Raw genomic sequence first — 54,427 nt, 5'->3', positions numbered from 1 at the left:
GTGCGCGCCTGATTTTTCCCTGAAAGGATGAACATGAAATTGACCGTCCCGCTGCTACTCGCTTCCCTGGTGGTCTTGCCGGCCGCCGCCCAGCTCAAGGTCCAGCACCTGCAAAGCGCCGACAGCGGCATCGCCAGCGCCGTGTGGGCCGGCGACACGCTGTACGTCTCGGGCAAGCTGGCCAGGTCGTTCGACGGCGACACCAGGGCGCAGACGGCCGACGTGCTTAAGCAGTTCGAGGCCACCTTGCGTGAGCAGGGCCTGGGCCTAGGCGACGTGGTGCAGATGCGGGTCTACCTGGTGGCGGACGCCGCCGGCAAGCTGGACTTCGCCGGCATGAACGAGGCCTACAAGGAGTATTTCGGCACGGCGGCCCAGCCCAACAAGCCGGCGCGCGCCACGGTGCAGGTGGCGGCGCTGGTGGTGCCCAAGGCGCTGGTGGAGATCGAAGTGGTGGCGGTACGCGGCCTGCCGGCCAAAAAATAGCTCAAGCCGGGCCGCCCCAGCGCAGGCGCAGCACGATCCAGTGCGCCAGCAGGCGGTTGAACAGGGCGAAGCCGAGGCCGTGGCTGCGCGCCACCCGCTGCTGCATGGCCAGCGCCGGCGTCGGCTTGCCGCCCTTGACCGCGAACAGGATGCGGTTGTTGCCGGCGATGCCGCGGAACCAGCAGATACGGCCCTGGAAGGTTTCGCGCAGGCGCCGCAGCATGGGGCCGTACTGCGGATCGTAGCTGAAGATATTGGCCACCATCACGCCGCCGGGGCGCAGCGCGCGGCGGCAGTCGGCGTAGAAGGCGGCGCTGCCCAGCGCCGGCGGCAGGCCTTCGGCGTCGAAGCCGTCCACCAGCAGCACGTCGGCGGCGCCGGCCAGGCCGGCCATGTATTCGGTGGCGTCGGCCTGGACGATGCGGAAGCGCGCGTTGTCGCGCGGGATGGCGAACTGCTCGCGCAGCGCGATCACGTCGGCGCGCAACTCCAGCACGGTGATGCGGCTGTGCGGCAGGTAGCGGTAGCAGAACTTGGCCAGCGAGCCGCCGCCCAGCCCGACCATGACGATGTGCTCCGGCCTGGGATGGAACAGCACGAAACACATCATCGCGCGCGCATAGCTGAGCACCAGCTCGTCCGGCCGCGACAGCCGCATCTCGCTCTGGACCATGCCGGGCTGGAATTCCAGCGAGCGCTTGTCGCCGCGCGTATGCACTTGCGGCAGGTTGGAGGACGGGGGTACAGTCATATTGTGGATTTGCAAGGTCAATTTATAGTAGCATGCCGGCCAGTAAGCCACATTGCATTTACAGAAGCAACATTTGTAGGTACATTGGCGATAGCATAGGCCAGCCCCTCCGGCGGCCCCCTTGGAGACAGAGACGATGTTTTTAGACCACCCAACGCTTACCGCCACCAACAGCTTCACCGAACCTGACCGCATGGAGCGTCTGCTGCGCGTCTACGGCTACGTGGTGGCGCTGGCGGACATGGCCGGCAAGCCGGCCTTTATCGAAAAAGTCAGCCAGCTGCACGACCACAAGGGCACGCTGATCGTGTTCTGGCACGACGCGCCGACCGACGACGAAAAAACCTATTTCTCCCAGGCCTGGGCCAGCAAGATGGGCGACGGCAGCACCAACGTCGAGCACGAGGTCTGACCCGCCCCAGGTCATGGATATAAAAACTTTGGTACTGGCGCTGGCGCTGGGCAATCTAAGCCTGTGCGCGGCGCTGTTCTTTTTTGAGCAGCAGCGGTGCCGCGACGGCCAGCCTGCGGCCGCCTCCACCTGGGGCATGGCCAAGCAGTTCCAGGCCGTGGCCTGGGGGCTGCTGTTCCTGCGCGGCACCCTGCCGGACTTCCTCACCATCCCCGTCGCCAACGCCTTGCTGTTCGCCGGCTTCGCGCTGGACGCCTCGGCCTTGTGGGAGCAGGCCGGCCGCCGCGTATGGCGGCGCTACCTGCTGCCGGCGCTGGGCGCGGCGATCGGCGTGTTCACCGGCGCCTGGCTGCTGGAGCTGCCGGCCGCCGAACGCATCGCCATCGCCTCGCTGATCGTCGGTTTCTTCTTCATCGCCGGCGCCGCCGCGCTGGGCCGGGGCTGGAGCGCCGGCACCTTGCTGCGGCGCTACCTGGTGCTGTCCTCGCTGCTGCTGGCGCTGGCCGTGATGGCGCGCGGCCTGTTGACGGCGCTGCTGCCGGACGGCTGGGGCTGGGTCAGCCCGGCGCTGATCCAGGGCGTCGGCATCGCCGCGCTGTACCTGATGATGCTGAGCAACGCCTTCGGCTACCTGCTGCTGACCCGCGAGCAGCAACAGGCCGAGCTGGCGCGGCTGGAAGTGGTCGACGCCCTGACCGACGTGCCCAACCGGCGCGGCTTCTACCAGACGCTGACGCCGTGGATCGCGCTGGCGCGCCGGCCCGGCATGCCGACCTCGCTGATCATCCTGAACCTGGACCATTTCAAGCGCGTCAACGACAACTATGGCCATCCGGTGGGCGACCTGGTGCTCAAGGCCATGGTCGACGTCTGCAAAAAACAACTACGCGACAGCGACCTGATGGGCCGTCTGGGCGGCGCCGAGTTCGCCATCCAGCTGCCGCGCACCTCGCTGGAGGATGCGCTGACGGTGGCCGAGCGTATCCGCAACGCCGTCGCCGCGCAGCCGGTGAAGGCGGAAAAAGCCGTCATCAACATGACCGCCAGCCTGGGTGTGACCATCATCCGCGCCGACGACACCACCGTCAGCCTGTTCAAGCGCGCCGACGAGGCGCTGCAGCTGGCCAAGCAGGCCGGCCGCAACCGCGTGGTCGAGGCGCAGGCCGGCGCCGGAGCGCTGGAAGCCTGAATTGCTACACCGCTGTCATCAGCAGGTAACAAACTGCGCTTATCGTGATTATAATCATGTAAATCGTTTAGTTTGATTCACCCGCGAGCCTTCGTTGCCGTTTGCCGAGAGAGGCTTCCAAATATGTACGCAGCAGTAGATCTGGGTTCCAACAGTTTTCGTCTTCACATCGGCAAGCATGACGGGGAGGCGATCCGCGTCCTGAAATCCGTGCGCGAACCGATCCGCCTGGCCGCAGGGCTGGACGACAAGGGCAACCTGACGCCCGCCGCCATGCAGACCGCGCTGGCCTGCCTGAAAAACTTCCGCGCCGTGCTGGCCGCCTACAAGCTCGATGGCGTGCGCGTGGTGGCCACGTCGGCCATGCGGGTGGCGCGCAATTCCGCCGCCTTCCTGCCCGAAGCCGAACTGGCGATCGGCTATCCGATCGAGATCATCTCCGGCGAGGAGGAGGGGCGCCTGATCTACATGGGCGTGGCCAATGCGCTGGCGCTGGCGGGCGAACGGCGGCTGGTGATCGACATCGGCGGCGGCTCCACCGAGCTGATACTGGGGCGCGGCCAGGAAATCGAGCGGGTCGAATCGTTCAGCGTCGGCACGGTCAAGCAAAGCCTGTCGTTCTTCATCAGCGGCCGGGTCGACGGCCCCTCGTTCGAGGCGGCCATCCTGTCGGCGCGCAGCCATTTCGAGGACGCGGCGCCGCCTTACCATCCGCAGTTCTGGAAGCAGTGCTACGGCTCCTCCGGCACCGCCCGCACCATCGCCGACATCATCGTCAAGAACGGCATCGGCCGCGAAGTCAATATCGACACGCTCAACGCGCTCAAGCAGCGCTTCATCGAATTCGGCCACGTCAGCCGGATCGAGATGGCGGGCCTGCGCCCGGACCGCGCCAGCACCATCATCGGCGGCCTGGCCATCCTCATCGGCCTGGTGCGCGAGCTGGATATCCCGGTGGTGCACCCGATCGAGGCCGGCCTGCGCATGGGCGTGATGTGGGACCTGCACCTGCGCTCGACCAAGCGTGACCGCCGCGAACAATCGGTACAGGCCTGCCTGCTAAAATTCCATTGCGACGAGCGGCGCGCCAACCGCGTGGCCGACGACGCGCTGGCCCTGTATGTGCAGACCAAGCCGGCCGGCGACCAGTACTCGCGCCACCTGTACTGGAGCGCGCTGCTGCACGAAATGGGCATGGTGGTGTCGCACACCGGCTATCACAAGCACGCCGCCTACATGATCGAGAACGCCGACTTGCCGGGCTTCACGGCGCGCGAGCAGAAGACCATGGCGCGCCTGATCTCCGCCCACAAGGGCAACCTGCGCAAGGTGGCCGATGCGCTGGCGGAGCCGGATTTCGTCAAGGCCGTGGTGGCGTTGCGGCTGGCGGTGCTGTTCATGCACTCGCGCATGGACATCGACTTCACGCTGATCAAGCTGCGCATGAAGAACCGCATCGAGCTGGAAATCCGCCGCGAATGGATAGGCGACCATCCAACGCTGTCCTACTGGCTGGAGAAGGAACAGGAGCAGTGGGATGAAGTTGGGGTAGACTTCAGCATACGCACCATCGGCTAAACTCTGGGGAGGGCTATGACGAAGGACGTCATTTATCGCAGCTGCTCCGGCGCGTTGCTGGCGCTGTCGCTGGTGTCGCAGCTTGCCGGCGCCGCCGGCAAGAAGGAAACCGTGGCCCTGTGCTTCGAGCAGCAGGACGTGCGCCCGTGGCGCACCGAGCAGGGTGGCGGCCTGAATTTCGCGCTGCTCAAGATGGTCGAGCAGCGGCTCGACCTGCGCTTCGATTACCAGAGCATTCCGTGGAAACGCTGCCTGGCCGAACTCAAGGCCAACGCCGTCGATGGCGCCTTCGCCGTCAGCTACAAGCCGGACCGGCGCGAGCTGGGCGAATACCCTGGCGGCCAGCAGGTCGACGCCAGCAAACGCATGCACATTGATAGCTACGTGGTGGTCCGCAAAAAAGGCAGCAAGGTCGAATGGGACGGCAAGAACTTCCACAACCTCGACGGCGCCATCGGCTTCCAGCTTGGCTACTCGGTGGGCGACGTGCTGCGCGCGCAGAACGTCGAAGTGGACGAGGGCAGCCAGCGCGCCGACGAGCTGGCACGCAAGGTGATCGCCGGCCGGGTGGCGGCGGCGGCGATCGGCGGCAGCGACGCGCACGGCCTGATGAACGGGCCGCTGGCGCCGCAGCTGGAGGAACTGCCCATCCCCATCATCGAAAAACCCTACTTCCTGATCCTCTCGCACGGCATGGTGGCGGCGCGGCCGCAGCTGGCGGAACGCATCTGGCACGCCATCGAGGAGGCCCGCAACAGCGCGGCCTACCGCAAGCTGGAAGTGGCCGAAGGAGTGCGTCATTGATGCGCTGGATCCGGTGCTGAATCCGGCGCCGAGCGGCGGCGGCCCGCTGGCGCGCCTGCGCAGCGCATGGCGCCGCAACATCCTGCTGCGACTGGGCTTTGGCATCTTCGTGTCGGTGGCCCTGTCCACCGCCATCTACACCACCTACGTGATGCAGACGCTCAAGAGCGAGGCCGAACAAAACGTCCGCGAGCGCGCCGAACGGCTGGCGGCGGTGCTGTCGCAGGCATTGGCGCGGCCGCTGTTCGACATCAACAGCGCGGCCGTCTCCAGCGTGGTCGACGCCTCCGGCGCCACGCCGGAAGTGCTGGTGCTGCGGGTGCTGGCGCCCAACGGCGCGGAGCTGGCCAGCTACGTCTCGCCGCTGCGCGAGCCGGTGGCGGCGATCAAGGTGCATCGCGACATCAGCTTTACCGACGCTCGCCGCAGCTACCCGGTCGGCTCGATCGACCTGGCCTTTTCGCGCCAGCAGATCGACCAGGACCTGCGGCGCCAGATCTACAACACGGTGGCGGCCAACCTGCTGCTGGCGCTGGGCATCGTGCTGTCGATCTTCGTGGTCGGGCGGCGCGCGGCGCGGCCGTTCGCCGACATCCAGTCCGGCCTGGAAAAACTGACGCGCGGCGAGACCGACATCAAGCTGTCCGGCATCGGCCGCGAGGACCAGGTGGGCCGCCTGTCCGGCGCCGTGCTGCGCTTCCGCGATACGCTGACCCGGCTGCGCGACGCCGAGCAGGAACTGCGCGAGTTGAACAGCGACCTGGAACTGCGCATCGCCACCCGCACCGGCGAGTTGACCAGCTCCATGCAGCAGCTGGGCGACAGCCAGGCCAAGCTGCAAACCATCCTCGACACCGCGCTCGACGCGGTGGTGCGCATGGACCTGGCCGGCCGCATCGTCGGCTGGAACGCGCAGGCCGAGCAGATCTTCGGCTGGAGCCGGGAAGAGGCGCTGGGGATGGCGCTGGACAAGGCCATCATCCCGGCGCGCTACCGCTACGACCACCGGCGCGGCATGCAGCGCTACCTGGCCGGCGGCGGCGCCGCCCCGGTGCTCGACGCACGCATCGAAGTGGTGGCATTGCGCCGCAACGGCGAGGAGTTCCCGATCGAGCTGGCGATCACCCAGGTCAAGTCGGAAGGGCAGGACAGCTTCGAATTCTGCGCCTTCATCCGCGACATCAGCGACCGCCGCGAGCGCGAGCAAAAGCTGGTCAACGCCAACGTGGCGGCGGAGGCGGCCAATATCGCCAAGTCCGAATTCCTGGCCAATATGAGTCACGAGATCCGCACGCCGATGAGCGCCGTGATCGGCATGGCCTACCTGGCGCTGCGCACCGAGATGTCGCCCAAGCAGCACGACTACATCAGCAAGATCCACCGCGCCGCCTTGTCGCTGCTGGGTATCATCAACGACATCCTGGACTTCTCGAAGATCGAAGCGGGACGGCTGGAGGTGGAGGCGATCCCGTTCGCGCTGGAGGAAGTGCTGGCCCATGTGTCCAGCGTGACCGCGCAGCGCGCCGCCGACAAGCACTTGCGCTACCTGGTCTCGACCGCGCCGGAGGTGCCGCGCTACCTGGTGGGCGATCCGCTGCGCCTGGGGCAGGTGCTGGTCAACTTGGCCAACAACGCGGTCAAGTTCACTGCCGACGGCGAGCTGGAATTGCGCTGCGAAGTCATTCATGCCGACGTCCGGGAAGGCAAGGCCACGCTGCGCTTCACGGTGCGCGACACCGGCATCGGCATGACGCAGCAGCAGAAGGCGAAGTTGTTCCAGGCCTTCAGCCAGGCCAATGGCTCGACCACGCGGCACTACGGTGGCACCGGACTGGGACTGTCGATTTCGCAGCAGCTGGTGCGGCTGATGGGCGGGCGCATAGAGGTCGAGAGCGAGCCGGATCAAGGTTCGAGCTTCCATTTCGAGCTGCAGTTCACGCTGTCCGACGTGGCGGCGGTGGCGGTGCAGGCGGCCGTGCACCACGGGCCGGTGGGCGACTTGATGCTGCAAGCTTCGCCAGGCCGCGCGGCGCGCGTGCTGCTGGCCGAGGATAGCCCGGACAACCAGGATGTGACGGTGGAGCTGCTGGAGTTGCAGGGCATCGTGGTCGAGGTGGTGGCCAACGGCCGCGAGGCGCTGGACCGCCTGCAGGCGGCCGATCCCGGCACCTATGACCTGGTGCTGATGGACCTGGGCATGCCGGTGATGAACGGCCACGAAGCCACCCGCCTGCTGCGCCAGGACAGCCGTTTCAGCGAGCTGCCGGTGATCGCCTTGACGTCGCACGCGCTGGCCGGCGTGGAGGCGCGCTGCATGGAGGAGGGCATGCAGGACTACATCACCAAGCCGGTCGATCCGCAGCGGCTGTACAGCGTGTTGTCGCGCTGGTTGGGAGTGTCGATGAAGGCGATTCCGCCGCTGCCGCCGCGCGCCGATGCGGGCCTGGTCGATCCGCATCTGGCGCTGGGCGAACTGCGCGCGCTGCTGGCGGACTTCAGCGGCGACAGCGTGGATTATTTCGGCAGCGTGCAGGCGTCGCTGGCGACGCTGCTGCCGCCGGTGACGATGACCCGCCTGGCCAGTCATATGATGCATTACGAATTCGAGGCCGCCGGAAAACTGCTGGCGGCGGTGGCGCACGAACAGGAGAAACCATGAACGGAAAAAACAGCCGGCCGACTATTCTGATCGTCGACGATACTCCGGACAATATTACGCTGCTGTCCAATCTGCTGAAGGACAAGTACAACACCAAGGTCGCGACCAGCGGCGCGACGGCGCTGCAAATCGTCGCCGCCTCGCCGGTGGACTTGATCCTGCTCGACATCATGATGCCGGACATGGACGGCTTCGAGACTTGCCGCCGGCTCAAGGCCGATGCGCACAGCAGCGCCATTCCGGTGCTGTTCCTGACGGCTAAAAGCCAGTCCGAGGACGAGGCCCGGGGACTCGCTTTAGGTGCAGTGGATTTCTTACGTAAGCCCGTCAATCCCGACGTTTTATTTGCCCGTGTCGCTCTGCATTTGCGCTAGGACAAGCAAAAAATCCGTAAATGATATATATTGTTTATATTGTTGATTAATAAATGGAGTTGGTATGAACAAATCTGTCACTGGCGCGCTGAATGGAAAAGAACCTGCGCTGCCGAAAAAACCTGTTGTAAAGCCAGCTGCCAAAGCTGCCGCCAAGCCTGTGGCCAAGGCCGCAGTCAAGCCAGCCGCACCAAAGGCCGCCGCCAAGCCAGCCGCGCCGAAGGCTGCGCCTAAAGCCGCCGCCAAGCCGGCCGTCGCCAAGGCCGCGCCGAAAGCAGCGCCTAAGGCTGCTGCGAAGCCTGCTCCTAAAGCAGCCGCCAAGCCAGCACCAAAGGCAGCCGCCAAGCCGGCGCCTAAGGCAGCACCAAAAGCCGCCGCCAAGCCAGCAGCTAAGGCCGCAGCCGCCAAGCCGGCGCCAGTGGATGCCGCCAAGGACAAAACCCGCAAGGAAAAGCTGGTGCGCGACAGCTTCACCATGCCGGAGCAGGAATATGCGGTGCTCGGCCAGGTCAAGAAGGCTTGCCTGAAAGCCGGCTTCGAAATCAAGAAAAGCGAATTGCTGCGTATCGGCGTAGCCCTGATCAGCCAGATCGATCTTGCCACGCTGCAAAATGTGTTGGCAGGCCTGCCGCAGCTGAAGACCGGCCGTCCAAAGAAAGCCTAATTAAAAAACAACACTTCGGCTTATGTCACGGAACTGACACCACGATGTCATTTTCCTGAAGTATTCGACCGTTACGCTTGCTTCGTCTCCCACAGAAAGGATGAAGCATGCAAACTTCGATCATACAAGCCGACGTGCGAGCAGCGTCCGGTAAGCTGGTACTCAGTATGGCAAGCACACCGGAAGAGCTGCGCGAGGTGCAGCGCTTGCGCTACAAGGTGTTCATCGAAACAATGGGATTGAGCTCGCTGGTCCGCGAGGATGGCCTGGACAGCGACGAATTCGACGAACACTGCGATCACCTGATCGTGCGTGATTCGAGCACGCTCAAGGTGGTGGGTACCTACCGCCTGCTGAGCGCATCGCGCGCCCGCAAGCTGGGCCGCGTCTACTCCGAAGGCGAGTTCGACCTGGGCCGCCTGAACAACCTGCGTGGCCGCATGGTGGAAGCGGGCCGCGCCTGCATCCATCCCGACTACCGTGGCGGCAGCGTCATCATGCTGCTGTGGTCCGGCCTGGCCGAATACATGCGCCGCGAGAACTGCGACTACCTGGCCGGTTGCGCCAGCATCAGCCTGGCCGATGGCGGCCACAATGCTGTCGCGGTCTACCAGTCGCTGGCTGGCGCCCATCTGGCGCCGTCCGAATACCGCGTCACTCCGCACCTGCCATTCCCGTTCTCGAAACTGGAAGCCGCGCAGAAGCCGCAAGTACCGCCGCTGCTGAAGGGCTACATGCGTTCGGGCGCCTGGATTTGCGGCGAACCGGCCTGGGATCCTGATTTCGAAAGCGCCGACCTGTTCCTGCTGCTGCCGCTGGCCAACCTGGACGGCCGCTACGCCCGCCACTACGGCGTGGCCGGCGAACAGCTGGCTGCTTGATGTGCATCCGCCCCGTGTAGAATAAGCCGTTGTGCTTATTCAGCGGGGTGGTGATGAAGTTTGAAACTGAGACGGAACGAACCGGATCGCAAGAGCGGTCAGTGTTGCGCCGTCGCGGCCTGGCGCCGCAGGACGCCAGCCGCACCACCGACCGCGTTGCCGAGGAACTCCCGGTGGCGCTGGTCGTCAATGGCATTTCGCATGCCGTCATGATGGTCACGCCGCGCGAGCTGGAAGCGTTCGCGCTCGGCTTCGCATTGACCGAGGGCCTGGTTGGCAAGGCCGCCGACGTCTTCGATATCGAACTGCGGGAACATGCGCGCAGCTTCGAAGTCGCGCTCACCATCGCCCAGGAAGATTTCATGCAGCTCAAGCAGCAGCGCCGCTCGATGGCGGGCCGCAGTGGTTGCGGCGTGTGCGGCATCGAGAGCCTGGAGCTGCTGGATTTGCAGCCCGGGCGCATCGATGCGGCGGCGCTGCACGATGCGGACACGCTGTCGCCGGCCATCGCGCGCGCGGCGGCGGAGCTGGGCGCCCACCAGCAGCTGATGCGCGCCACCGGCGGCGTGCATGCCGCAGCATGGTGCGCGGTGGACGGCGCCGTGCTGCGCGTGTGCGAGGACGTGGGCCGCCACAACGCGCTCGATAAATTGATTGGCCACCTGGCGCATGATGGCGTGGACTTGCAGCGCGGTTTCGTCTTCATGTCCAGCCGCGCCAGTTATGAGCTGGTGCGCAAGGCGGCGCGCATGCACATCCCGATGCTGGCGACCATCTCCGCCCCCAGCACGCTGGCGATCGACATCGCCGCCGAAGCGGGCATCAAGCTGGTGAGCTTTTGCCGCCAGGACGGCTGCGTCGAATATACCTAGCAATCAAGCGGATTCAGCTGGAGATCAAATTGGCAGAAAGGTCGCGACGCTCGTGCAATATGCGCAGCACTTCTAGCCAGGAACCGTCTACGCGATAGAACAGCAAGAAGGGGAAATGGTCGCGACGGGTGAGAGTTTGAACTCCACGGTTTTATCGCGTGTTCTGGATACGAGCGCGCAGTTCGGCGGTTAGCTCAGCGATGCTGGTTTTTGGCGATGGGCCGCTGTTGATGCCTTCCATGACGAGCTCATACAGACGGCGTTCCGCTTCGTTTTGCGGGCCGACTGCATTGGCGGCACGCGGCAACAGGAATTTGCGCGCAGCAGATTTGCTCCGGGTATTCATGGATGCATTATATGCCTATTCCGCCGATGACTGCTCGGCCGACAGGTGCAGCAGCACCGGGATCGATTTCGAGGTCGGCGTGCCGGCGCCGTCTGCGGTGCTGTGCAGCGGGATCAGGCCATTCGTCTCCGGGAAGTAGGAGCCCAGGCAGCCGTGCGGGATGTCGTATTCCACCAACAAGAAGCGCTCGGCGCGGCGTTCCACGCCATCGTCCCACACGCTGACCATGTCGACCCACTGGCCGTTGCGCATGCCCAGCAGCGCCAGGTCCGCCGCGTTGATGAACACCACGCGGCGCAGGCCGAACACGCCGCGATAACGGTCGTCCATGCCGTAGATGGTGGTGTTGTACTGGTCGTGCGAACGGGCCGTCATCAACGTCATCAGCCGCTCGCCGTGCAGGGCGCGGGCGCGGTGGATGGGGGTGTCGGTGTCGACCGCGTGCGGCACGAATTGCGCCTTGCCGCTGGCGGTGCGCCATTCGCGCTCGCGCGAGGCCACCTTCAGATGGAAGCCGCCCGGCTTGGCCACGCGCGCGTTGAAGTCGTGGAAATCGTCGAAGACGGTTTCGATGGCGTCGCGGATGCGGGCGTAGTCGCTGCCGTAGCCCAGCCAGTCCACCTTGCCGCTGCCCAGCGTGGCGTGCGCCATGCGGGCGGCGATCATGGTCTCAGACAGCAGATTGCCGGAAGCCGGCGTGTTCATGCCGTAGGACAGGTGGACCATGCTCATCGAATCCTCCACCGTCACGCCCTGCGGCACGCCTGCCTGCATGTCGATCTCGGTGCGGCCCAGCGTCGGCAGGATCAGCGCGTCCTTGCCGTGCACCAGATGGCTGCGATTGAGTTTGGTGGCCACGTGCACGGTCAGCTCGCAGGCGCGCAGGGCGTCGAACGTCAGCGGCGTGTCCGGCGTCGCCATCGCGAAGTTGCCGCCCATGCCGAAGAAGACTTTCACTTTCCCGTCCAGCATGGCCTGGATGCTTTCCACGGTGTCGTAGCCGTGCGCGCGCGGCGGTTCGAAGGCGAACACCTTCTGCATGCGGTCGAGGAAGGCCTTGGTGGGCTTTTCTTCGATGCCCATGGTGCGGTCGCCCTGCACGTTGGAGTGGCCGCGCACCGGGCACAGGCCGGCGCCCAGGCGGCCGATATTCCCGCGCATCATCATCAGGTTGGACAGCATCTGGATCGTCGCCACAGCGCCCTTGTGCTGGGTCAGGCCCATGCCCCAGGTGCAGATGACCTTTTGGCCCTTGATGTAGATCTCGGTCAGCTCCTCGATCTGCGCGCGCGGCACGCCGGATTCGGCCAGCAGCTGGTCCCAGTCCTGGGCGCGCAAGTCCTGCTCGAAAGCCTCGTAGCCGCTGGTGTGGGTGGCGATGAAGTCGCGGTCCAGCAATGAAGCCTGGCCGGCGGCCAGCGCGGCGTCGTCGCGTTCGACCAGGCGCTTGGCGACGGCCTTGATCAGCGCGAAGTCGCCGCTCAGCTTCGGCTGCACGAACATGCTGCTGATGCTGGTGCTGGAATTGGTCAGCATCTCCATCGCATGCGCGGGGCTGGTGAAGCGTTCCAGGCCGCGCTCGCGCAGCGGGTTGATGGAGACGATAGTGGCGCCGCGCTTGGCGCAGTCGCGCAACTCGCCCAGCATGCGCGGGTGGTTGGTGGCCGGGTTCTGGCCAAAGATCAGCAGCGTGTCGGCGTGCTCGAAGTCTTCCAGCGTGACCGTGCCCTTGCCGACGCCGACGGTGCCCGGCAGGCCGCGGCTGGTGGGCTCGTGGCACATATTGGAGCAGTCCGGGAAGTTGTTGGTGCCGTACATGCGCACGAACAGCTGGAACAGGAAGGCCGCTTCGTTGCCGGTGCGGCCGGAGACGTAGAACGTGGCCTGGTTCGGATCGGGCAGGGCCTTCAGGTGGCGGGCGATCAGCGCGAAGGCGTCGTCCCAGGCGATCGGCAGGTATTTGTCGCTGGCGCTGTCGTAGACCATCGGGTCGGTCAGGCGGCCGTGCTGTTCGAGCTGGTAGTCGGATTGCGTGAGCAGTTCGGCCACGGTGTGGGCGGCGAAGAAGTCGGGACGCACGCGCTTGCTGGTGGCTTCGGCCGCCACCGCCTTGACGCCGTTTTCGCAGAACTCGAAGGTGGACGCATGTTCACGGTCCGGCCAGGCGCAACCGGGACAGTCGAAACCGTCCGGCTGGTTTTGCTTGAGCAGCGTCTTGTAGTTGCCGCCGCTAACCTTTTCGCGCACCAGATTAATTGCCACCTGTTTCAATGCGCCCCAGCCTGCGGCGGCGTGTTGATACGGTTCGATGTGTCCTGCGGGTTTCGTCTTTTCCATGCCTTATTCCAGTCGATCTTGTTGAGCGGAGTATAGTGCAGAATTGCGTTTTTGAGCTTACGGGTGCACAGGATGGATGAAGAGGTCATGGCCGCGCTGGTCGGCGTGCTGGAGGCGCTGTGGCGCATCAACGCGGAGTGGCCGGACAAGCCCTGCACGCTGGCAAAATTGAGCAAGCAGTCGGAGCGGCCGATGTCCGTGTTGCGGCGCCAGCTGACGATGCTGGTCGACGCCGGCTGGATCGAGCTGCGGCTGGAAGAGGGCGGCGTCGCTGGCACCGTGCTGCTGACCGAGAGTGGCCGGCAGCTGGGCCGGGAACTGTTCGCCTGAAGGTGTTGGCCTAGGCGACGCGCCGGCGGCGCATGGCCAGCAGGCCGGCGCCCGCCAGCAGCATTGCATACGTGGCCGGTTCCGGCACCGGCGCCAGTTGGTAGTGGTACAGCGCCAGATGCAGGTTGGGATTGGTCAGCGACTGGCCGCTGCGGTCCGGGTCGACCACCTGCTCGATGTACATGTCGAGCGCACCGTTGGCGCCTTCGCGCAGCGCCAGGCCTTCCATTTCGAAATCGCCCAGGGGCTTGGGCAAGTGCAGTACTTCCTCCACCGCGCCGGTCAGCAGGTTGCTGCGGTAAATCGATTGCGTGTCGTTGTCCGAGGCCATGTACAGCCAGTCGCCGACCACCTTGGCGCCCTGGATGCGGCCCAGCGGCGCGGACAGCGTGAGCGTGTGGCTGAAGCTCCAGTCGCTCAGGTTGTAGACGTTGATGGTGTTCCCGTCCTGCCATTCCTTACCGTAGCCGAAGCCGCGTTTGGCGTCCACCGCGACCCAGCTGGCCAGGTCCTTGTTCGGGTTGGCGGGCGTGCCACCCAGCTCGTAGGTCTTGCCGGTGTAGCTCAGGTCCGAGGCGTTGAACAGCGCCACGTGCGGCTTGGTGTAGCCGGCGGTGGAATCGAGCGAAGCGTAGATGATGCCGTTGTGGTAATCGATGTCGCCGATGTGGTTCAGGCCCTGCGCCAGCAGCGCGCCAGGAATGCCGGGCGACAGGCCGCCGGTCAGCGTGAACGAGGAATTGCGCTGCACGGAATCGAAATTGTCGTTGGCGCGCTCCAGGCCGTACTGCCACGAGAAGAACCATTGCTTGCCGTCGGTGGCCATGCCTTGGCTGCGATACAGGCCAATGAAGGAATTGGGCGTCGGCGTATGCATGTAGAAGTTGTCGATGCCGGCGAGCTTCCAGGCATCGGCGGCATGGGCCGGGATCAGTGCGGCGGCGCCGAGCGCCAAGGCCAGCAGGGCAGGGATGCGCATGACTTACTCCGTTATCAAATTGGCTTGCAGTTATGATAACGACGTTTTGTGACCGGCCCACGACAAAAAAGGTTCCTATTGATGCGGGCGTAGTTGCGCCGCGACCGCCTTGACGGCAGCGGCGTAGCTGCGACTGGCACGCAGCGGGCCACCGCGCGTCAGGTGCAGCAGGGTATCGTTGTTGGTCAGCGGCTCGACTGCGCGGATGCGGTCGACGGCAACGATCATGCTGCGATGGATGCGCAGAAACTGGCGGCTATCGAGCCGTTCGGCAAAGCGTGACACGGTGTCGCGCACCAGATGCTGTTCTTCGCCGACGTGCAGGGCCACGTAATTGCCCTGCGATTCGATCCAGTCCACTTCGGACAGCGGCAGCGAGATCAGCTGGCCGCGCCGTTTGACTTCCACGTGGGTCAGTGCGGGCAGGGCGTCGCGGGAGGGCGCCGGCATGGTGGGCCGGGCTGGGGCGGCGGCCGACGCTCCACGCTGTAGGCTGGCCTGGACCAGTGCCGTCAGCGCGGCCAGCGCAAACACCAACAGCGTGAAGTTGCTCACCAGTTGGTCCCGTATTTCGTCCCAGGACGGCAGCCATCGGCCCTCGAACACCCATGCCGCCAGCAGGCACGACGCCAGTATCAGCGTCAGCGCCAGGCCGGCAGCGCCGGCGGTGTGGATCAGCACATGGCGGACGCGATCCGGACTGTGCAGCGGGTAACGCTCAACCAGCGTCTGCACCGCCGAGGTGACCGTTGTGCCCAGCAAAGCGGCCACGAGGATGCGGACCGCTTCATGTGGCAGGCTGAGGATCTGGCCGGCCTGGCCTGCGCGCTGGATGTTGCCGGGTTCAAGCACCAGCAGGAAGGCCAGCCAGTACAGCAGGACCCAGGCGTGCGGACGCAGCCAGGCGGACCAGCGTGAAGTCGCAGTCGCGGTCGCAGGGGCGGGATGGGCGGAGATCGTCATGCGATTGATTCTAGCAGCGTTCACGCCGCCGGCGGAAATGGGATAAGCCGTGCGAAAAAGTGACCAGCCGGTCTGGCCTGGGCGGCGCCGGCGGGCCACACTGGCCGCTGACAAATCGCTTGGGAGCGGACATGGGAAAGACGGTATGCAGATGGTGGCTGGCGTTGCTGTTGTCGGGTTGGAGCTTGGTGCAGGCAGCGCAGGCGGCGCCGGTGATGACCGGGGACGGCGCAGTGGCGGGACGGCGGCAAGACGGTGTGGACGTGTATCGCGGCATTCCGTTCGCGTTGCCGCCAGTGGGACAGTGGCGCTGGCGCCCGCCGCAGCCGGCGCTTGCGTGGCAGGGCGTGCGCGATGCCGGTCAGTTTGCCCCGGCGTGCATGCAGCAAGGCGTGTCGATGCCTGGCGAGCAGCCACCGGCCGTCAGCGAGGACTGCCTGTACCTCAATCTGTGGGCGCCGCCGCGCCGCGCCGGACAGCGTTTGCCGGTGATCGTCTGGATCCACGGCGGCGGCTATGCCAATGGCTCGGCGGCCATGCCGCTGTATCACGGCGACCGCCTGGCCCGCAAGGGCGTGCTGGTGGTGACGATCGCCTACCGCCTTGGCGCGCTGGGATTCCTCGCCCACCCGGCGCTGAGCGCCGAATCGCCCCAGCGCTCGTCGGGCAACTATGGCTTGATGGACCAGATTGCGGCGCTGGAATGGGTGCGGCGTAACATCGCAGCCTTTGGCGGCGACCCGGGCCGCGTGACCATCGCCGGGCAGTCGGCCGGCGCCATGGCCGTCAGCGCGCTGCTGGCGTCGCCGCGCGCGCGAGGCCTGTTCCAGCGCGCCATCGCGCAGAGCGGCGGCATCTTCGAACCGTTGCAGCTGGCTCCCGGCTACCTGCTGGCAAACGCTGAACGCGACGGCGCCAGCTATATGAGTTCGCTCGGCGCCACCACCCTTGAGGCGATGCGCCTGCTGCCGGCCGGCCGCCTGATTGGCGGCGGCGCGGGCGCCGTCTCACACCCCGTGATCGAACCGGATGTGCTGCCCATGTCGCCGTACGAGGCCTATGTGCAGGGCCGCTATCAGGACCTGCCTTTGCTGCTGGGCTCGAACGCCGAGGAGGCGCGCGCGCTGGTCGATGTGACGGCGGTGCGCGCCGACCGGTTCGAGGCCGACATCACCGCCAGTGTCGGCGCCTTGCCGCCGGCGCTGCTGGCGGCCTATCCGCACGCCACCGACGCTGAGGCGCGCGAGGGCCGCCTCGGGCTTGAGCGCGACCTGCGTTTTGGCTGGGACATGTGGGCGTGGGCGCGGCTGGCGCAGGCGGGGCGCAGTCCGGTGTACTACTACAGCTTCGCGCAGCGGCCGCCGTTCCCGGCCGAGTCGGTCCATGCCGGCTGGGGCGCCAGCCACTACGCCGAGCTTTGGTATATGTTCGATCATCTGGGGCAGACGCCCTGGGCATGGACGCGCGCCGACCGCGAACTGGCGGCGGCGATGTCGCGCTACTGGGTCAATTTTGTCGCCACGGGGGATCCGAACGGCAGCGGCGTGCCGCACTGGCCGGCGTTTCAAGGTGCGGCGGGGAAAGTCCAGCGGCTGGGCGATCCGATCGGCGCCGGCCCGGTGCCGGCGATCGATCATCTGCAGGTGTTCGACACCGTGTATTCCGGATTGCGCGGCAAGGAGTTTGGCTTGCCCTAGCGGAGGAGGACGCCAAAAAACCGCTTGCAATCGCTTGAGGCGAGGACTACACTTTGTTTGTACCGATCGGTACAAACAACTTGAAAAAGTAATCCCATGACACGTCCACCTCTCCCTCCGTTCACCCGTGAAACCGCGATCCAGAAGGTCCGCCTGGCCGAAGACGGCTGGAACACACGCAACCCGGAAAAGGTCTCGCTGGCCTACACTGAGGACTGCCGCTGGCGCAACCGCGCCGAATTCGTCACCGGCCGCGCCGCCATCGTCGGCCTGCTGTCGCGCAAATGGACGCGCGAACTGGAATACCGGCTGATCAAGGAATTGTGGGCATTTGAAGGCAACCGCATTGCAGTTCGCTTCGCCTACGAATACCATGACGATTCCGGCCAGTGGTATCGCGCCTACGGCAACGAGAACTGGGAATTCGCCGAGGACGGTTTGATGCGCCACCGTCTGGCCAGCATCAACGAAGCGCCGATCGCGGCGGCCGACCGCAAGTTCCATTGGGACCTGAACGGCCCGCGTCCGGCCGATCATGCGGGCTTGAGCGAGTTCGGATTTTGAATGTTTTAAGAAGGTAGCTATGGCAAGAACGATGGTCGAACGCGGCGACGTGATCCCGCTGCTGGCGGAAGTGTTTCGGACTTACGGATTCGAGGGCGCGAGCCTGTCCCGGATTTCCGAAGGCACCAAGCTGGGTAAGGGGAGCATGTATAACTTTTTCCCCGGCGGTAAAGACGAGATGGCCGATGCCGTGCTGGCCGAGATCGACGGCTGGTTCCGCGATCAGGTGTTCCAGCCGCTGCGCAGCGCCGACGATGCGGCGCAGGGGATGGAGCGGATGTTCGTCGCGGTCGGCCGTTATTTCGAGTCGGGCCGCAAGGTGTGCCTGGTGGGCGTGTTCGCGCTGGGCCATGAGCGCGACCGTTTCACCCTCAAGGTGCAGGGCTACTTTGCCGAGTGGGTGGCGGCGCTGGCCGATGCGCTGGAGCGCGCCGGCCGCGATGCCGATACGGCGCTGGCGCTGGCCGAGGACACTGTCGGCGGCATCCAGGGCGCGCTGGTGCTGGCGCGCGCGGCCGGCGAGCCGGAGCTGTTCATGCGCACGCTGGAGCGCTTGCAGCGGCGCCTGGCCCTGGCCTGACGGCGTCCCACGTCATCATCAAACCAGGCCGATATCGCGCCCTTTGGCGCCGAAGATAGTTTCGACCTGCGCGGTATTGAGGCCGTACATGCGCGACAGCAGGCCGCCGAACATGGCGCGGTATTCGTTGAGCACCGGGTAGTCGCGGTTCTGGAACAGCGTGGCCTGTTCCAGCCTTATCTGCTCGCCGCGCACCTTGCCGCCCTGGACGCCGCCGCCCAGCACCCAGTACACCGAGCCGTGTCCGTGGTCGGTGCCGCGGTTGCCGTTTTCGCGGAAGGTGCGGCCGAATTCACTGACGACGATCACCACCGTGTCCTTCCAGTCCGGTCCCATCTCCTGCGCGAAGCCGGCCAGGCCGCGTCCCAGTTCGTCCAGCCGTCCGGCCAGGTAGCCGGTGGCGCCGCCCTGGCCGACGTGGGTGTCCCAGCCGCCGACGTCGACGAAGCCGATGTTGTATTTGTCCTTCATCAGCTTGGCGATGCGGCGCGCTTCCAGCTCGAAGCCCTTGGCGGTGATGGCGTTGCGGTTGGCCGCATCCATCTCGCCGATCATTTCCTTCATCACGTCCTCGCGCACCGCGAAGCCGTCGCGCACCTGCTGCGACAGGGCGGTGCCGTCGTACATGGCGGAAATCAGCTTGGCCTGGCGGGCGTCGACCGAGGGCTTGGCGATGGAGCGCAGCGCCATGTTCGGCAACTGCACGCCGCCCTGCATGACCAGCGGCAGCTGGTCGGTGAATGAGATGGCGCTGGCCCGGTCGGCGGTCAGCGTCTGCGCCAGCCGGTTCAGGAAGCCGGAGCGGTAATCGCGCGTGCGGTCCAGCGCCTGTCCGAGTTCGATGCTGTCCTGGGTTTCGAAGTGGCTGCGCGAGATGTCCTCGGTGCCGGCGAACGGCACGAACGCAGCCTGGCCGGCCGTGAACAGCGGGTAGATGCTGTCGCGCAGGGCGGGGTGCAAGCCCCAGTCGCTGTCGACAGGCAGCGCGGAATTGAGGTCGGCACTGGGCTTGGGTATCGCGATGTTGGGTCGCACCTGGTAGTAGTACTGGCTGGAGATCGGCACCAGCAGGCTGGTGGCGTCATAGCCGCCGCGCATGAAGACGAACAGCAGCCGGGTCTTGGAGGCCGGAGCGGCCCACAGGTTGCCGACCATCGCCGGCAGCGCCAGCGCGGACAGGGATTTGAGCAGGGTACGGCGTTTCATGGTGCGATTCCTTAGCGGTGCATCAGTTCGGGCGACGACAGCAGGAAGGTATTCCACTCCTGCGGCGAGGTGGCCTGCTCCAGCACCTGGCGGGTGGCGGGGGCGATGGTTTTTTGCAGCGACTGGTAGTACAGCGCGTTGGCCAGTTGCGGGAAGGCGGCGCGTTCCTGTGCTTGCGGGCCGTCGGTCTTGAACAGGCCCGCGCTGCCGGAGCCGATGGCCTTGGCGATCTCGAAGCGCGTGGTCATCTGGCCCGGACTGGCCCAGCCGGATTGGGTGAGCTGGTAGCCGTCCGGCGTCTGGCGGCCGTACAGCGGTTCGGCCATGCGGGTGAGCCAGTACAGCATCGGCCCTGTGTTGAGGACCACCTTGTCGTCGTAGGCCAGGCGCACGGCAGACACCACGTAATGCGCCGGGTCCTTGAATTTGCGGCCCAGCGACTGCGCGAATTCGGTCGACGTGAACATGGTGCGCAGCACGGCGGCGATGTCGCCGTCGGTGGACAGGAAGGTGGCCGACATGCGTTCCACCAGCGCCGGCGGCGCTTCGTCGGCGACGAAGTAGAGCGCCAGCTTGCGGCAGATGAAGTGCGCGGTGGCCGGATGGCGGCTCAGGCGGTCCAGCGCTTCGTCCACTTCGGCCAGGCCGCGTCCCTTCACCGCTTGGCCGAGGAAGTCCTTGTTGCCGTAGTCGTGGCGGTTCGGGTTGAATTCAAACAGCCCTTGCCGCACATACTGCGCTTGCAGTTCCTTCTTCACATTGGGCGCGGTGGGGCCGAGGTTGACGCCGACGCCGGTCAGGATGCGCGCCAGTTCCTGCACGTCGCGCTGGCTGTAGCCGCCGTCCACGCCCAGCGTGTGCAGCTCCATCAACTCGCGCGCGTAGTTTTCGTTGATATGGCCGGCGGCGTTCTGCTCGTTGTCCAGATAGCGGATCATGGCCGGATGGCGCAGCGTGGCGCCCAGCAGCTCGCGGAACTTGCCCAGCGCGTGCGCGCGCACCGCCGTGTCCTCGTAGTCGCCGACCAGCACGCGCAGGTTGCTCTTGCCCTGGTGGACGTTGAAGTGGTTCATCCAGAACCACGTCATCTGCTCCTGCAACTGGTTGGGCGAGTACAGGTCGCGCAGCAGCGAGCGTGTGGCCGCTTCCTTGGCGATGCGGTTCAGCTCCTGCTGGTAGGCCTGCTGCGCGGCTTTCTTCTGGTCGTCGTTGGCGATCTTGTCGGCATCCTTGCGCTGCTGGTCCAGGTCCTGGTTCAGCTGCACCAGCGTTTTCCGGGTGATCGTCATGGCATCGATCTGCGCCTGTGCGGCGGCCGGTAGCCGTGCCGCGGCGGGATGCAGTTGCTGCTCAAGCCAGGCGTCGTAGCCGAGTTTTTCGGCCTGCTGGTACGTGCTCAGGTTGACGCCCCAACTGACGCGATTCAGCGCGCCGCTCAGCTGCTCCGGCTTGACGGCGGACGGGCCTCCACCGTTGCCCGTGGCGGCGCAGCCGGCCAGCAGCAGGGCGCCGCAAGCGGCCAGGGACAGCGATAAATTCGTAAAAAATGTTGTCATAAATGATAAGTCAATTTAGCATGAGTTTTTTTACCAACATCGGATGAGTACTTATGAATCGAATTCAGTTGCTGGCCCTGTTGGCGCTGGCCTGCGGCGCCAGCTGCCAGGCGGCCGTTACGCTGCAAGTCACGTCGTCCGTGCATCACGAGCCATTGAAGACCGTGACCAAGTCGCCGGCCGACAGCAAGTCCACACTGTACGTCACTTTAGCCGACGACTACATCGAAGCCAGGTCGGACAGTGCGACGACGATATACGATTTCAAGAACCGGCGGCGCGTGGTACTGGATGGCGCCAGTAAAACCTACGTCGACTACTCGCTGTTCGACACCGCCGGTTTCCGGGTCTTCGAAATGCGCAACCGCATCGGCATGAACGCCATGCTGGCCAAGCTCAATACCGAGTTGAAGCCGGCACGCAAAGTGGACCTGGAACAGGAGCTGACCTTGGCCGAGGATAGCACCACCGTCATCGACGCCTCCACCGGCGGCGATACGCTGAAATTCTCCAGCGAGGGCGGCCCGCTGGCCCAGTGGAGCAAGCATGGCGCCAAGGCCGGCGCGCGCGATGTGGCGCACTTCGCGCAGCTGCTGCGCTACACGCAGTCGGTCCATCCGCAAGTGCTGGCCAGGTTGGCCGAGGGCGGCGTGATTCCCGACAGCCTGACCTTCACCGTCAACACCACCATGGGCGTCAGTACGGTCAATGTCAGCGTGGAGCAGGTGAAGAGCGCTACGCCGCCGGCCTATACGCTGCAAGGCTACGCGCGCCGCCAGGCGGCGCCGGCGCAAGGCGCGATCGACGCGCTGATGGACCGCATGGCAGCGCAGACGCCGGAACAACTGGCCGCCCTGCGCGCCGCGCATCCCTGCGACACCGAGTCCGATTACCGCGCCGACCAGTTGCTCGATACGATGCTCGGCCGGGTCGAATGCACGCTGTCCACCGGCGCGGCGATGCAGCCCTTTACGCCGGCGCAGTTGGAGCAGATGCGCGCCAGCACCCCGGTCAGCCTGACCTTCAGCGCCACCAGCGTCACCAAGAAGGAGGAGTTCGCGGCGGCCGTGTCGACCCTGTCCGGATTGCGCAACCAGGCGCCGCGCAAGGCCTATATCCTGAAGCTCTTCGAAGCCAACAACCGCGCCAGGCTGGGGCAGTACCAGGAATCGGATCAGCTGTTCGCCGAGGTGCTGGAGGCCAATCCGGTGCTGGGCGGCGCCTGGAAAGACCTGGGCGACCTGATGATCATGCGCTTCGATACGCCCAGCGCGTGGCGTAGTTGGGACATCGGTCGCCGCATCGCGCCGACGCTGCCGAATTTCACCTTCGTCAACCAGCTGGAAAGCGAAATCGCCAAGCGCCACCCTGAGTATTTGGTATATTGAGGCAAACAACAACCAGCCGAGCATCATCATGCCCACCATCGATCCACGCGTCGACGCCTACATCGCCAAGTCCGCCGAATTTGCACAACCCATCCTCAAGCACCTGCGCGCCGTCGTGCACGAGGCTTGTCCCGACGTCGAAGAGACGATGAAATGGAGCTTCCCGCACTTTATGTACAAGGGCATGATGTGCGGGATGTCGGCCTTCAAGGCCCACTGCGCGCTGGGCTTCTGGAAGGGCGAGCTGCTGATGGCCGATGAGGCCAACCGCGAAGCGATGGGGCAGTTCGGCCGCATCGAAACGGTCAAGGACCTGCCGTCCAAGAAAGTCCTGACCGGCTATATCAAGAAGGCGATGAAGCTGAACGACGACGGCATCTCCGCGCCGGCCCGTGCCAAGCCCGCCGAACCGCGGCCGCTGGTCATCCCCGACGACTTCACCGAAGCGCTGCGCGCGGTGCCGGCCGCGCAGCAGCACTTCGAAGCCTTCAGCCCAAGCAAGAAGCGCGATTACGCGGAATGGATCGCCGAGGCCAAGACCGAGGCCACCCGCACGCGCCGGCGCGAGCAGGCGGTCGAGTGGATTGCCGAGGGCAAGGCGCGCAACTGGAAGTACGAGAAGTGCTGATCTAATTCGCCTAGCCGGCCAGCAGCGCCGGCTTGCGGCCGCCGCGCGCCAGCACCGGCCGCGCCGCCGGATCCGCGTGCAGCTTGAACACCTGCACCGCCGCGGTCAGGTGTTCGGCCTGTTGTTGCAGGCTGCCTGCCGCCGCTGCGGCCTGTTCCACCAGCGCTGCGTTCTGCTGCGTGACCGCGTCCATCTGCGATACCGCCTGGTTGATCTGCTCCAGGCCCTGCGTCTGTTCGCGGCTGGCGGAACTGATCTCGCCCATGATGTCGCTGACGCGCCGCACGCTGTCGACGATTTCCGTCATCGTGGTGCCGGCCTCGCTCACGAGGCGGTTGCCGATGGTGACCTGGCCGACCGAGTTGTCGATCAGGGTCTTGATCTCCTTGGCGGCGCTGGCCGATCGCTGCGCCAGGTTACGCACCTCGCTGGCGACCACCGCGAAGCCGCGTCCCTGTTCACCGGCGCGCGCCGCTTCCACCGCGGCATTCAGCGCCAGGATATTGGTCTGGAAGGCGATGCCGTCGATGACAGCGATGATGTCGACGATCTTGCGCGACGAGTCGTTGATCGAGTTCATGGTGTCGACCACCTGCGACACCACGTCGCCACCCTTGGCCGCGACGCTGGTGGCGGTGGCCGCCAGTTGATTGGCCTGGCGCGCGTTGTCGGCGTTGTGCTTGACGGTGGAGGTCAGCTCCTCCATCGAGCTGGCGGTTTCTTCGAGCGAGCTGGCTTGCTGCTCGGTGCGTGCCGACAGGTCCAGGTTGCCGGTGGCGATCTCGCCGCAGGCGGTGGCGATTTCGTCGGTGCTGTGACGCACCTGGCCGACGATCTTCAGCAGGTTGTCGTTCATATTGCGCAGCGCCAGCATCAGCTGTCCGGTCTCGTCGGCCGACTCGACTTCGATCGACGACGTCAGGTCGCCCTTGGCCACCTGCTGCGCCACGTCCAGTGCGGTGCGCAGCGGCCGCGAGATGATGCGCGCCACCCACATCGCCAGTATCATGCCGCCCACGATGGCGGCGGCCAGCAGGCCGATAGTCCACATGCGCGAGCTGGCGAACACCTTGGCCGCTGTCTGCCCCGACTGGTCAGCGCCGTCGAGATTGATTTTGACCAGTTGATCGATCTGCGTGCTCAATTCGCCGAGCTGCCGCGCCGAGTCGCCGGACAGCAGCGCCTTGGCATCGTCGGTCTTGTCCGGGCCGGCATTCAGCAGGGCCATCAGCTTGCCATGCGAAGCCAGGTACGCAGCCATCGACTTGACCATCTCGGCATGCACCCGTTTCTCCTCAGGCTCGGACACTTGCGCTGCGTAGGCTGCGGCATCCTTGTCGAGCGCGGAGAGGGCGCTCGCCATGCGCGTGTTGATGTTGGTGCGCGCCGGCCCCTCGCTGTAGAGGAAGGACGAGAGTTCCCAGCGGCGCACTTCGAGCAGGTCGGACTTGACCGTCATTACGGTGCGCACGCTGGGTAGCCAGTTGCTATACAGGTCTACGGTGGAACCGTTGATGGTGCCCATGTTGGCGATCGAGATGATGCCGTTGGCTAGCATCAAGCCCAGCACGACCATGAAGGAGGTGACCAGCTTGGTGGCGATTTTCAGATCGTAGAACCATTTCATGATGTTTTCCTTTGACGGGCAAAAGAACATGCGCGATACGGGGGACGGACCGTGGAAATCAGTATAAGCCTGATTTTTTGTCGCCAAGTATCAAATTGAAATGTGTGGAAGAGGCGCTACAGGAGGGGTAATGCGGCGTTCAGCGGGGTTTGGGCTGTACGCAATGCATTAGAGGGCGCCGGATACCGCATGCCGGCGCCTGGCATGGCAAGATCAGCTGGGCTGCTCAATGCATAGACGCGGTCGACAGATCCTTCAATTCCCGTATGCTGATATCTGACTTTTCATGCATACGCAGCAGGATAGTAGCCCCGACGGCCAATTTCCGGTGTCGGATCTTGCTGATGATGGGTGGCTGCACCTCTAAAACTCGGCAGAGTTCTGCGTCGTTTTTCAGGTTCATCTTTTCGATCAAAGTGTCAAGAAGCTTGTTCGGAACAAAACTGGAAGGTTCCAGTGCCCGAGCGCGGTTCATGGCTTCGATCAGTTCCAGCTTTTTTTGCCGTACGTTCATGATTGCTCCTCCTTTGCTCAAAACGTGAAAAAAATTAACGTTTCCCGGCAAGGCTAGCGTCCACACTTTTTTGGTCTGAATGTGGTACGCAACTCAACATTCTTGATAACCATGCAAGTTGGTTTCAATAATACTACGCTGAGAAAAGATTGGGAGGGTTTGATAAAAAAATTATCTTGTTTATTGCTTAAACGGGTTGACGATTGTTGTTTCTTGTATGCCTGATTTTGAAAGTTGTAGGGTTTTGTCTGTCATTCCGGCCGCCGCCTGCGAATGCGTGACCATGATCGCGCACGCGCCGGTGGCTTTGATTTCACGCCGCAGCAAGGTCAGGATGCTGTGGGCGGTATCCGGATCGAGATTGCCGGTCGGTTCGTCGGCCAGCACCAGGGCCGGGCGGTGCACCAGCGCGCGGGCGATCGCCACCCGCTGCATTTCGCCGCCGGACAGCTGATGGGGGAAATCGCCGCCGCGGCCGCCGAGCCCCACGGCCTCCAGCATTTCCGCCGCGCGCTCGGTCGGCAGGCCGTTCAACAGCAGCGGCAGGGCGACGTTTTGCAGCAGCGTCAGGTGCGGCAGCACGTGGAAGGCCTGGAAGATGAAGCCCATGCGCGCGCGCCGCAGCCTGGTGGCGGCGTCGTCGTCCAGGCCGGACATCGGCACGCCGTCGACGATGATGGGCGAGTCGCCCGGTGCGGAGTTCGGGCTCACATCCGGGGTATCGAGGCCGGCGATCAGGTTCAGCAGCGTCGATTTGCCGACGCCGGAGTCGCCCATGATGGAGACGAATTCGCCGGCCTTGAAGTTCCAGGACAGGTTGGACAGCACCGGACGGCCGCTGGCATAGGACTTGGACAGGTTGCGCAGTTCGAGCATGGGGTTTTTATCGGGATTAGCGGGTGAGCACGCGGCGCAGCGCGAAGCTGATGCCGTCGACCAGAGCGACCAGCAGCAGCATGGCGACGATGACGGTGGCGGCCTGCTGCATCTGGAACAGCGACAGGTGGTACTTGAGCATCTGCCCCAGGCCGCCGGCGCCGACCACGCCGAGGATGGCGGCGGCGCGGATGTTGTTCTCCCAGCGGTACAGCGTGTAGGACAGCATCTGCGGCAGCGTTTGCGGCAGCGTGGCGTAGAAGAAGGCGGCGCCGGCGGAGGCGCCGTTGGTGCGCAGGCTTTGCTCCGGCAGCGGCGCGGCGTTTTCCAGCGAGTCGGCGAACAGGCGACCCAGCACGCCGGCGGTGTGCGCTGCCAGCGCCAGCGTGCCGCCGAACGGCCCCAGGCCGCAGGCGATCAGCAGGATCGAGGCCCACACCAGCTCCGGGATGGAGCGCAGCACGTTGAGCAGGGCGCGCATCAGCGCGCGCGCCGGGCGGCCGAAGCGGCCGGACGCGGACAGCGAGAAGGCCAAACCGGCCAGCACCGCCAGCAGCGTGCCGAGCGCGGACATGGCCATGGTCTCGACGGCGGCCCAGCCGGTCTTGACCAGGAAGGGCGTGGACAGGTCGGGCGGCGCGAAGCCGGCCAGCAGCTCCAGCGTGCTGTTGACCGCTTCCAGCGTGAAGAACTCGCGCCACTTCAAGGGCAGCGAGGCGAAGCTGGCGACCACCAGCACCGCCACCATCGCCAGCATGGCCAGCACGGTCCAGTCGCGGCGCGGCGGCTTGGGCATCATGGGATGGTTCATCCGAGGCGCCTCCGCAGGATCTTGGAGAACTGGTCGGCCAGCGCCACCAGCAGCACGAACACCAGCAGCATCGACGACACTTCGGCGCCGGCCAGCATCTTCATCGATTCGTCCATGCGCTGACCGAGGCCACCGGCGCCGACGAAGCCCATCACCACCGAGCCGCGAATCGCGCATTCCCAGCGGTAGACGGTGTAGGACATCAGTTCCGACGCCGCTTCCGGCAGCGCGCCGTACAGCAGCGCGGCCAGCCGCCCGCTGCCGTTAGCCAGCAGCGTGTCGCTGGCATGGGCGTCGGACGATTCGAGGATTTCAGCGTAGACCTTGCCCAGCATGCCGCAGTAGGTGAGGGCGATGGCCAGCACGCCGGCCGTCGGTCCCAGGCCGATGATGCGCACGAACAGCAGCGCCCACACCAGCTCCGGCACGCTGCGCAACAGCACCAGCGTCCAGCGCACCGTCTGTCGCACGATGCGCGCCATCGGCCGCATGCGGCCGGTGCCCAGGCGCGAGATCGACAGCTGCTCGCTGATGATCAGCGCGGCGGGGATGGCGCCCAGCAGGGCCAGCGCCAGGCCGGAGGTGGCGATGGCGATGGTCAGCCAGGTCTGCTCCAGCAGCATGGTGAGGAATTCGGCGCCGTGCGCCGGCACCAAAAAATCGGCCAGGAAGCGGCCGGTGGAACTGAGGCTCTGCCAGTCGAACAATATCCACGGCTTGAATTCGGTGACCACCAGCGTCGGCCACAGGAGCAGCAGGCAAACGGCGGTGGCGACGACGCGGCCGCGCCAGGCCGGATCGGGATGGGCAGTCAATGTCGCCATTACAGACAGGCGCCGACGCCGAGCTTGACGGCCATGGCCTCGTCCAGCGGCCGCGGGCTGGCGGCGGGTTGTTCGCCCTGGTACAGCGCGGCGATCATGTCTGGGGTGACCTGGGCGCGCGGCAGGTCGAATTCGATGCGGCCGTCGCGCAGGGCGATGATGCGCGGGAAATGGCTCAGCGCCAGGTCGACCTGGTGCAGGCTGCAAATCAGCGTGGCGTTGCGCGCCCTGGCTTCATCGCGCAGCGTGGTCAAGGTCAGTTCGGACAGCACCGGGTCGAGCGCGGACAACGGCTCGTCCACCAGCAGCGCCTTGGCCGGCGACAGCAGCAGGCGCGCCAGGCCGCAGCGCTGGCGCTCGCCGCCGGACAGGCGGTCGACGCGGGAATACAGTTTGTCGCCCAGGTTGAAGCGCGACAGCGCCTGCCACGCCGCTTCCGGGTCGGCCGGCTTGACCAGCGATACCAAGGCGCGCCACAAGCTCCATTGCGGCAGGCGCGCGGCCAGCACCGCCGTCACCACGCGCTGGCGCGGCGGCAGCGGCGGCGTCTGCGGCGCCAGGAACAGCTGCGCGCGCAGGCGGTGGCGTTCGGCGTGGCCCAGCGCCCACGGGTCGACGCCGAAGGCCTGGAAGCTGCCTTCAGCCGGCTGGTGGGCGCAGGCCAGCGTCGCCAGCAAGGTGGTCTTGCCGGCGCCGGACGGGCCGATCAGGGCCAGTTGCTCGCCCTGTTGTATCGTCAGTGAGATCGCATGCAGTGCGGCCGCCCGCGATGCGCCGAGATGGCGCACCGTCAGGTTCTGCAGGTGGTAAGTGGACATCGATTACTTCTTCAGCAGGCCCGCGTTTTGTGCAGCGGCTTCGATCGCGGTGTAGTTCTCGGCCTTGGTCGGGATGAACTTGGAGGCGCGCTGCAGGTCCATGATGACTTTGTCCTGCGGGTTCTTCGGATCCAGCGCCAGGAAGGCGTCGGTCAGTTTTTTCTTCAGGTCGGCGTTCATGTCGGTGCGCACGCTCCAGTTGTAGTCGTAGTAGCCTGGCGTGGTGTAGAACACGCGGACCACGGCCGGATCGACCTTCTTCTCGGCGATCAGTTTTTCCCAGACCGAGATGTTGAGCGCGCCGGCATCGACCTTGCCGCCTGCGACGGCGGCTACGGTGGCGTCATGCGCGCCGGAGAAGGCGATGCGTTTCAGGTCGGTGTCCGGGTTGATCTTGGCGGCCAGCAGGAAGGAGCGCGGCATCAGATGGCCCGAGGTCGACGATTCCGAACCGAAGCTCAGCGTGTGGCCCTTCAGGTCTTCCAGCTTGTTGATGTCCTTGTTGGTGGTGATGAAGACCGAACGGAACTTTTCGTCTTCGGCGCGCTGCACCAGCGGCGTGATCTGGTTCTTGCTGCGGTCCTTGGCTTGCACGAAGGTGAAGCCGCCGAACCAGACCATGTCGACCTTCTTGTTGATCAGCGCTTCGACCGAAGCGGCGTAATCGGTGACGGGGGTGAACTCAACCTTCATGCCGATCTTCTTCTCCAGGTACTCGCCCAGCGGCTTGAACTTGCGCTGCAATTCGGTCGGCGCCTCGTCCGGGATGGCGGACACGCGGAACACGTGGTCGGCCGACTGGGCCTGGGAGTGGGCCGCTGCCAGCATCAGGCCGGCGGCAAACAGGGATTTGATCGTGCGCATGGCGGAGAATGTCATAGTCGTGTGCCTTTTTTGTAAGATTTGTGCTTCTGTTGCGACGAATGTGAAGGGCCGCACAGTTTTGTCGGCCCGGCGCTGCAAAATGGATATTCGGCTATCATAACAAAAATGTTATCCGCAAATGGGATGACCTCCTTTAAAGGCAGAGCTTCTATGCAGATGTCCCGCTCCTCGGCGATCCGTGTTGTTTCGCCCGACGCAAGCAACACGCCAGCGCCGCCGCAGCAGCAAGCTGCGCACGGTAGTGCCGAGGTGGTCGCTGAGATCAGCGCCGGCCTGCTGGCCGCCAAGCCGCACATTTCGCCCAAATACCTGTACGACGGCCTCGGCTCCAAGCTGTTCGAGGCCATCTGCGAACTGCCCGAATATTATCCGACCCGTACCGAGGCCGGCATCTTCGCCGGGCACGGCGCCGACATGGCGGCCGCGATCGGCACCGGCGCCACGCTGATCGACCTTGGCGCAGGCAATTGCGCCAAGGCCGCCAGCCTGTTCCCGCTGCTGCAACCGGCGCAGTACGTGCCGGTCGATATCTCGCGCGATTTCCTCACCGAGGCGGTGAGCCGCTTGCAGCAGCGCTTTCCCGATATCGAGATGACGGCGCTGGGGCTGGACTTTTCCCATGGCTTCGAGCTGCCGGACAGCGTGCGGCAAGGCCGCCGGGTGTTCTTCTATCCGGGTTCGTCGATTGGCAATTTCTCGCCGGAGCAGGCGGTCGATTTCCTGCGCGGCCTGCGCGCCAACGGAGGCGTGGACGGCGGCCTGCTGATCGGCGTGGACCTGATCAAGGACAGCGCCGTGCTGGACGCGGCCTACGACGATGCGCTGGGCGTCACGGCGGCCTTCAACCTGAACATGCTGCGCCATCTGAATCACCTGATCGGCGCCGACTTCGATGTCGCCCAGTGGCAGCACCGCGCCTTCTTCAACGAGGCCGACAGCCGCATCGAAATGCACCTGGAAGCGCGCGCCGCGCTGACCGTGCGCTGGGCCGGCGGCGAACGCCATTTCGCGCGCGGCGAGCGTGTCCACACCGAGGACAGCTACAAGTACACGCGGCAGTCCTTCGTCAACCTGCTGGAGCGCGCCGGCTTCGCCACGGCCCAGGTATGGACCGATCCGTCGAACTGGTTCGCCGTCATCCACGCCAGGGTTATCCCTGCCTGAAAGCCGATCACGCCCATGGACATGCGCCCACCGCAGCAAGACCTGCACGCCCGCTACGACAAGGTTCGCCGCCGTTCGCTGGCGCTGGCCGAACCGCTGACCGACGAGGACTGCGGCGCGCAGTCGATGCCGGACGCCAGTCCGATCAAATGGCACCTGGCCCACACCACCTGGTTCTTCGAGACCTTTATCCTTGAACGGATGGAGGCCGACTTTGCGCCGTTCCATCCGGCGTTCCGGGTACTGTTCAATTCCTACTACAACGGCATCGGCGAGAAGCATCCGCGCGCGCAACGCGGCTTGCTGACACGGCCGGCGATGGCACAGGTGCGCGCTTATCGCGCCGACGTCGACGCCCGCGTGGCCCGCCTGCTGGCCAGCGATCTCGATGCGGAACAGCGCGCGCAGCTGGCGATGCTGGTCACGCTGGGCTTGGAGCACGAGCAGCAGCACCAGGAGCTGATGCTCACCGACGTCAAGCACCTGCTGGCGCAAAGCGCGCTGCTGCCGGAGTACATGGACGTGCCGCTGGAGCAGGCCAAGGCGGCGCCGGCGATGGCATGGCTGCCGTTCGCGGGCGGCCTGACTGATATCGGACATCACGGCAGCGGTTTTTGCTTCGACAACGAACTGCCGCGCCACAAGCAGTACGTGGCGCCGTTCGAAATGGCGTCGCGATTGGTGACGAATGGGGAGTACCTGGAGTTTATCGCCGCCGGCGGCTATTTCAACGCGGCGCTGTGGCTGGCCGAGGGGTGGGACTGGGTGCGCAGCCAGAACCTGAATAGTCCGATCTACTGGCAGCAGGACGAACAGGGGCAATGGCGGGAATTCACGCTGCACGGCGCGCAGCCGCTGGACCTGTCGCGGCCTGCGACGCATCTGTCGCTGTTTGAAGCGGATGCTTATGCCCACTGGGCCGGCGCCCGTCTGCCGACCGAGGCGGAATGGGAATTCGCCGCCGCGCAGGCGGAGGTGGAAAACGGCACGCTGCATCCGGCAGGCGCCGCCGATGACGACGGCCTGCTGCAAATGTTCGGCCACTGCTGGCAGTGGACCAGCAGCAGCTACGCCGCCTATCCCGGTTTCCAGAGCGCGCCCGGTGCGCTGGGCGAGTACAACGGCAAGTTCATGTTGAACCAGTACGTGCTGCGCGGCTCGTCCTGCGCCACGCCGGACGGCCATGCGCGCGCCAGTTACCGGAATTTCTTCCCTGCCGGCGCCCGCTGGCAGTTCACCGGTATCCGGCTGGCGCGCCTGGCGCCTTAAGCTTTATAGCGCTTTCATGAAGGCCGCCAGGTCGGCTGCCTCCTGCGCGGTGAAGCCGATGTTGAAGCGTTTGTCGTAGAAGGTCACGACGTCTTCGATCGTATGCACCGAGCCGTTGTGGAAGTAGGGCGAGCGCGATTCGATGCCGCGCAGGCTCGGTACTTTGACGCGGCCGATGTCCTTCCATTTCCCCGTTTGCATGGCCGCACCCGGATCGGTGGTGGCGACCGTCTCGCCGCTGACGTTGTTGCGCAGCGTGTAAAGCGGCATGTCCGCCGTGCGGCGCGCGCCGTCCGATACGCCGGTGTTGAACATGCGGACCACCGAATGCGTGCCGGAGTTGGGCGTGTCGTGGCAGCTGGCGCAGGAGCCGCGCTGCAAGGGGCGCCGCAGTTCGTCGTTGAAGCCGGCCACGCCGCTGATGTTGAACGGCTTGTTATTGAAGATTTGTTCGCCGCGCGCGATCGAGGCGCGCGCCAGGTTTTGCGGGCTTGGGGCGGCCGGCGGCGGTGGGGCGGGGCGGCCGCGTGCCGGTGGTGGAGGCGGCGGTGCAGGGCGGTCCAGGTTGCGCCAGGCGCCGAAGATCGCCATCACGTTGCGATTGAAGGGCGCGCCGGTCTGGTAGTCGCCGGACTCCAGGTCGTTGATGCCGAAGTAGAAGGCGTTGGCGGCCAATCGCGCAGGTCCGCCCAAGGCTCCCGCGTCGGTCAGGCTGCCGGCATCGATGGAGCTGACCTGGGCGGTGAACAGCGTTTTCTCGAAATCGACGATGGCGCGCTGCTCGGCGGAGGTCAGGTCCTGCGCCGCTTGCGCGTGGCCGCGCACCGCGCTGTTGGCCTGGTGCTGCAGGCTGGCGTCGAGGGTGGCGAAGCACTGCGCGGGCCGCACGTCCTTCAGGCACAGGGCGGAGGCGGGATCGCTGGCGGTTTCGCGGCTGTCCCACATGACGCTGCTGTCGAATTTGAGGTTGGTGGTGGGCAGCGGACGGCGGAACAGTGACAGCTCCTTGGCGCTGGCGTAGTTGTAGGGGTCTTCGGTTTTGACCAGCGAGAATTCGGCGCCGGCCGGCATCGGCAGGCCGACGCGGATCAGGCCTTTGGTCAGCAGCATGCTATAAGCGACGCGCTTCTGGTCCAGCGTGGCGGTGGCCGCCAGCGGCGATACGGCGCCGTCCACCAGGCGGAATACCGGATCGGTTCCGTTGCTGTTGGCGAAGCGGACGGCCAGCTTGTCCGGGCCTATGCTCCAGCCGTTGTCGGGCTGGTGGCAGGTGGCGCAGGAGCGGCCGTTGCCGAATGGTTTGAAGAAGGGATTGGCGGTGTCCACCGCGCCCACGCTGCTGAAGGTGAGGGAGGCGCCTTCATCGTTCGGTACCGGTGCCAGCACCACGGGCGGCGGGACCGCTGGCGCCGGCGCTGCCGCCTGTACAGCCGCTGCCTGCACGGTGATCGCCGCCAGTGTGGTGGCGGCCGGTGCGCCACCTTGCAGCACGCGCGCGGTGGCGCTGGTCGTGGTGTCCGCCGTCGGATCGCTGCCGCCGCATGCGGCCAGCAGGGCTGCGGCGGCGATGGCCGGTGTCAGGTAAAGCGCGCGTTGATACATGGTGTTCTCCGTCTGGTGTGATGACGGTGCGAGATTGACGCCCAATTGTGTAGAAAAAATGAAGGCCGGCGGCGGTGTCGCGTTTTTGTCAGTCGCTCATAATTTCTCCACATTTGGCGGTTATGATGGAGGCATGAAGCCAAAGAGCCAGCCATGCGGTTGACCATCGCCCGCAAGATCGCGCTGGCGGTCATCGCTATCGTCATCCTGTGCGTGGGCACGATGGCGTGGGTCGCCAGCAGTAATCTCAAGCGCGGTTTCGTCGCTTATCTCAACGATCTTCAAGTCCAGGACTTCGACCAGCTGCGCGAGCTGCTGGAGGACCGCTATCGGACCGAGGGCAATTTCGATTGGCTGCGCGGGCAGCCGCGCGCGCTCGGCGAACTGCTCAACAGGATCACGCCGCGCAGCCAGGTCTTCGAGCCTGATGGCGACGCGCGCCGTCCACGCCGCGAACGCCGACCGCCTCCGCCGCCGCGAGGCCACCCGGCTCCGGAACAGGAAGGCGAGCAGGGCGAGTACGGCAATCCAGCCAGGCCGCCGCGCCGCGAGCCGCCGCCGGAAGCCGGTCTGCCGCCACCGGAAGCCCGCCCCGGCGAAGCGCCGCCGCGCCGCAACGACCCGATGGACTTCGCACAACGCCTCTCCATCACCGATGCCCAGGGCCATAAACTGATCGGTCCTCCGGACATCCAGGTCGGCGCCGAACGCGCCATCAAGGTCGATGGCGTGGTGGTCGGCCATATGCGCCTGATGCCGCTGCGCGAAACAGGCGGCGCCGACGCCAGCGCCACCGTCTTCCTGCGCGAGCAGCTGCAATCGATCCTGTTGCTGTCGGCCGGATTGATCGGTCTTGCCGTGCTGGCGGCGATCTGGCTTGCCCGTCATCTGCTGCGGCCAGTGGCTGCACTGCGCGATGTCACGGCGCGGCTGGCGCTGGGCGAGTTGAGCGCCCGCGCACCCTTGCTGTCGCGCGACGAAGTGGCGGAACTGGCGCTGCACGTCAACGCCATGGCCGAAGCGCTGGAGGACAGTGAACGCCAGCGCCGCAAGATGCTGGCCGACGTGTCTCACGAGCTGCGCACGCCGCTGACGGTGATACGCGGCGAGATCGAGGCGCTGCTGGACGGCATCCGCAAGGCCGACGCCAACGCGCTGCAATCGCTGCATGCCGAGGTGCTGCGCCTGAATAAGTTGGTCGACGACCTGCACCAGCTGACCATGGCCGATGCCGGCGACCTGTACTACCACTGGCATGAACTGAACCTCGGCGAGCTGCTGCGGCCCACGCTGGAACGCTACCAGCCGCGCGCGCAGGCGTGCGGGCTGGACCTGAGCTGGAGCCTGCCGTCCGCGCCCGTGGTGCTGCAAGGCGATGCCGGCCGCTTGCAGCAGGTGATCACCAACCTGCTGGAAAACAGCCTGCGCTACACCGACAGCGGCGGCCAGGTCGTGGTCGCGCTGAGCTGCGCCGGCGGCTTCGCCGAAGTCGTGGTGGAGGACAGCGCGCCGGGCGTGCCTGCCGCCGTCCTGGGCAGCATCTTCGAGCGGCTGTACCGCGTGGACGGCGCCCGCGCGCGCGAACGCGGTGGCAGCGGACTGGGACTGGCGATCTGCAAAGCGCTGGTCGAAGCGCATGGCGGCAGCATCGTCGCCGCGCCGTCGGTGCTGGGTGGCGTCAAGATGCTGGTGCGTCTGCCGTTGAAAACATAGGAAGCGATTACGTGCCCAATATTCTGATTGTCGAAGACGACACCAAAATTGCCGCGCTGCTGGCGGACTACATGAACGCCGCCGGCTGGCAAACCCTGCTCGCCGCCGACGGCCGCAGTGCGGTCGATATTATCCGCAACGGCGGCGTGGACCTGGTGCTGCTGGACCTGATGCTGCCGGAACTGGATGGCATCGGTGTGTGCCGCGAAGTGCGCCTCTTCTCGCAGCTTCCCATCATCATGTTGACCGCACGCGTCGACGAGATCGACCGTTTGCTAGGCCTGGACAGCGGCGCCGACGACTATGTTTGCAAGCCATTCAGCCCGCGCGAGGTGGTGGCGCGAGTGCGTGTGCATCTGCGCCGTAGTGGTGCGACTGGGACTGCGGCGGCCGTGGCGATGCCGACTGCGCCTGTCTCGCCGTTCCAGATCGACCGTGCCGGCATGCGCGTGCTGCACAAGGGCGCCGCACTGGCGCTCACGCCGCTGGAGTTCCGCCTGCTGGCCGAATTGATCGACAATCCAAGCCGGGTCTACACGCGCCAGCAACTGCTGGACTTTGCGCACCAGGACCAGCGCGACATCAGCGACCGCACCGTCGATTCGCACATCAAGAACATCCGCCGCAAGCTGCCGGACGCCGAATGCCTGCAATCGGTTTATGGCGTGGGCTACCGCTTTGAGTTCAATCGGTAATTGCGCGCAGGCGTGCCAGCGCGTCTTCTATAACAAACTCAGGCACGGTCTCAACCCGCTTTGCCTTTCGAGCTTCCAAGTCCAGCATACGAATCTGGTTGACCAAAGCGACGCCCTGAGTTTTCGTTCCAGTCCCGGAAAGAGACGCAGCGAATCCGGCGTGACGAGCAAAATCGCCTCCCTGAGTGATCGGTGCCACCAGCACCGTACCCAGCGCATTAAACGCGCTAGTGGAGAGCACCAGTGCGGGCCGCATGCCCTTCTGCTCATGCCCTTGCGTCGGATCGAGATTAACCATCACGATGTCACCGCGTCCGAATTTACTCCGGCTTACCACGTTTCACGTCCAACAGGCTTGGCGTTATGCCATGCCGTCATGTCGGCAGGCTCCTGGGACGTGATATCGCATTGTGCCACCAGTTCATCCAACGAATATGAAGGCCGCGCCGCCTTCAGCAGCACGCCGTCTGGCAACACATTGACGCTAAGTTTGTCGCCCAGAGCGACCTTTAGGATGCCCAGCAATTCAGTCGGCAGACGCACCGCCGCACTGTTGCCCCATTTTTGAATTGACAGTTCCATAAAACCTCCAAGTGTTGATACATTGTAGATCCATAAAAATCTCCAGGTCAAGATGTCGGTGTTGCTTATAAATATAAAACAATTGATAATTGTCGCTTGACTGACAAGTGGGCATAGGCATGCAGGACTTGAATCTGATTGAGCAAATCTCAAATGCCGGTGTCGCGATGGTGGTCGTGCTGGCGTTGTCGATACTGGCTGCGGCGGTAACGCTGGAGCGCCTGGCGCACTTGCGCCGCAAATTCATCACGCCGGACGGGCTGGCGCAGCAACTGCAACCGCTGTGGGATGCCGGCAAATTCGACGAGATCGAAGTGCTGCTGGCGGCGAACGACAGCACGCTGGCGCGCACGGTGGAATACATGGTCGAACACCGCAAGCAAAGCGCGGCCGTCATCTCGGCCGGCTGCGGCGACCTGGCTTCGATCGAGATGCGCCAGCACCAGCAAAAAGCCCAACCGCTGGCGGTGGTGGCGACGGTGGCGCCCATCGTCGGCCTGCTGGGCACCGTGATCGGCATGATCGAATCCTTCCACGTTATCGCCTACTCGGGCGGCATGGGCGATCCCGCCTTGCTGGCCGGTGGCATTTCCAAGGCGCTGATCAACACCGCGGCCGGCTTGAGCGTGGCCTTGCCGGCGCTGTGCCTGCACCATTACTTCAAGAGCCGCGTGGTGCTGTATGGCCTGGAACTGGAGAAGCAGGTCAACCGCCTGATCAGCCGTTGGTTCATCGCGGCGCGGGAGGTCGCATAGCATGCGCATCGACCTGGGGGACGAAGAGCAGCCGGAGATCGGACTGACTGCGCTGATCGACTGTATTTTCTTCTTGCTGATGTTTTTCATGGTCGCGACCTCGTTCAAGCAGCAGACCACGCAACGCAAGGAAAAGCAGCTGCCGATCACGCTGCCGGCGTCGTCCAACGCGCTGGAGCAGTCTGACGACAACGCCCACCCATTGATCATCGGCGTGGACCGCGACGGCAAGCTGTATCTGGAAGGCCAGGCGGTGACGGCGCAAGTGCTGCATACGCGGCTGCGGGCCATCGCGGAGGCGGATGCCGGCACGCGCGTCCGCATCGACGGCGACAAGCTCGCCGCTTACCAGCACATCGTGCGGGTGATGGACCTGTGTCAGATCGAAGGCCTGCATAACGTCGCCATGCGCACCAGGAACTGAATCCGATGGATCGCAAGTACTTGCTGGTCTCCGCGCTGGGCCACGGTGCCTTGCTGGGCGCGTTGTGGACGATGGCGAGCTATGTCGAAGGAAACCGGAACGAGGTACGGGCGGTCGATTACGCTGAAAAGGCCGGTAACGCGGCGTTGGACCGCGAGATGAACGAGCTGGCGAATATCAAGGCGGCGCTGGAGCAGGGCAGCGGCCAGGATGCCGTCAAGGTCGCGGCGTCGGGCCCGTCGGCCGCTTCCCGTGAGCAGCAGGTGAAGAAGACGCCGGAGCAGATGGCGGAGAAGATCAAGGAGCTGTCGCAGTCGATCGAGCAGCTCAGGCGGGAGACCAAGGCCGATGAGCTGTCCCTCCTTTTGAAGATACCGAAAGAGGAAGCGCTGAAGAAGGTCGAGCAGCGCAAACCGGTGGCGCTGGACGCAAAGTCGATGACGCCGGCGCAGTTGAGCGGCGCGCTAGGCCAGATGCAGCGCCAGGCCCGCCAGGCGCTGGCCGCGCGCCAGGAGCAGCAGCAACGGCAGGTGGACGGTGCGCGAATGAGCGTCGGCGGCGATGGCGAAAACACCGGCTTTAACGGCGTCTCGCAGCGGCTGGGCAATGGCATGCCGCTGCCGATGGGCGGTGCGCTGGACCTGACCGACTCGAGTGCGGCCGCTCATCGCGATTATACGGTGGCGGCGAAGACGCGCGCGCTGGACCAGGGCGCGGTGCGTCCGGGCACCGGCCGCGCGATCGGTCGCGATGGGGTTTATACTAGCCGGGTCTTCATCGATACCTGGTATTTGCTTGGGCCTTTCGCGGCCAGCAATGCGACCCGTGTTTCGGAGGAGTTCCCGCCGGAGCAGCTGATCGATCTCGATGCCGTCTACTTGGGCAAGAACCGCCGCTTGTTGAAGTGGCAGTACACGCATTTCGACCGTTACCCCATCGTGCCGCCGCATGGCGCGGAAAACGCCGTCTACTATGGCTACACCGAGATCGTGGCGGACCGCGAGCGCGACGTCTGGTTCGATATCGGCAGCGACGACGATTCGAAACTCTGGCTGAACGACACGCTGGTGTGGACCAGCGCCGACGGCATGAAGCCGTGGTATCACGACACCTATCGCGCCTTCGGGAAGGAAATCGCCGCGCTCAACTTGACCGAAGGCAGCCGCAAGGTCCATCTGAAAAAAGGACGGAACACGTTGCTGTTCAAACTCTATAACGGACAGGCCGAAATGTTCTTCTCGCTGGTGCTGGCGAACTCTCTTTAAAGGCTACACATGTTGATACGTCGTTTGACTCCATCCGATGCAGCCGCCTTTCAGTCCCTGCGGCTGGCGGGCTTGCGCGCATCGCCATCGGCATTCGGTTCCAGCTACGAGGAGGAGTGCGATACGGCGTTGTCGGTAATAGAGGCGCGGTTGGCGGCGGATTCAGGCCGCAATATGTTTGGCGCCTTCGAGGGAGAGCAGTTGGTCGGCATCGTCGGCGTTGGACGCGAGACCGCGCTCAAGGTTCAGCACAAACGCTATGTACGCGCCATGTACGTGGCCGAGACCCACCGGGGCCTCGGCCTCGGACGGCAACTGATGGAGCATGCATTGGCGTTTGCCGCCACGCTGGACGGCGTGCAGCGCATGACGATCTCGGTCACCGCCGGCAATGCGGAAGCGGTCGGCCTGTATGAATCGCTGGGCTTCATCGAGTTCGGCCGCGAGCCGGACTCGATGATCGTCGACGGCCGGTTTTACGACGAAATCATGATGTCGCGCACGCTCGCCGTCAAACCGCCAGCCGGAACTGACTGACCACCTGATTCAGCTGGCCGGCCTGGTCCTGCATCGCCGCCGCCGCGGCCGCAGCCTGTTCGACCAGCGCGGCGTTCTGCTGCGTCACGTGGTCCATCTGGCTGATGGCGATATTGATTTGCTCGATGCCGCCAGTCTGCTCGCGGTTGGCCAGCGTGATCTCGGCGACGATGTCGGTCACCTTGCGCACGCTGTCCTGCACTTCGTTCATGGTGCTGCCGGCCAGGTCGACCAGGCGTGCGCCCGCCGCCACCTTGTCCACTGAGTCGTCGATCAGGGTCTTGATTTCCTTGGCCGCCCCGGCCGAGCGTTGCGCCAGGTTGCGCACTTCCGACGCGACCACCGCAAAGCCGCGCCCCTGTTCGCCCGCGCGCGCCGCTTCCACCGCCGCATTCAGCGCGAGGATGTTGGTCTGGAAGGCGATGCCGTCGATGACGCCGATGATGTCGACGATCCTGCGCGATGAGTCATTGATCGAGTTCATGGTGCCGACCACCTGCGCCACCACGTCGCCGCCGCGCTGCGCCACCTGCGTCGCCGACAGCGCCAGTTCGTTGGCCTGCTGCGCATTGGCGGCATTCTGCTTGACGGTGCTGGTCAGTTCTTCCATCGAGGCGGCGGTTTCCTCCAGCGAGCTGGCTTGCTGCTCGGTGCGCGAGGACAGGTCCATATTCCCGCTGGCGATTTCCGCCGAGGCTGTAGTGATGGCGCCGGTGCCGCTGCGCACACGGCCGACGATGCTGGCGAGGTTGTCGTTCATCTTGCCCAGCTCCCCCAGCAGCTGGCCCATTTCGTCGCGCTGCTCATTGCTGATGCGGCAGGTCAGGTCGCCGGAGGCCACGGCGCGCGCCATCTTCAGGGCGTGGCCGATCGGATCGGTGATCGAGCGCGTGACGCGCCAGGCGAAGGCCAGGCCCAGCGCCAGCGCCACGATGCCGAGCCATCCCATCATCTGGCTGGCCATCGCGATATCGTGCTTGACCAGGTCACCGTTGGAGGTGACGATGGATTTTTGCAGGTCCGACAGCTGGCGGATGCTGGCCTGTACCTTGGCCAGCTTGGGCAGCATGTCGGCGCGCAGCGCGGCTTGCGCTTCGTCGCGCTGGCCGCCGGCCAGCATCTTGCCGACTTGTGTGAACGATGCGACGTAGGCCTTGCGCTGCTCGCGGATGGCCAGCATCAGGGCCTTGCCTTCGTCGGTGTAGATCAGGGTGTCCAGGGTTTCCAGCGCGGTGCTGATGGTCTTTTTGTTGACGTCCATCTCGCGGTAGATGTCCGCCGTGCGCGCTGCATCGGTGGTGGTGAAGAGCTCCAGCGTCAGCGCCGCGTTGGCGCGGGTGGTGCTGCCGACGGTGGCCGCCGCATCGGCCTTGACCCAGTCCTTGTCGATGATGACCGCGTTGAGCCGGCTGATGCTGTTCAGCCTTTGCAGGCCGACGCCGATCAACACCGCCATCAACACCAGCACCGCACCAAATGCGACCGCAAGTCGCACACCGATTTTCAGGTTCGAGATATTCATGCATGACTCCATGAGAACACCGGGCGAGTAGCCAGTATATCGACAATGGTGCAGTGCGGCGAAATTGATTGGTAGGGGCTGTTGCGCGGGTGGGACGACGCATAGTATTGTGACACTATTGACTAAGGAGGCTGCATGTTGGGACGCATACGCGCGGGCTTGAAGGCCGCGTTTCTCGGTACTTCCGCCGTTAATGCTGCATGTGCGCAGGCCACGCCGGAGACGCTTTTGCGGCCGGATGGATTGCGCCGCTATCTGCTGGCGCGATCGAGCCGGCCGTCATCCGGCAAGCGGCCGCTGGTCATCGTCGTACATGGCGCCGGCGCTTCGGCGGAGCAGGTGATGGGGATGGCATATCCGCCATCGCCGTTGTCGGTCTGGCTGGAGATCGCCGAGCGTGACGACATCGTGGTGGTCGCGCCGGATGCCGGTGCGGGTGGCTGGAGCGATTGTTTCGCCAGCGCGGAGAAGGTGGCGAAAAAGGATGACGTCGCGTTCATCGCGGCGCTGATCGACAAGGCGGTGGCCGATTACGACGTGGATGCCAGCCGGGTTTATCTGATCGGCGTTTCCCGTGGCGGCCTGTTGACCTACCGCGCGGCGGTGGAGATTCCGCACAAGCTGGCTGCATTCTCGACCGTCCTCGCTTGCATGCCGCCGCCGCATGCGGCGCGGATGCCCACGGCCGCGCTGCCGGCGCTGATCATGGGCTGCACGGCGGATCCGTTGATGCCTTACCGGGGCGGCAAATTCTTTTACGTGCTGGGATTCCTGGACCCGGTCAGCAGCATCGAGGACAGCGCCAGGATCTGGCGCGAACTGGCCGGCCTTCCCGATGAACCGAGCGTGCTTGAGATCCCGCGTCGCAACCAGTGGGACAAGACGCGGGCCACGCGCACGATGTGGGGCGAGGCCGGAAGCGGGTTGCAAGTGGGACTGTATAAAATCGAGAATGGCGGCCACGCAGAGCCAAGCGTCAGCAAGCGCTATCCCTATTTCATCAACAAGCTGACAGGCCGGCAGAACGCCGACTTTGAAGTGGCGGAAGCCGCCTGGGAATTCTTCAGGGAGAAGCGCGCGGCCGCCTGGTAGTATCCACGCGCCTTGTTTTACTTCTGCTTGTCCAGCACTTCCATCACTGCGGCGACGATGGTGGCCGGTTCGCCATGCCGCACTTCGGCCAGCGGCAGGTCGCCGAACGGTTTGCGCACGGCGCGCATCTGGCTGGCGCTGGTCTCAAGGCTGTCTAGTTCCGAGGCGCGGGCGCGCCAGTAGGTTGGCTTGGCCACTTGCGCCGCCTGCGCCGCCGCCAGTCGTGGTCCGATTTCGCCGTTGATAGCGGTGGCGGAATAGGCGCAGGCGGCGACGGTCTTGCCGTCTTCCGCCGCAGTGAGGCAGGCCAGCGCCGCATCCAGGCTGGCGGCACGGTTCGCCGGCAGCGCATCCTCGTGCATCGCGTCCACCAGCACCAGGCCGGTGACGGTGCCGCGCGAGCGCAGTGCGTAGTGCTGCGCCACCATGGCGCCGTAGCCCGCACCCACCAGCACGAAGGGCGCGTCCATGCGGGCGTTCTTGATCAGGAAGTTCAAATCCTTGCTGGCGTTGGCGACCGTCGATGCACGCATGATCGGATCGCTGGCACCCATACCGGCGCGGTCGTAGACGCAGGCGCGGGTGCGCTTGGCCACTTCCGGCAGCACGGCCGACCAATCCCAGCCCGCGCGGCCGGCATCGGCTTCGAACAGCACGGTGGGCGAGCCCTTGCCGGTGCAGTACATATTGAGTTTGCGGCCGCCGACATCGACCTTGATCTGCGCGCCGGCGAGGGCGTCCTGGCCGGTGGGCGGCGTTGCGTGGGCGCCGCCCGCCGCCAGCAGGAAGACGACGGCGGAGACTACGGATTTGTTCATGCGGTGGCGTCGGCGCCCGCTGGTGCTGCCGCGGCTTGCTGCTGCGAGAGCTGGCGGTTGACGGCGCTCAGCACTGCCTTGAACGAGGCCGTGACGATGTTGCTGTCGATGGCTGCGCCGAACAGCGTCGGGCCGTTGGCCAGGCGCAGTTCGACGTAGCAGGCCGCCTTGGCGTTGGCACCGGACCCGATCGAGTGCTCGTGGTAGTCCATCAGCTTGATGTCCAGGCCGAGCGCGTTGACGAAGGCGTCGATCGGGCCGTTGCCGCCGCCTTGCAGCGCCAGTGGCGCCTTGCGGTGGGTGAGGGCGATGTCGATCTGCACCGGTTCGTCGCTGCTGGTGTCTTCCACCATCTTGTGCGCGTTGTAGGCGTACGGCGAGGTCTGCTCGAAGTATTCCTTGTTGAAGATGTCGTAGATGCCCTCGGCGGTGATTTCCAGGCCGGTGGAATCGGCAACTGCCTGCACCGCGCGGCTGAATTCAATCTGCAGGCGGCGCGGCAGCACCAGGCCGTAATCCTGCTCCAACAGGTAAGCCATGCCGCCCTTGCCGGACTGGCTGTTGACGCGGATGACGGCGTCGTAGCTACGGCCCAGGTCCTGCGGGTCGATCGGGAGGTAAGGGATCTCCCACAGCGCGCCTTCCTGCTGCTGGGCGAAGCCCTTCTTGATCGCATCCTGGTGCGAGCCGGAGAAGGCGGTGAACACCAGGTCGCCCACGTATGGATGGCGCGGATGCACTGGCAGCTGGTTGCACTCTTCAACGCACTTGCGCACTTCGTCGATGTCGGAGAAGTCCAGGCCCGGATGCACGCCTTGCGTGTACAGGTTCAAGGCCAGCGTGACCAGGTCGACGTTGCCGGTGCGTTCGCCGTTGCCGAACAGGCAGCCCTCGACGCGGTCGGCGCCGGCCATCACGGCCATTTCGGCCGAGGCGACGGCGGTGCCGCGGTCATTGTGCGGGTGGACGCTGATGATCAGCGAATCGCGGCGCGCCAGCTTGCGCGACATCCATTCGATCTGGTCGGCGTAGACGTTGGGAGTGCTGCACTCCACCGTCGACGGCAGGTTGATGATCATCTTGTTGTTCGGGGTCGGTTCCCAGATCGCGGTGACGGCGTCGCAGATATGCTTGGAGAAATCGAGTTCGGTGGTGGAGAACGATTCAGGCGTGTACTCGAAGCCCCATTCGGTCTGCGGGTGCTGCTTGATCAATTCCTTCACCAGCTTGGTGCCGGTGGTAGCGATGTTGGTGATCTCTTCGCGCGACATGCCGAACACCACTTTGCGGAACACCGGCGCCACCGAGTTATACAGGTGGACGATGGCGCGCTTGGCGCCGGCCGCCGATTCCACGGTGCGGCGGATCAGTTCATCGCGCGACTGGGTCAGCACGATGATGGTGACGTCGTCGGGGATGCGGTTTTCCTCGACCAGCTTGCGCACGAAGTCGAAGTCGGTCTGCGAGGCCGAAGGGAAGCCCACTTCGATTTCCTTGAGGCCGACCTTGACCAGCAGTTCGAAGAAGCGCAGTTTTTTCTCGGCGCTCATCGGTTCGATCAGGGCCTGGTTGCCGTCGCGCAGATCGGTGCTCATCCAGATCGGCGGCTTGGAGATCACGTTGTTCGGCCACTGGCGGTCGGACAATTGTACGGGTGGGAAGGCGCGGTACTTCGCTGCTGGGTTCTGCAACATCATGGGGTGCTCCTGAGTCTCAAATTGGGAAATGCGATGCCGCGGTCCGACGTATCGGTGCTGGCGCTCTGTTGTGGCGAGGGGCTGCCGTGCGGCCACGGGATACTAGGCTCGGCAACCGATCGGTAGTTTTAGCAGTAGCGACAAGGCTGGGAACATCGGTGCAAACTTTCCTGGGATTTGTAGACAGGTGCGGCTTATGGCCGGCACTGGGGTACAGCTGGAACGCGGATTAAGCGCGTGCTAGTAGGCGCGCTGCTAGCGATAGGGCGCTAGCAGACGGCAGCAGGAAAGCGGATAGGTGCAGATGCGAGGTCATGGCCTTAAATGTACGAGATCGATGGCTTGGCTGTCAAGGAAAATTGGCCTTGCGGTGATGATTGCATGGCATCGTGTCATTTTTGACATCTGAACGGCCCTGTAAGCGAGCAGTTATACTATCGCCCTGCAAATAGTTAAGTTCGGGATATGTCGAAAGAGAAGAAAACGGTGGAAGCACCTCGGTTGCCGCCTACCAGGCAGGAATCGGAGTCTGCGTGGTCCGCCGACCCTGCCGCTCAAAAGCTGGCGCGCGAGCACAGGGATGCGCAGGTGCGCGGCGTCACGTCGATACAGGCGATGCGCGAGGCGATCAAGCGTGTGTCCCGCACGCTGCCAACGATTACCGAAGTGCCGCGCCTGCGGGCGCTGGATGCCGCCGCCTTCCGCAAGCGCGCGGCGCAAGGCCTGCCGTTCCTGATGACCGGGTTGGTCGACCGTTGGCCGCTGTGCGGACTGACGCCGCAGGCGCTGCGCGAGCATTACAGCCATCTGCCGGTGCGGGCGCGGGTGGGGGACTACATCAACACCGCGTTCGCGCCCGACCGTGCGATGCAGGACATGTCGATGCTGGAGTATCTGGAGCTGGTGGCGGCGGGCACGCACGACTTGCCGCCGTACCTGGGCAACCTGGAGCTGCGCGAATTGAACCGTTTGTGCCACTGGCCCACGTACTTCGACAAAATGGGGCCGCCGCGTTTCTGGCTCGGCCCCGCAGGCACGGTGACGCCGCTGCATTGCGACTACGACGACAATATCTTCGCGCAGATCTGGGGCACCAAGCGCATCTTCCTGGCGCCGCCGCATCACGACGAATTCCTGTATCCGAACGAGGCGAACGCCATCCTGTTTGGATCGCCGTTCGATCCCGAGGCGCCGGACTTCGAGAAATTCCCGCTGGCGCGCCAGGCCGCCACGGTCGAAGTCATCGTCAATCCGGGCGATATGCTGTACGTGCCGGCCGGCTGGTATCACCAGGTGCGGGCGCTGACGTTCTCGCTGTCTTCCAATCGCTGGGCCAGGTCCATGCCGTTTTCCCTGAACGGCGACCCAGCCCTGCGGCAGGTGGCGGACTAGCTACGGGGCTTATTGGGGAAGCCGGGTACGCGCCTGCGCGACCATCTGCCCGATGAAGCGGCCGATGCGCGGGCTTTGCAGCTCCCAGGCGTGCCAATGCAGCTGGACTGCCGGCCGGTCCGCCGGCATCAGGTCGACCAGTGCGCCGGCCGCCAGCATTTCATCCCATTGCAGCTCCGGGCAGATGCCGTAGCCCAGTCCTCCCTGTATGCAGTGCAGCAGGCTATGCACCGAGGGTACCGTCATCGACGGGAACTCGCCGGCCGCCACCGCGAACCGGCTGGCGAGGAAGTTGGTGTGCAGCGTATCGGAACTGCCGAAGGTGATGGCCGGCGCGCGCAATAGCGCTTCCCGGTTCAATCCGCGCGGGAAGTAGCGTGCGGCGAAGGCCGGTGTGGCGATGCAGCGGTAGCGCATCTCGCCCAGGCGCGTGCTGGTGCAGCCGCTGGCGGGATGTTCGACGCTGGTCACGCATCCCAGCACATCGCCGTTCTTCAACAGGCCCAGTGTATGTGCCTCGTCCTCTACCTTCAGCTGCAGCAGCAGGCGTTCCGCTATCAGGATCTCCGTCACCGCCGGGATGAACCAGGTGTGGAGCGAGTCGTTGTTGATGGCGATCGGCAGTTCGACCAGCCGTTCGCGGTCGTCCCCCTGCAAATCGTCCTGCAATTCCTGTTCGAGCAGGGCGACCTGGCGCGCGTGTCGCAGCAGGCGCATGCCGGTCGTGGTGGCGATGGCCGGCGTGCTGCGCACCACCAGGGTCTGGCCCATGCGCTCTTCCAGCTGGCGTATCCGCTGGGAGACGGCCGACGGCGTGATGAACAGTTTTCCCGCCGCGCGTTCAAAGCTGCCCGTGTCGATGACGGCGGTGAGGGCGGCGAACAGTTTGTAGTCCTGCATAAGAAATTTTTATCATTCCTGAAATTGATTAATTTTACTGCATGCGCCGGGACGGCTACAGTCTCTATTTTTCAGGAGGTAGGCTATGACCGAAGTGGCGATCACCCTGTTCCAGGGCCGTGTGGCGGACCACAACAACCTGGCGATACCCGGCGCGCAGTCGGTGGCGCGCATGCTGGCCGAGCAGATGGGCGTTGGCGTCACCGTCGTCGGCATGCCGGCGCCAGCGCTCGGCGCGGGATGGCAAACGGAATTGAACGAGGCCATGCCGGGCTTGCATGCGCTGGCCGCGCAGTTGGTCGAGGTATTCGCCCGCCGTGCCAGGCCATTGAGCGCGACGAGCCGCTGCGCCGCGTCGCTGGCGACCTTGCCGGTGGTGGCACGCTATCGCCCGGATGCCTGCGTGGTGTGGTTCGACGCGCATGCCGATCTGAATACGCCGTCGACCACCGATAGCGGCTACCTGGGTGGCATGGCGCTGTCCGGACCTGCGGGCTTGTGGGCGTCCGGACTGGGAGCGGGCCTGGCGCTGTCCAATGTCGTGCTGGTGGGGCAGCGCGCGCTCGATCCGGCGGAGGTGCTGCTGATCGCGTCGGGCGCGGTGACGCATGTGGCGCCGGGGCCGGCGCTGGCTGACCGGTTGCGCGCCGCTGTAGGCGGGCGCGCCGTCTATATGCATCTCGATTGCGATGTGCTCAACCCCGGCATCGTACCCACCGACTATGTGCATGAAGACGGGCTGTCGCTGGAGGACTTGCGCTCCGCCTGTGCCGCGCTGGCGGAATCGGAAGTGATCGGCCTGGAGATCGCGGAATTCCAGGATGCGTGGGAGGAGGGCGGCGAGCCGGTGTCGCCGGCACACCTGATCGCCGCCCTGGCGCCCGTATTGAAGGCGCTGCGATAGCCGCTACGGTTTGGCGGCCTTGCTGACGTAGCGCCGTTCGCCGGTGCCGGCATCGTACAGCACTTCCATCGCCTCGCCGGACTCGGGGTCGATGAACTGCTCGCCGGTCGGCTGCCAGTTGCCGCCGGCGGCCGGCGGCGGCTGATAGCGCCAGCGTTCGAACAGCACCGCCACCGTGAGGATGCCGCCCCAGATAGCCGCCGGCATCGCCTGCGGGTGGCCGGTCGCCAGGGCGATCGCGCCGCCGGCGGTGATCAGCAGGGCGATGGCGAGTACCGCGTTGCGCAGCACGTCAAGCTTTCTCGAGCACGACGACCGTGCCGTAGGCGACGATCTCGCTCATGGTCTGGCCGATTTCGGAAGAATCGAAGCGCATCATGACGACGGCGTTGCCGCCCATCTGCTGCGCGTTCTTGACCATGCGGTCGAGCGCATGGCGGCGCGTCTCTTCCAGCAGCTGGGTGTATTCCAGAATCTCGCCGCCGAAGATGGAGCGCAGCCCGGCCATCAGGTTGCCCGCCAGGCCACGGCTGCGCACGACGACGCCGAACACTTGACCCTTCACTTCCAGTACCCGATAACCTGCGACGTTTTCTGTAGTAGTGACCAGCATGATTTTCCTTTGGTGGTTGATGATGAATCTACTTTAGCGCACATGGCGGCGGATGCCACGGCAATCGCTGCGGGCTTTCACCGGCACCCCGCTCAGTCCAGCAGCAGGCTGCGGGACAAGTGGCCGAATACCGTCGACACGCGCCTCAAGTGGCGCGATTCGGCGTGGGTGAGCAGCCATAGTTCGGTTTGGGCTTCGTCCAGCACGCCGCCCAGTTGCGCCAGGTCGGTGCGCTGACGCGCCAGGAACAGTGGCAGTATGCCGATGCCCAGTCCCAGCGCCACCATCTCGGCCACGCTCAGGATGCTGTTGACGCGAAATTGCGGCGTGATCTTCGGATGGTTCTTTTTGCGCCAGACGACTGACGGATGTTCCGGCAGCGCGTCATCCGGCGCGACCCACGGCGCCCTGCCAGCATTGACTTTCTTCCATTTTCCACCGCGCGCGGCGAATAGCGCCACGCGGATCGGGCCGATATGTTTGCCGACCAAGTGGGCCGGTGGCCGGTTCGTGGCGCGCACCGCGATGTCTGCTTCGTGGCGGCTCAGGTTCGCCAGTTCGTTGCTGGTGTCCAGTTCATAGGAAAGCAGTGGGTGGCTGGCCTGCAGATCGCGCAGCGCCGGCGCGACCAGGGCGTGCAGTATCGTGTCGGTGCTGGTGATGCGTACCGTGCCAGCCACCTGTTCGGGGCTGAGCAGCGCAGCTGAACGCGCCGCGTCCAGCTGCGCCTCCACCAGTTCACCATGCCGCGCCAGCGATTGCGCCAGTTCCGACGGCTGATAACCCAGGCGCGAACGCTCGAACAGGCGCGCGCCCAAGCCTTTCTCCATCCGCTGCACCGAGCGGAACACGGTGGAGGGGTCTACCGCCAGCCGTTCGCCAGCGGCCGCCAGGGTGCCGCCGCGCACCAGCGCGAGGATGATTTCCAGGTCCTGGGAGCTCAGTCTGTATTGCGTTTTTGCATGGATCATCTGCCTGGCTGCCTATTTTCATTGCGAATTCGAAATCGTATATTAACTCCATCGACTTTCAGCGAGGAGTTAAAAATGAATATGGTTTTGGTGAGTCATCCCTTGTGCCCTTATGTGCAGCGGGCGGCGATCGTGCTGGCCGAGAAGGGCGTGCCGTACGAGCGGCGCAATATCGATCTGGCGGCCAAGCCGGATTGGTTCCTGGCGATTTCGCCGCTGGGGAAGACGCCGGTTTTGCTGACCGGCGGCGCGGCGCTGTTTGAATCGGCCGTGATCTGCGAGTACCTGGACGAGACCCATGCTCCGCGCCTGCATCCGTCGGATGCCTTGCTGCGCGCGCAGCAGCGTTCGTGGATGGAGTTCGGCTCGGCGCTTTTGAGTCTGATTGCTGGATTTTATAGCGCTGTGGATCAGCAGGCGCTGGCCGCCAAGGCGGCCGAGATTCACGCGCGCTTCGAGCAGGTGGAGGCGGCGCTGGGGGAGGGACCCTACTTCATGGGCGGGCAGTTCGGCATCGTCGACGCGGTCTTTGGGCCGGTGTTCCGCTATTTCGACGTGTTCGACACGATAGCGGACTTCGGCATGCTGGCCGGGCTGCCGCGAACTGCCGCATGGCGCGCCGCGCTTGCCGCGCGGCCGTCGGTGCGGCAGGCAGCGCAGGCCAACTATCCGGACCTGCTGCGCACCTTCCTGCTCAAGCGCGGCGCGGCGTTGTCGGTCCGGATGGCGGGATGATCAGGCGACCGTCACGCGCGCCGCGCCCTCGGCCATGCGGCCGATGACGGCGGCTTCGCCGAAGCCTTCGCGGCGGAACAGCTCCAGCACTTCGTCGACGCTGGCGGCGTCGCACGACACCAGCAGGCCGCCCGAGGTCTGCGGATCGGTCAGCAGCATGTGCTGCGCCTGCGATACCGACGGCGACAGGTCGACATCCTTGCCGTAGGCTTCCCAGTTGCGGCCCGAGGCGCCGGTGAAGTAGCCGTCGTGCGCCAGCTGTTCCACGCCAGGCAGCAGCGGGATTTGTGCCATCTCCAGATGCGCGGCCAGCTTGGCGCCGCGCGCCAGTTCCAGCAGGTGGCCCAGCAGGCCGAAGCCGGTGACGTCGGTCAGCGCATGCACGCCCGCCATCTCCGACAGCGCCTTGCCAGGCTTATTGAGCTTGGTGGTGTTGGCGATCATGGCCTGGTAGCCGGCGGCGTCCAGCTTGTCCTTCTTCAGCGCGGCCGACAGCACGCCCACGCCCAGCGGTTTGCCCAGCACCAGCACGTCGCCGGCCTTGGCGTCGGCGTTGCGCTTGACTTTGGACGGATGGATCAGGCCCAGCACCACCAGGCCGTAGATCGGTTCGACCGAGTCGATGGTGTGGCCGCCGGCGATGGGAATGCCGGCTTCGGCGCAAATCGATTCGCCGCCCTTGATGATCTGGCCGATGGTTTCGATCGGCAGTTTGTTGATCGGCATGCCGACCAGGGCCAGCGCCATGATCGGCGTGCCGCCCATGGCGTAGACGTCGGAGATGGCGTTGGTGGCGGCGATGCGGCCGAAGTCGTACGGATCGTCGACGATGGGCATGAAGAAGTCGGTGGTGGCGATCAGCGCCTGCTCGTCATTGAGTTTGTAGACGGCGGCGTCGTCGGCGGTCTCGATGCCGACCATCAGTTCCTTCGGCACCGGGAAACCGGACGAATTCTTCAGGATCTCGGACAGCACGCCGGGCGCGATCTTGCAGCCGCAGCCGCCGCCGTGGGAGAAGGAGGTCAGTTTGATAGCATCATTGGTCATTTTGTCATTCCTTGTTTAGCCTTGTTTAGCCTTCAGCAGCAGATTATCCACCAACTCCAGCAAAGCCGCCTGCTCGGCCGCCGGTGAGAATAAGGGAAGCCGCGCGTCGCACTGGGCGCGCAGCAAAGTGTAGAAGTCCGGCTCGGCCAGCGCGCGGTCGATCAGCCGCGCCAGCGCGGCGGCGTCGCCGGCCGGGAAATAGCCGGCGTAGTCGTCGCCCAGCATGCCGCGATTGCCGCTGATGTCGCTGGCCAGCACCGGCACGCCGCTGCAAACCGCTTCGATGATGACGTTGGCGCCGCCCTCCATGTGCGAGGCGATCGCCATCAGGTGGCTGCGCTTGAGGCGCTGCCGCGTGGCCGCGTGGGGCAGTGCGCCCAGCCAGCGGTAGCGCGGATGGGCGGCCGCCGTCGCCAGCGCCGCCTGCTCCAGCGCCGGTTCGAGCGCGCCGCCGATGTGGACCAGGCGCGCCCTGGGCGCGGCGACCAGCGCGGCCGCGCGCATGAACGTCAGCGGATCTTTTTCGGAACGCAGGTGGCCGATCATGACGACGTCCAGATGGCGCTTGTTGGCGGGCGCCGCCGGCTTCAGCGTGGCCGCCGACTGGAAGATCACGCTGGCCTTGGCGCGCAGCGGCGCGGGCAGGGCGTCCATGCCGGCCGGTTGCAGCAGCACCAGCGCGCTGGCCTGGCGCAGCGCCTGCTGGGAGCTGGCGTCGGTCTGGATGTCGCGATACAGGTCGGTCCCGGTCAGCAGCAGTATCGACGGCCGTTGCGGAAAGGCGCGCGCGTAGGCGTCGAGCGATGGTGCGGAGCGGCGTGCGTGCAGTGCGATCAGCAGGTCGGGCGCGGCGTGTTGGCCAGATTCGGGCCACTGTTGTGAAATCGATACCCGATAGCGCGTGCGCAGGAAACGCGCCCAGCGGCTTGCGCTCTGCCAGTTGCCGTTGTTGGCGCGGGCAGAGGCGGGACTGACGATCCAGATATGGGGTGCGCTCACTGGTGTTTTGGCTAAAAATCGTTACAATCGGCTCATGATATCAAGCCCAACATCGTTCAGGAACGCGACGCCACAGCAGTTGGCGCTGGCGCTGCGGCATGCGCGGGATTATACGCTGTCGCTGTTCGATTGCTTCGCCGCCGCCGGCATGGACGCGCCTTCGCGGGTGCCGCAGCTGCGCATCGTCAATCCGCCCTTGTGGGAGCTGGGCCACATCGCCTGGTTCGCCGAATGGTTCATCCTGCGCGAAGCCGTCTCCAGCCATCCGGCCGACGCCCACGGCAACTGCCTGCTGAGCAAAGGCGACGACTGGTTCGATTCGGCGACGGTGCCGCACCGCGCCCGCTGGTCGCTGGACCTGCCCAGCACCGGCGCGCTGAAGACCTACTGCCGCGAAGTGCTGGACCGGGTGCTCGACAAGCTGTCGCGCGAACCCAATGACGACGCGGCGCTTTATCCCTACCGGCTGGCGCTGGCGCACGAGGACATGCACGGCGAAGCGCTGCTCTACACCTTGCAGACCTTGGGCCTGGCCGCGCCGGCGCAAGCTGCGCACAACGAGCAGCCGCTGTTCGCGCCGTCGGAGATCGGCTTCCCCGGCGGGACCATCCAGTTGGGCAGCACCGAGGGACAGGGCTTCGTGTTCGACAACGAGCGCCAGGCACACAGCTTCCGCGTGGCGGCGTTCACCATCGACAGCACCCTGGTGACCAACGCGCAGTATGCCGATTTCGTCGCCGACGGCGGCTACGACAACCGCCAGTTCTGGAGCAGCGCCGGCGCCGACTGGTTGATGCGCCAGGAGCGTTCGGCGCCGCGCTATTGGCAGCGCGACGGCGCCCAATGGCGCACCGTGCGCTTCGGGCAGCCAACCACGCTGGCCGGCGCCGAGCCGGTGCGCCATGTGAACCTGTATGAAGCGCAGGCCTATTGCGCCTGGGCCGGACGCCGCCTGCCGACCGAGGCGGAATGGGAGTATGCCGCGCTGTCCGGCCATCCGGCATTCCGCTGGGGGCAGTTGTGGGAGTGGACGGCGTCGCCGTTCGAGCCTTATCCGGGCTTCAAGGCCGACCGTTATCGTGAATATTCGGAGCCGTGGTTCACCACGCACCAGGCCTTGCGCGGCGCCTCGTTCGCCACGCCGCTGCGTTTCGATTCGGCCAGGTTCCGCAATTTCTTCCTGCCCGAACGCGACGACTTTTATGCAGGATTCCGCACCTGCGCCTGGCCGGGATAGTTCAACAATCAGAACGCTTTTTTGCGTGCGCTCTGCTATTCTTTTCTTTTCGAAGAAAAGGCGCACCCAATGAAACTCAAGCATCTCCTGATTTCCGTCACCGTCCTTGGCGCCCTGGGCGCGACCGCGCCGTCGTTTGCCGACGGCGCCAAAGTGGTGGCGATACGCGCCGGTAAGCTGGTCGACGTGGTCGCCGGCACGGTGCTCAAGGACCAGACCATCATCATCACCGGCGAGCGCATTACCTCGGTCGGCCCGAGCGCTTCGGCCAAGGTGCCGGCAGGCGCGCAGTTGATCGACCTGTCGTCGCAGACGGTGCTGCCCGGCCTGATCGACATGCATACCCATTTGACCGGCGACCCTTACCTGGGCGGCTACAACGCGTTGGGCGTGTCCGACACCCGCGCCGCGCTGTACGGCGTGCGCGCCGCGCGCAAGACGCTGGAGGCGGGTTTCACCACCGTGCGCAACGTCGGCGCCAGCGGCTTCGGCGACGTGGCGCTGCGCGACGCCATCAACGACGGCGATTTCATCGGCCCGCGCATGCGCACCGCCGGTTACGCCATCGGCATCCAGGGCGGCCATTGCGACGAGAACCTGCTGCCGGCCGATATGAAGTTCACCAGCCGCGGCGTGGCCGACGGCCCATGGGAGGCGCGCGCCAAGGTGCGCGAGATGGCCAAGTACGGCGCCGACGTGATCAAGATCTGCGCATCGGGCGGCGTGCTGTCCAAAGGCGACGAGCCTGGCGCGCAGCAGTACACGCTGGAAGAGATGCAGGCCATCGTCGGCGAGGCGCATAAGCTGGGCCGCAAGGTGGCCGCGCATGCGCACGGCACCAGCAGCATCCGCGATGCGATCCTGGCCGGCGTCGATTCGATCGAGCACGCAAGCC

At 65.1% G+C, this 54,427-nt stretch carries 57 protein-coding genes (2 of these 57 cut by a window edge); 31 read left to right on the top strand and 26 right to left on the bottom strand.

The window, feature by feature from the left end; all coding sequences use genetic code 11:
* Together D0T21_RS11775 and D0T21_RS11770 are read left to right on the top strand one after the other, a co-directional pair.
* On the top strand, positions 1 to 12 hold the 3' portion of the coding sequence (locus D0T21_RS11775) for an FAD-dependent oxidoreductase (protein WP_158567996.1). 1,575 nt of this gene lie to the left of the window's left edge; the window shows 12 of its 1,587 coding nt (coding positions 1,576–1,587); its start codon lies beyond the left edge, outside the window; its stop codon occupies positions 10 to 12.
* A 21-nt stretch (positions 13 to 33) separates the two neighbouring features.
* Complete coding sequence (locus D0T21_RS11770) at positions 34 to 486, top strand: Rid family hydrolase (protein WP_116990052.1); 453 nt, start codon at positions 34 to 36, stop codon at positions 484 to 486.
* Position 487: 1 nt separating this feature from the next.
* On the opposite strand, the gene D0T21_RS11765 is transcribed toward D0T21_RS11770, so the two are convergent.
* Positions 488 to 1,237 carry a transferase spermidine synthase gene (locus tag D0T21_RS11765; protein WP_116990053.1) on the bottom strand — a complete coding sequence of 250 codons (750 nt, stop codon included), beginning with the start codon at positions 1,235 to 1,237 and terminating at the stop codon, positions 488 to 490.
* Between the two features lie 136 nt (positions 1,238 to 1,373).
* Between D0T21_RS11765 and D0T21_RS11760 the strand changes: the two genes are divergently transcribed.
* The 9 genes from D0T21_RS11760 to fdhD all read left to right on the top strand — a co-directional run bounded on the left by D0T21_RS11760 (position 1,374) and on the right by fdhD (position 10,670).
* Positions 1,374 to 1,649 carry a hypothetical protein gene (locus D0T21_RS11760; protein ID WP_116989665.1) on the top strand — a complete coding sequence of 92 codons (276 nt, stop codon included), beginning with the start codon at positions 1,374 to 1,376 and terminating at the stop codon, positions 1,647 to 1,649.
* 13 nt (positions 1,650 to 1,662) lie between these two features.
* Entirely contained in the window at positions 1,663 to 2,838 is a 1,176-nt protein-coding gene (locus D0T21_RS11755; protein WP_116989666.1) for a GGDEF domain-containing protein, read from the top strand.
* Positions 2,839 to 2,961: 123 nt separating this feature from the next.
* Positions 2,962 to 4,416 (top strand): Ppx/GppA phosphatase family protein, encoded by a 1,455-nt coding sequence (locus D0T21_RS11750; RefSeq protein WP_116989667.1) that lies wholly within the window; start codon positions 2,962 to 2,964, stop codon positions 4,414 to 4,416.
* A gap of 15 nt (positions 4,417 to 4,431) precedes the next feature.
* Positions 4,432 to 5,220 (top strand): ABC transporter substrate-binding protein, encoded by a 789-nt coding sequence (locus tag D0T21_RS11745; protein WP_116994405.1) that lies wholly within the window; start codon positions 4,432 to 4,434, stop codon positions 5,218 to 5,220.
* Between the two features lie 13 nt (positions 5,221 to 5,233).
* Positions 5,234 to 7,879, top strand: coding sequence for an ATP-binding protein (locus D0T21_RS11740; protein ID WP_229211447.1), 2,646 nt, complete (start codon positions 5,234 to 5,236; stop codon positions 7,877 to 7,879).
* On the top strand, positions 7,876 to 8,253 hold the full coding sequence (locus D0T21_RS11735) for a response regulator (protein WP_116989669.1): 378 nt from the start codon (positions 7,876 to 7,878) through the stop codon (positions 8,251 to 8,253). Before D0T21_RS11740 ends, D0T21_RS11735 begins: the two co-directional genes overlap by 4 nt.
* Positions 8,254 to 8,317: 64 nt before the next feature.
* Positions 8,318 to 8,917 (top strand): hypothetical protein, encoded by a 600-nt coding sequence (locus D0T21_RS11730; protein WP_116989670.1) that lies wholly within the window; start codon positions 8,318 to 8,320, stop codon positions 8,915 to 8,917.
* A 107-nt stretch (positions 8,918 to 9,024) separates the two neighbouring features.
* Positions 9,025 to 9,798: a GNAT family N-acetyltransferase gene (locus tag D0T21_RS11725; RefSeq protein ID WP_116989671.1), complete on the top strand. Its 774-nt coding sequence runs from the start codon at positions 9,025 to 9,027 to the stop codon at positions 9,796 to 9,798.
* A 53-nt stretch (positions 9,799 to 9,851) separates the two neighbouring features.
* Complete coding sequence (gene fdhD, locus D0T21_RS11720; RefSeq protein ID WP_199538448.1) at positions 9,852 to 10,670, top strand: formate dehydrogenase accessory sulfurtransferase FdhD; 819 nt, start codon at positions 9,852 to 9,854, stop codon at positions 10,668 to 10,670.
* Between the two features lie 151 nt (positions 10,671 to 10,821).
* Here the strand turns inward: fdhD and D0T21_RS11715 are convergent, their stop codons facing one another.
* A complete protein-coding gene (locus D0T21_RS11715; RefSeq protein ID WP_116989673.1) occupies positions 10,822 to 11,016 on the bottom strand; it encodes a hypothetical protein in 195 nt (64 codons plus the stop codon).
* A 15-nt stretch (positions 11,017 to 11,031) separates the two neighbouring features.
* Positions 11,032 to 13,353 (bottom strand): FdhF/YdeP family oxidoreductase, encoded by a 2,322-nt coding sequence (locus D0T21_RS11710; RefSeq protein WP_116989674.1) that lies wholly within the window; start codon positions 13,351 to 13,353, stop codon positions 11,032 to 11,034.
* A gap of 72 nt (positions 13,354 to 13,425) precedes the next feature.
* On the opposite strand from D0T21_RS11710, the gene D0T21_RS11705 reads away from it, so the two are divergent.
* Complete coding sequence (locus tag D0T21_RS11705) at positions 13,426 to 13,683, top strand: ArsR family transcriptional regulator (RefSeq protein WP_116989675.1); 258 nt, start codon at positions 13,426 to 13,428, stop codon at positions 13,681 to 13,683.
* 10 nt (positions 13,684 to 13,693) lie between these two features.
* Here the strand turns inward: D0T21_RS11705 and D0T21_RS11700 are convergent, their stop codons facing one another.
* Both D0T21_RS11700 and D0T21_RS11695 read right to left on the bottom strand, forming a co-directional pair.
* Positions 13,694 to 14,662: a PEP-CTERM sorting domain-containing protein gene (locus tag D0T21_RS11700; protein WP_116989676.1), complete on the bottom strand. Its 969-nt coding sequence runs from the start codon at positions 14,660 to 14,662 to the stop codon at positions 13,694 to 13,696.
* Between the two features lie 75 nt (positions 14,663 to 14,737).
* Positions 14,738 to 15,625 carry a LytTR family DNA-binding domain-containing protein gene (locus D0T21_RS11695; RefSeq protein WP_116989677.1) on the bottom strand — a complete coding sequence of 296 codons (888 nt, stop codon included), beginning with the start codon at positions 15,623 to 15,625 and terminating at the stop codon, positions 14,738 to 14,740.
* 131 nt (positions 15,626 to 15,756) lie between these two features.
* On the opposite strand from D0T21_RS11695, the gene D0T21_RS11690 reads away from it, so the two are divergent.
* From D0T21_RS11690 to D0T21_RS11680, 3 genes are all read left to right on the top strand, one after another.
* A complete protein-coding gene (locus tag D0T21_RS11690) occupies positions 15,757 to 17,322 on the top strand; it encodes a carboxylesterase/lipase family protein (RefSeq protein WP_116989678.1) in 1,566 nt (521 codons plus the stop codon).
* 96 nt (positions 17,323 to 17,418) lie between these two features.
* Positions 17,419 to 17,886: a nuclear transport factor 2 family protein gene (locus tag D0T21_RS11685; RefSeq protein ID WP_116989679.1), complete on the top strand. Its 468-nt coding sequence runs from the start codon at positions 17,419 to 17,421 to the stop codon at positions 17,884 to 17,886.
* Positions 17,887 to 17,905: 19 nt separating this feature from the next.
* The gene (locus tag D0T21_RS11680; protein ID WP_116989680.1) at positions 17,906 to 18,466 is read left to right on the top strand and encodes a TetR/AcrR family transcriptional regulator; all 561 of its coding nucleotides are present in this window, start codon (positions 17,906 to 17,908) and stop codon (positions 18,464 to 18,466) included.
* Between the two features lie 18 nt (positions 18,467 to 18,484).
* Here the strand turns inward: D0T21_RS11680 and D0T21_RS11675 are convergent, their stop codons facing one another.
* Positions 18,485 to 19,672 (bottom strand): DUF1501 domain-containing protein, encoded by a 1,188-nt coding sequence (locus D0T21_RS11675; protein WP_116989681.1) that lies wholly within the window; start codon positions 19,670 to 19,672, stop codon positions 18,485 to 18,487.
* Between the two features lie 11 nt (positions 19,673 to 19,683).
* Positions 19,684 to 21,228: a DUF1800 domain-containing protein gene (locus tag D0T21_RS11670; protein WP_116989682.1), complete on the bottom strand. Its 1,545-nt coding sequence runs from the start codon at positions 21,226 to 21,228 to the stop codon at positions 19,684 to 19,686.
* Between the two features lie 53 nt (positions 21,229 to 21,281).
* Between D0T21_RS11670 and D0T21_RS11665 the strand changes: the two genes are divergently transcribed.
* Together D0T21_RS11665 and D0T21_RS11660 are read left to right on the top strand one after the other, a co-directional pair.
* A complete protein-coding gene (locus tag D0T21_RS11665) occupies positions 21,282 to 22,616 on the top strand; it encodes a hypothetical protein (protein WP_147328095.1) in 1,335 nt (444 codons plus the stop codon).
* 28 nt (positions 22,617 to 22,644) lie between these two features.
* On the top strand, positions 22,645 to 23,244 hold the full coding sequence (locus D0T21_RS11660) for a YdeI family protein (RefSeq protein WP_116989684.1): 600 nt from the start codon (positions 22,645 to 22,647) through the stop codon (positions 23,242 to 23,244).
* Between the two features lie 10 nt (positions 23,245 to 23,254).
* Here the strand turns inward: D0T21_RS11660 and D0T21_RS11655 are convergent, their stop codons facing one another.
* The 7 genes from D0T21_RS11655 to D0T21_RS11625 all read right to left on the bottom strand — a co-directional run bounded on the left by D0T21_RS11655 (position 23,255) and on the right by D0T21_RS11625 (position 29,593).
* A complete protein-coding gene (locus D0T21_RS11655; RefSeq protein ID WP_116989685.1) occupies positions 23,255 to 24,871 on the bottom strand; it encodes a methyl-accepting chemotaxis protein in 1,617 nt (538 codons plus the stop codon).
* Positions 24,872 to 25,097: 226 nt separating this feature from the next.
* Entirely contained in the window at positions 25,098 to 25,385 is a 288-nt protein-coding gene (locus D0T21_RS11650; protein ID WP_008447145.1) for a hypothetical protein, read from the bottom strand.
* A 180-nt stretch (positions 25,386 to 25,565) separates the two neighbouring features.
* On the bottom strand, positions 25,566 to 26,261 hold the full coding sequence (locus D0T21_RS11645; protein WP_116989686.1) for an ABC transporter ATP-binding protein: 696 nt from the start codon (positions 26,259 to 26,261) through the stop codon (positions 25,566 to 25,568).
* Positions 26,262 to 26,277: 16 nt separating this feature from the next.
* On the bottom strand, positions 26,278 to 27,072 hold the full coding sequence (gene phnE / locus D0T21_RS11640) for a phosphonate ABC transporter, permease protein PhnE (RefSeq protein WP_116989687.1): 795 nt from the start codon (positions 27,070 to 27,072) through the stop codon (positions 26,278 to 26,280).
* Positions 27,069 to 27,896, bottom strand: coding sequence for an ABC transporter permease (locus D0T21_RS11635; protein WP_116989688.1), 828 nt, complete (start codon positions 27,894 to 27,896; stop codon positions 27,069 to 27,071). The genes phnE and D0T21_RS11635 overlap by 4 nt, the downstream gene beginning before the upstream one ends.
* Positions 27,896 to 28,714: a phosphonate ABC transporter ATP-binding protein gene (locus tag D0T21_RS11630; protein ID WP_116994404.1), complete on the bottom strand. Its 819-nt coding sequence runs from the start codon at positions 28,712 to 28,714 to the stop codon at positions 27,896 to 27,898. The genes D0T21_RS11635 and D0T21_RS11630 overlap by 1 nt, the downstream gene beginning before the upstream one ends.
* A gap of 3 nt (positions 28,715 to 28,717) precedes the next feature.
* Positions 28,718 to 29,593 (bottom strand): putative selenate ABC transporter substrate-binding protein, encoded by an 876-nt coding sequence (locus D0T21_RS11625; RefSeq protein ID WP_116989690.1) that lies wholly within the window; start codon positions 29,591 to 29,593, stop codon positions 28,718 to 28,720.
* Positions 29,594 to 29,749: 156 nt separating this feature from the next.
* Between D0T21_RS11625 and egtD the strand changes: the two genes are divergently transcribed.
* Positions 29,750 to 30,763, top strand: a complete 1,014-nt coding sequence (gene egtD, locus D0T21_RS11620) for an L-histidine N(alpha)-methyltransferase (RefSeq protein WP_229211446.1) — start codon at positions 29,750 to 29,752, stop codon at positions 30,761 to 30,763.
* A gap of 15 nt (positions 30,764 to 30,778) precedes the next feature.
* Positions 30,779 to 32,032 carry an ergothioneine biosynthesis protein EgtB gene (egtB, locus tag D0T21_RS11615; protein WP_116989691.1) on the top strand — a complete coding sequence of 418 codons (1,254 nt, stop codon included), beginning with the start codon at positions 30,779 to 30,781 and terminating at the stop codon, positions 32,030 to 32,032.
* Positions 32,033 to 32,035: 3 nt separating this feature from the next.
* On the opposite strand, the gene D0T21_RS11610 is transcribed toward egtB, so the two are convergent.
* On the bottom strand, positions 32,036 to 33,634 hold the full coding sequence (locus D0T21_RS11610) for a cytochrome c peroxidase (RefSeq protein WP_116989692.1): 1,599 nt from the start codon (positions 33,632 to 33,634) through the stop codon (positions 32,036 to 32,038).
* A gap of 153 nt (positions 33,635 to 33,787) precedes the next feature.
* Between D0T21_RS11610 and D0T21_RS11605 the strand changes: the two genes are divergently transcribed.
* Together D0T21_RS11605 and D0T21_RS11600 are read left to right on the top strand one after the other, a co-directional pair.
* Entirely contained in the window at positions 33,788 to 35,347 is a 1,560-nt protein-coding gene (locus D0T21_RS11605) for an ATP-binding protein (RefSeq protein WP_116989693.1), read from the top strand.
* Positions 35,348 to 35,358: 11 nt separating this feature from the next.
* Positions 35,359 to 36,042, top strand: a complete 684-nt coding sequence (locus D0T21_RS11600; protein WP_116989694.1) for a response regulator — start codon at positions 35,359 to 35,361, stop codon at positions 36,040 to 36,042.
* Here D0T21_RS11600 and D0T21_RS11595 read toward each other — a convergent pair.
* On the bottom strand, positions 36,032 to 36,379 hold the full coding sequence (locus D0T21_RS11595; protein ID WP_116989695.1) for a type II toxin-antitoxin system ChpB family toxin: 348 nt from the start codon (positions 36,377 to 36,379) through the stop codon (positions 36,032 to 36,034). The two genes, D0T21_RS11600 and D0T21_RS11595, sit on opposite strands and share 11 nt — an antisense overlap.
* Complete coding sequence (locus tag D0T21_RS11590) at positions 36,373 to 36,624, bottom strand: AbrB/MazE/SpoVT family DNA-binding domain-containing protein (protein ID WP_116989696.1); 252 nt, start codon at positions 36,622 to 36,624, stop codon at positions 36,373 to 36,375. The genes D0T21_RS11595 and D0T21_RS11590 overlap by 7 nt, the downstream gene beginning before the upstream one ends.
* A gap of 119 nt (positions 36,625 to 36,743) precedes the next feature.
* On the opposite strand from D0T21_RS11590, the gene D0T21_RS11585 reads away from it, so the two are divergent.
* From D0T21_RS11585 to D0T21_RS11570, 4 genes are read left to right on the top strand one after another with little or no spacing between them, the layout of a single operon-like run.
* Complete coding sequence (locus tag D0T21_RS11585; RefSeq protein WP_116994403.1) at positions 36,744 to 37,379, top strand: MotA/TolQ/ExbB proton channel family protein; 636 nt, start codon at positions 36,744 to 36,746, stop codon at positions 37,377 to 37,379.
* Between the two features lies 1 nt (position 37,380).
* Positions 37,381 to 37,803 (top strand): biopolymer transporter ExbD, encoded by a 423-nt coding sequence (locus tag D0T21_RS11580; RefSeq protein ID WP_116989698.1) that lies wholly within the window; start codon positions 37,381 to 37,383, stop codon positions 37,801 to 37,803.
* A 5-nt stretch (positions 37,804 to 37,808) separates the two neighbouring features.
* Positions 37,809 to 39,068 (top strand): hypothetical protein, encoded by a 1,260-nt coding sequence (locus D0T21_RS11575; protein WP_116994402.1) that lies wholly within the window; start codon positions 37,809 to 37,811, stop codon positions 39,066 to 39,068.
* Between the two features lie 9 nt (positions 39,069 to 39,077).
* On the top strand, positions 39,078 to 39,605 hold the full coding sequence (locus D0T21_RS11570; protein WP_116994401.1) for a GNAT family N-acetyltransferase: 528 nt from the start codon (positions 39,078 to 39,080) through the stop codon (positions 39,603 to 39,605).
* Here D0T21_RS11570 and D0T21_RS11565 read toward each other — a convergent pair.
* Positions 39,580 to 41,127: a methyl-accepting chemotaxis protein gene (locus tag D0T21_RS11565; protein WP_116994400.1), complete on the bottom strand. Its 1,548-nt coding sequence runs from the start codon at positions 41,125 to 41,127 to the stop codon at positions 39,580 to 39,582. The two genes, D0T21_RS11570 and D0T21_RS11565, sit on opposite strands and share 26 nt — an antisense overlap.
* Positions 41,128 to 41,262: 135 nt before the next feature.
* On the opposite strand from D0T21_RS11565, the gene D0T21_RS11560 reads away from it, so the two are divergent.
* On the top strand, positions 41,263 to 42,219 hold the full coding sequence (locus D0T21_RS11560; protein ID WP_116989702.1) for a PHB depolymerase family esterase: 957 nt from the start codon (positions 41,263 to 41,265) through the stop codon (positions 42,217 to 42,219).
* 17 nt (positions 42,220 to 42,236) lie between these two features.
* Here D0T21_RS11560 and D0T21_RS11555 read toward each other — a convergent pair whose 3' ends face one another.
* The gene (locus D0T21_RS11555) at positions 42,237 to 43,037 is read right to left on the bottom strand and encodes an alpha/beta fold hydrolase (protein ID WP_116989703.1); all 801 of its coding nucleotides are present in this window, start codon (positions 43,035 to 43,037) and stop codon (positions 42,237 to 42,239) included.
* Entirely contained in the window at positions 43,034 to 44,734 is a 1,701-nt protein-coding gene (leuA, locus tag D0T21_RS11550) for a 2-isopropylmalate synthase (protein WP_116989704.1), read from the bottom strand. The genes D0T21_RS11555 and leuA overlap by 4 nt, the downstream gene beginning before the upstream one ends.
* Before the next feature lie 465 nt (positions 44,735 to 45,199).
* On the opposite strand from leuA, the gene D0T21_RS11545 reads away from it, so the two are divergent.
* Positions 45,200 to 46,126, top strand: a complete 927-nt coding sequence (locus D0T21_RS11545; protein ID WP_116989705.1) for a cupin-like domain-containing protein — start codon at positions 45,200 to 45,202, stop codon at positions 46,124 to 46,126.
* A 9-nt stretch (positions 46,127 to 46,135) separates the two neighbouring features.
* Here the strand turns inward: D0T21_RS11545 and D0T21_RS11540 are convergent, their stop codons facing one another.
* On the bottom strand, positions 46,136 to 47,026 hold the full coding sequence (locus D0T21_RS11540; protein ID WP_116989706.1) for a LysR family transcriptional regulator ArgP: 891 nt from the start codon (positions 47,024 to 47,026) through the stop codon (positions 46,136 to 46,138).
* Between the two features lie 85 nt (positions 47,027 to 47,111).
* Between D0T21_RS11540 and D0T21_RS11535 the strand changes: the two genes are divergently transcribed.
* The gene (locus D0T21_RS11535) at positions 47,112 to 47,930 is read left to right on the top strand and encodes an arginase family protein (RefSeq protein WP_116989707.1); all 819 of its coding nucleotides are present in this window, start codon (positions 47,112 to 47,114) and stop codon (positions 47,928 to 47,930) included.
* A gap of 3 nt (positions 47,931 to 47,933) precedes the next feature.
* Here the strand turns inward: D0T21_RS11535 and D0T21_RS11530 are convergent, their stop codons facing one another.
* The 3 genes from D0T21_RS11530 to D0T21_RS11520 form a co-directional block, all read right to left on the bottom strand.
* The gene (locus D0T21_RS11530; RefSeq protein WP_116989708.1) at positions 47,934 to 48,221 is read right to left on the bottom strand and encodes a hypothetical protein; all 288 of its coding nucleotides are present in this window, start codon (positions 48,219 to 48,221) and stop codon (positions 47,934 to 47,936) included.
* 1 nt (position 48,222) lies between these two features.
* On the bottom strand, positions 48,223 to 48,543 hold the full coding sequence (locus D0T21_RS11525) for a YbjQ family protein (RefSeq protein ID WP_116989709.1): 321 nt from the start codon (positions 48,541 to 48,543) through the stop codon (positions 48,223 to 48,225).
* Positions 48,544 to 48,635: 92 nt separating this feature from the next.
* Positions 48,636 to 49,511, bottom strand: coding sequence for a LysR family transcriptional regulator (locus D0T21_RS11520; protein ID WP_116990056.1), 876 nt, complete (start codon positions 49,509 to 49,511; stop codon positions 48,636 to 48,638).
* Positions 49,512 to 49,589: 78 nt separating this feature from the next.
* Between D0T21_RS11520 and D0T21_RS11515 the strand changes: the two genes are divergently transcribed.
* Positions 49,590 to 50,249 (top strand): glutathione S-transferase family protein, encoded by a 660-nt coding sequence (locus D0T21_RS11515; RefSeq protein WP_116989710.1) that lies wholly within the window; start codon positions 49,590 to 49,592, stop codon positions 50,247 to 50,249.
* Here D0T21_RS11515 and selD read toward each other — a convergent pair whose 3' ends face one another.
* Together selD and senB are read right to left on the bottom strand one after the other, a co-directional pair.
* Positions 50,250 to 51,296: a selenide, water dikinase SelD gene (selD, locus tag D0T21_RS11510; protein WP_116989711.1), complete on the bottom strand. Its 1,047-nt coding sequence runs from the start codon at positions 51,294 to 51,296 to the stop codon at positions 50,250 to 50,252. It lies immediately after the preceding gene.
* A gap of 15 nt (positions 51,297 to 51,311) precedes the next feature.
* The gene (senB, locus tag D0T21_RS11505) at positions 51,312 to 52,295 is read right to left on the bottom strand and encodes a selenoneine biosynthesis selenosugar synthase SenB (protein ID WP_116989712.1); all 984 of its coding nucleotides are present in this window, start codon (positions 52,293 to 52,295) and stop codon (positions 51,312 to 51,314) included.
* Between the two features lie 34 nt (positions 52,296 to 52,329).
* Here senB and senA point away from each other — a divergent pair, with 34 nt between their 5' ends.
* Positions 52,330 to 53,532, top strand: coding sequence for a selenoneine synthase SenA (gene senA / locus D0T21_RS11500; protein ID WP_229211444.1), 1,203 nt, complete (start codon positions 52,330 to 52,332; stop codon positions 53,530 to 53,532).
* Positions 53,533 to 53,601: 69 nt separating this feature from the next.
* Positions 53,602 to 54,427: the 5' portion of an amidohydrolase family protein gene (locus D0T21_RS11495; protein WP_116989714.1), read on the top strand. It continues 464 nt past the right edge of the window; 826 of the gene's 1,290 nt are visible here — the first part of the coding sequence; it begins with the start codon at positions 53,602 to 53,604; its stop codon lies beyond the right edge, outside the window.

This window comes from Duganella sp. BJB476 (assembly GCF_003416895.1).
Taxonomy (GTDB): Bacteria; Pseudomonadota; Gammaproteobacteria; order Burkholderiales; family Burkholderiaceae_D; genus Rugamonas.
This window is presented reverse-complemented; position numbering and strand designations above follow the sequence as displayed.

What these genes read in the sequence shown, in the direction of transcription:
- D0T21_RS11545 (WP_116989705.1), top strand. Translation starts at nt 45,200, where the DNA reads ATGTCGAAAGAGAAGAAAACGGTGGAAGCACCTCGGTTGCCGCCTACC.
- D0T21_RS11540 (WP_116989706.1), bottom strand. Translation starts at nt 47,026, where the DNA reads ATGCAGGACTACAAACTGTTCGCCGCCCTCACCGCCGTCATCGACACG.
- D0T21_RS11725 (WP_116989671.1), top strand. Translation starts at nt 9,025, where the DNA reads ATGCAAACTTCGATCATACAAGCCGACGTGCGAGCAGCGTCCGGTAAG.
- D0T21_RS11610 (WP_116989692.1), bottom strand. Translation starts at nt 33,634, where the DNA reads ATGTATCAACGCGCGCTTTACCTGACACCGGCCATCGCCGCCGCAGCC.
- D0T21_RS11735 (WP_116989669.1), top strand. Translation starts at nt 7,876, where the DNA reads ATGAACGGAAAAAACAGCCGGCCGACTATTCTGATCGTCGACGATACT.
- D0T21_RS11765 (WP_116990053.1), bottom strand. Translation starts at nt 1,237, where the DNA reads ATGACTGTACCCCCGTCCTCCAACCTGCCGCAAGTGCATACGCGCGGC.
- selD (WP_116989711.1), bottom strand. Translation starts at nt 51,296, where the DNA reads ATGACCAATGATGCTATCAAACTGACCTCCTTCTCCCACGGCGGCGGC.
- D0T21_RS11665 (WP_147328095.1), top strand. Translation starts at nt 21,282, where the DNA reads ATGAATCGAATTCAGTTGCTGGCCCTGTTGGCGCTGGCCTGCGGCGCC.
- D0T21_RS11690 (WP_116989678.1), top strand. Translation starts at nt 15,757, where the DNA reads ATGGGAAAGACGGTATGCAGATGGTGGCTGGCGTTGCTGTTGTCGGGT.
- D0T21_RS11680 (WP_116989680.1), top strand. Translation starts at nt 17,906, where the DNA reads ATGGCAAGAACGATGGTCGAACGCGGCGACGTGATCCCGCTGCTGGCG.
- D0T21_RS11650 (WP_008447145.1), bottom strand. Translation starts at nt 25,385, where the DNA reads ATGAACGTACGGCAAAAAAAGCTGGAACTGATCGAAGCCATGAACCGC.
- D0T21_RS11655 (WP_116989685.1), bottom strand. Translation starts at nt 24,871, where the DNA reads ATGAAATGGTTCTACGATCTGAAAATCGCCACCAAGCTGGTCACCTCC.
- D0T21_RS11695 (WP_116989677.1), bottom strand. Translation starts at nt 15,625, where the DNA reads ATGACGATCTCCGCCCATCCCGCCCCTGCGACCGCGACTGCGACTTCA.
- D0T21_RS11745 (WP_116994405.1), top strand. Translation starts at nt 4,432, where the DNA reads ATGACGAAGGACGTCATTTATCGCAGCTGCTCCGGCGCGTTGCTGGCG.
- D0T21_RS11630 (WP_116994404.1), bottom strand. Translation starts at nt 28,714, where the DNA reads ATGTCCACTTACCACCTGCAGAACCTGACGGTGCGCCATCTCGGCGCA.
- D0T21_RS11770 (WP_116990052.1), top strand. Translation starts at nt 34, where the DNA reads ATGAAATTGACCGTCCCGCTGCTACTCGCTTCCCTGGTGGTCTTGCCG.
- D0T21_RS11555 (WP_116989703.1), bottom strand. Translation starts at nt 43,037, where the DNA reads ATGAACAAATCCGTAGTCTCCGCCGTCGTCTTCCTGCTGGCGGCGGGC.
- egtD (WP_229211446.1), top strand. Translation starts at nt 29,750, where the DNA reads ATGCAGATGTCCCGCTCCTCGGCGATCCGTGTTGTTTCGCCCGACGCA.
- D0T21_RS11675 (WP_116989681.1), bottom strand. Translation starts at nt 19,672, where the DNA reads ATGAAACGCCGTACCCTGCTCAAATCCCTGTCCGCGCTGGCGCTGCCG.
- D0T21_RS11585 (WP_116994403.1), top strand. Translation starts at nt 36,744, where the DNA reads ATGCAGGACTTGAATCTGATTGAGCAAATCTCAAATGCCGGTGTCGCG.
- D0T21_RS11730 (WP_116989670.1), top strand. Translation starts at nt 8,318, where the DNA reads ATGAACAAATCTGTCACTGGCGCGCTGAATGGAAAAGAACCTGCGCTG.
- D0T21_RS11625 (WP_116989690.1), bottom strand. Translation starts at nt 29,593, where the DNA reads ATGACATTCTCCGCCATGCGCACGATCAAATCCCTGTTTGCCGCCGGC.
- fdhD (WP_199538448.1), top strand. Translation starts at nt 9,852, where the DNA reads ATGAAGTTTGAAACTGAGACGGAACGAACCGGATCGCAAGAGCGGTCA.
- egtB (WP_116989691.1), top strand. Translation starts at nt 30,779, where the DNA reads ATGGACATGCGCCCACCGCAGCAAGACCTGCACGCCCGCTACGACAAG.
- D0T21_RS11570 (WP_116994401.1), top strand. Translation starts at nt 39,078, where the DNA reads ATGTTGATACGTCGTTTGACTCCATCCGATGCAGCCGCCTTTCAGTCC.
- D0T21_RS11590 (WP_116989696.1), bottom strand. Translation starts at nt 36,624, where the DNA reads ATGGAACTGTCAATTCAAAAATGGGGCAACAGTGCGGCGGTGCGTCTG.
- D0T21_RS11605 (WP_116989693.1), top strand. Translation starts at nt 33,788, where the DNA reads ATGCGGTTGACCATCGCCCGCAAGATCGCGCTGGCGGTCATCGCTATC.
- D0T21_RS11525 (WP_116989709.1), bottom strand. Translation starts at nt 48,543, where the DNA reads ATGCTGGTCACTACTACAGAAAACGTCGCAGGTTATCGGGTACTGGAA.
- D0T21_RS11635 (WP_116989688.1), bottom strand. Translation starts at nt 27,896, where the DNA reads ATGGCGACATTGACTGCCCATCCCGATCCGGCCTGGCGCGGCCGCGTC.
- D0T21_RS11660 (WP_116989684.1), top strand. Translation starts at nt 22,645, where the DNA reads ATGCCCACCATCGATCCACGCGTCGACGCCTACATCGCCAAGTCCGCC.
- senA (WP_229211444.1), top strand. Translation starts at nt 52,330, where the DNA reads ATGATATCAAGCCCAACATCGTTCAGGAACGCGACGCCACAGCAGTTG.
- D0T21_RS11715 (WP_116989673.1), bottom strand. Translation starts at nt 11,016, where the DNA reads ATGAATACCCGGAGCAAATCTGCTGCGCGCAAATTCCTGTTGCCGCGT.
- D0T21_RS11580 (WP_116989698.1), top strand. Translation starts at nt 37,381, where the DNA reads ATGCGCATCGACCTGGGGGACGAAGAGCAGCCGGAGATCGGACTGACT.
- D0T21_RS11560 (WP_116989702.1), top strand. Translation starts at nt 41,263, where the DNA reads ATGTTGGGACGCATACGCGCGGGCTTGAAGGCCGCGTTTCTCGGTACT.
- D0T21_RS11700 (WP_116989676.1), bottom strand. Translation starts at nt 14,662, where the DNA reads ATGCGCATCCCTGCCCTGCTGGCCTTGGCGCTCGGCGCCGCCGCACTG.
- D0T21_RS11710 (WP_116989674.1), bottom strand. Translation starts at nt 13,353, where the DNA reads ATGGAAAAGACGAAACCCGCAGGACACATCGAACCGTATCAACACGCC.
- D0T21_RS11750 (WP_116989667.1), top strand. Translation starts at nt 2,962, where the DNA reads ATGTACGCAGCAGTAGATCTGGGTTCCAACAGTTTTCGTCTTCACATC.
- leuA (WP_116989704.1), bottom strand. Translation starts at nt 44,734, where the DNA reads ATGATGTTGCAGAACCCAGCAGCGAAGTACCGCGCCTTCCCACCCGTA.
- D0T21_RS11755 (WP_116989666.1), top strand. Translation starts at nt 1,663, where the DNA reads ATGGATATAAAAACTTTGGTACTGGCGCTGGCGCTGGGCAATCTAAGC.
- D0T21_RS11565 (WP_116994400.1), bottom strand. Translation starts at nt 41,127, where the DNA reads ATGAATATCTCGAACCTGAAAATCGGTGTGCGACTTGCGGTCGCATTT.
- D0T21_RS11685 (WP_116989679.1), top strand. Translation starts at nt 17,419, where the DNA reads ATGACACGTCCACCTCTCCCTCCGTTCACCCGTGAAACCGCGATCCAG.
- D0T21_RS11535 (WP_116989707.1), top strand. Translation starts at nt 47,112, where the DNA reads ATGACCGAAGTGGCGATCACCCTGTTCCAGGGCCGTGTGGCGGACCAC.
- D0T21_RS11645 (WP_116989686.1), bottom strand. Translation starts at nt 26,261, where the DNA reads ATGCTCGAACTGCGCAACCTGTCCAAGTCCTATGCCAGCGGCCGTCCG.
- D0T21_RS11670 (WP_116989682.1), bottom strand. Translation starts at nt 21,228, where the DNA reads ATGACAACATTTTTTACGAATTTATCGCTGTCCCTGGCCGCTTGCGGC.
- D0T21_RS11515 (WP_116989710.1), top strand. Translation starts at nt 49,590, where the DNA reads ATGAATATGGTTTTGGTGAGTCATCCCTTGTGCCCTTATGTGCAGCGG.
- phnE (WP_116989687.1), bottom strand. Translation starts at nt 27,072, where the DNA reads ATGAACCATCCCATGATGCCCAAGCCGCCGCGCCGCGACTGGACCGTG.
- D0T21_RS11575 (WP_116994402.1), top strand. Translation starts at nt 37,809, where the DNA reads ATGGATCGCAAGTACTTGCTGGTCTCCGCGCTGGGCCACGGTGCCTTG.
- D0T21_RS11705 (WP_116989675.1), top strand. Translation starts at nt 13,426, where the DNA reads ATGGATGAAGAGGTCATGGCCGCGCTGGTCGGCGTGCTGGAGGCGCTG.
- D0T21_RS11760 (WP_116989665.1), top strand. Translation starts at nt 1,374, where the DNA reads ATGTTTTTAGACCACCCAACGCTTACCGCCACCAACAGCTTCACCGAA.